This is a genomic window from Streptococcus sp. SCPM-O-B-15277 (M60) (assembly GCF_058200335.1).
Genome location: NZ_JBYQGR010000006.1, coordinates 57672 through 108468, shown reverse-complemented (window position 1 = coordinate 108468; position 50797 = coordinate 57672). Strand labels below are relative to the sequence as shown.

Below are 50797 nucleotides of genomic sequence, written 5' to 3'. Positions count from 1 at the left end.
CCTTCTTTAGACCTTTATATAGTGAGAAAAAGGCTTCAATTAGATAAAAAATGTAATCTTACAATAATGTAAGATAAAAAGCCTCTTTTGTAAGGTTATGTTATGGCAAGCAAGTTTTCTTTGAGGTAAACTAGACTCATAAAGAAAAAGGAGTAAGAACATGAAAAAATTATTTCAAGAAAAATTTTCAAAAAAACCAAGTCAGAAAGAAATCGAGCGAGTTCAAATCGGCATCGAAATGATGCAAGCTCAGTTTCAATTAATGGGATATTAAAAAGGAGATTATCATGACACTATTAGATGTAAAACACGTACAAAAAATTTATAAAACACGTTTTCAAGGCAACCAAGTAGAAGCCCTCAAGGATATTCACTTTACCATAGAAAAAGGCGACTACGTTGCCATCATGGGTGAATCTGGTTCTGGGAAGTCAACGCTACTCAATATTCTTGCTATGCTTGACAAACCAACTCGTGGTCAAGTCTTTCTAAATGGAACTGACACAGCGACCATTAAAAATTCTGAAGCCTCAAGCTTCCGTCGTGAGAAGTTAGGTTTTGTCTTCCAAGACTTCAATTTGTTAGATACGCTTTCTGTTAAAGACAATATCTTACTCCCTTTGGTATTGTCTAGAAAGCCTATTACAGAAATGATGAAAAAACTGGTGGTAACGGCTGAAAATCTTGGCATCAATCAATTGCAGGAGAAGTACCCTTATGAAATTTCTGGTGGACAAAAACAACGTGTAGCAGTTGCACGCGCCATCATCACAGAACCAGAAATTCTCCTTGCTGACGAGCCAACAGGTGCCCTAGACTCTAAATCATCTGCAGCCCTCCTTGATATCTTTGATCAGATCAATGAACAAGGGCAGACCATTCTCATGGTAACCCACTCAACAGCTGCGGCCAGCCGTGCTAAACGTGTCCTTTTCATCAAGGATGGCATTCTCTATAATCAAATCTACCGTGGTGAAAAGACGGATCGTCAGATGTTCCAAGAAATCTCTGACACCTTGACTGTTATGGCAAGTGAGGTGAACTAGTATGTTTCGATTAACCAATAAGTTGGCCATATCCAACTTAATCAAAAACCGCAAACTCTATTATCCGTTTGCTTTGTCTGTCATTTTGGCAGTCACTATTAGCTATCTCTTTTACTCTCTAGCCTTTAATCCTAAAATTGTGGATTTACGTGGTGCATCTGCTATACAATTTACCCTACAACTAGGGCTTGTTGTTGTGACACTTGCATCTGCCATTATCGTTCTTTATGCCAACAGCTTTGTCATGAAAAACCGTTCCAAAGAACTGGGTGTCTATGGTATGTTGGGACTAGAAAAGCGCCATTTAATTGGTATGACCTTTAAGGAACTCTTGATATTTGGGCTAGTAACAGTCACTGCCGGGATTGGAATTGGTGCCCTCTTTGACAATCTCATCTTTGCTTTATTGCTCAAACTTGCAAAGATGAAGGTAGAGTTAGTTGCAACTTTCCAATGGTCCGTAGTGCTTTCAATACTTCTGGTATTCGGTTTTATCTTTTTAGTCATCGTTTTCCTGAACGCTGTACGCATTATTCGTATGGATGCTCTCCAGCTTTCTAGAGAAAAAGCGAAGGGTGAGAAGAAGGGGCGTTTCCTAGTTCTTCAGACACTTGTAGGGCTAATTACTCTAGGTGGTGGCTACTACCTAGCACAAAGCGTAAAAGATCCAGTTTCAGCGGTCTTAACTTTCTTCATAGCAGTTATGTTGGTCATTTTTGCAACCTACCTCCTATTCAATGCAGGTATTACAGTTTTCTTGCAGTTGCTCAAGAGAAACAAGAGATATTACTACCAACCAAATAACCTCATCTCTGTTTCTAACCTTATCTTCCGTATGAAGAAAAATGCTGTCGGTTTAGCAACCATTGCCATCCTTTCAACCATGGTTTTGGTTACTATGTCTGCAGCTACTAGTATCTACAACGGATCTGAGAATATGAAAAAACTTATGTATCCTCACGATTTTGATGTTAAGGGACAAAATGTAGAAGTTGAAGATTTAGACAAGCTTTTGACGCAATATGCCAGTGAAAAGAACCTAACCATCAGCAATAAGGACGTCCTCGGTTATGCCAGTTTCGGTCTTTCTAGTCAAGATGGGACCAAGTTAACCACCTTTGAAAAAGGGCAGAATAGTGTTATGCCCAAGACGGTCTTCTTAGTTTTTGATCAAAAAGATTATGAAAAAATGACTGGACAAAAGCTAAACCTTACTGGTAATGAAGTAGGACTTTGGGCTCGAAATGATCAACTTAAAGGTCAGAAAGCATTTAGTCTGAACAATCAGAACTATACGATCAAGCAAGAAATCCAGCAAGATTTTGTCATCAATCATGTTTCAAATCAATATGTTCTCTTGGTATCGGATTATAACTATCTAGTTGTACCAAATCTTCAAAACTTTTTGGAACAGTACCAAGATTCCGCTGTCTACACTCAGTTCTACGGTGGTATGGATGTAACTGCTAGTCAAGAGGAACAGTTAAAGCTAACTGATGATTTTGATGCGTATGTGAACAATTTTAGTCATAATCTCAAGAGTGAAGATGCTATGGTTTATAATGGAACTACTAGAGGTGATGCAATTGCTGAAATGAACGCTCTCTTTGGTGGAATTCTCTTTATCGGTATTTTCCTCTCTATCATCTTTATGGTAGGTACAGTTCTTGTTATCTACTATAAACAAATCTCAGAAGGTTATGAAGACCGTGAACGCTTTGTGATTCTGCAAAAGGTGGGCTTGGATCAAAAACAAATCAAGCAAACTATTAATAAGCAAGTCTTGACCGTTTTCTTCCTCCCTGTAATCTTCGCCTTTCTCCATCTAGCCTTTGCCTATCATATGTTAAGTTTGATTCTTAAGGTCATTGGGGTAGTAGATACAGCTATGATGTTAAGTGTAACACTTTCTATTTGTGGCATCTTTGCCCTCATCTACGTACTTATCTTTATGATTACTTCAAGAAGCTATCGTAGAATTGTTCAAATCTAGAGACAAATGCATCAAAAAAGCAACAACTGAAACAGTTGTTGTTTTTTATCTAGTGGGATTTTGTCCTAGGTTTTATCTCTTATTTCTCAGCACGAGATTTGTTGGCGATATCAGTAAGGATTGCTGCTACAAACACATTAAACATTAAAACGGTATCTCCTTTCAGAGGAGATATCGTTTTTCTTCTTCGGATAAGGATACAAAAATTTCTTCCTTTCTCTATCTTTTAAATGAATTGATTTCTTCAGAGAAAGACTGTAAAATTTTTGATATAATATGTAGGATGGACTGATGGATATTTAAAAGATCATTTTCAAAAGAATTACAGATGAGAATTAAACATATGTAAGATTGGACAGAAGTCTCTCTACCATCATCCATGCAGAAACAAGATTATATGAAATAAAAGGAGTAACCAATGACTGGAAACTATTCAACACGGGAATTCCGTGAGAAACTATATGATGACCTTCATGTTCGATTAAGAGATACACTGATTTTGATGTGTTCGATTTTTATTGCCTCTATAGGTCTAAATATGAATTCAACAGCTGTCGTTATTGGATCCATGCTGATATCCCCTCTTATGACACCGATTGTTGGACTGGGGTTTGGTTTAGCTATTTTTGATATGCGTTTAATCAAGCAATCTCTAAAGGTTTTATTTATTCATGTATTGGTCAGTTTGCTTGTATCGACTCTGTATTTCTGGATTTCTCCCTTATCTTATGCAAGTAGCCAGTTGATTGCACGAACCTCTCCAACCATTTGGGATGTTCTCATTGCTATTGCGGGTGGAATAGCAGGTGTCATTGGTTCAAGGAAAAAAGAAGCAAACAATATCGTGCCAGGAGTAGCCATTGCAACAGCTCTGATGCCACCTATCTGTACTGCGGGTTATGGCTTAGCTATTGGAAATGTACGATTTTTATTTGGGGCTCTTTATCTTTTTTCGATCAACTGTGTCTTTATCATGCTAACCAACATTGTTGGAACAAGAATTATGATGAAAAAATCTGCCTTAAGTTCATTTAAAGAGCTAAACATTAAAATGAAAATTGGCTTGATATCCTTGATTGTATTATTGGTTCTTCCAGCCAGCTATTCAGCAGTCACTCTGACGATGAATGAAAAACGAAAAGAAGAGATCAAACAGTTCGTAGGAAAAGAGTTCGCCAATTATACGGTCATTAATCAAGTTTACAAGTCAAAGAAAAATGAATTGGTCTTGACGGTTGTTGGAGATCCGATTTCAGAAGAAGAATTAGAAACCATTCGCCAAAAACAAGCCTCTTACGGTATTCAATCTGTTCAATTGAAAGTCAATCAAGTCAATAATTCGACAAAATTAGATAGTGAGATGACCAAGGAATTTTATGAAACCATTGACAAGTATATTGATCAAAAACTATCTAAAAAAGATTCACAAGATGACCTCGCAAAAGAAAATGAAGCAGACAAGGACTGAGGATAGTCATCTTATCTAACTCATGGAAGCAAATCTTGGGAGGCTATCCTATATCCAAAAGTTAATGGATAGAAAGAATTGTTGATGAGGATACTATTTGTGGTAGGTTGACCAATTACGATAGCATGTTGAAATATCAAAAAATTGGTGAAATGGATAGCAAATATCCTTTTTTATCTTGTTCTAAATCCGATTTTTGGATGGAATAACAGATGATAAAGCAAATCATTTCGAAAATACAACAAAAAGACAAACGCCAAAAATGACGTTTGTCTACGTTCTGACCACTCTATTCAGAGTGGTTTTTGTATTTTAATTTTCTAAAAATAACTATCAAGATAGCTGAAGCCACAGCTACAAAAAAGAATACCGACAGTACATTCGGATAAACCGGATATAAATCAGGTGCAAAGAAATAAACAACAATTGACAAAAATAAACCTAAAATTGAACCTAAGAAAATCCCATAAGTTAATTTTGACATATCCTATTCCACCTCTTAAACAACGCTACAAAACCTACACTACTTACGACGTAATTGCTTCATCAACTTGCTAACGTGGTAAAATCTCATCATTTATTATTTATCTATACACCAATTATACTCCTAGAAATCATCTGTGAATAGTCCTTCTTAGCAATTTACCGCTTGTCCGATTCTTTATTTTTCTTAGCATCCTCTACTAGGTACATGATCGGGAGAAGGATAAAGATAAATTGGCTTGTGAGTACAGGGATTAATGCTTGGCCTGTAAAAAAGTTTAAAACCAGGTGCATGACAAGGGCTAATGCATTGACGACGAGCGCTACAATCATTAGGTCTTTTGTAAGTTGGTTTGTGTCTTGTTTTTTGATGTTGATTTTCATGTGAATCGCTCCTTAACTGTATTCCTTGTCTTTATTAAACCACTTTAAGGAGTCGTGCAATAGGCACTTTGGTCATTGATTTGGATTACTAAAGTCATGGCTTGGTTGATTTCGAAGGGACTGCGGATTCTATAATAGCAGTAACGTGTTACGCATTAAATGTGAATTAGTAGGAGTAGCCCGCTTTCGGGTGTACTCCTACTTTGAAGCTTTAAAGGTGCAAGACGAAGGCTTGCACCGGTGCAACGTTACAGCTATTATGTAGAAATCCGCAAAGTTCCTTCGAAATCAACCTTATCAAAAAAACAGCAAACCAAATTGATTTGCTGTTTGTAAATGGCAATGAATTTATGCTTTGGATGGTTTAGATAAGAAGAATAAGTAAACTCCAAAGGCTAATTTAATAAAGGCATCAATATAAGCGATGGTCACGAGGGATGTTTGCGGAGAAAGGTATCCGAATGCTGCGTTAATCACACATGCCAACCCTAGGAAGATCATTGATTTCCCATGAACGAAGTAGTACGGGAAGAAATGAATTCCTGTCGCAAGGAGTGCGCCTAGCCAGATAAGTCTCCAGTTCTCTGATTCAAAAAACGGACCTCCTAAAAGTACTAGCAAAATAAATAAGAGAATCACCGAGTATAACGACACTTTTCGTTGGAAAGGCGTTGAAGGGCCTTCTGAAAACTTATGAAGGACTTTTTTATTCAGATTAATGGAAAAGAAGCTCACCATATACCCGATACTGAAAACCTGCATATTAATGATTTGTTCGCCACCTACAACTGTCGCAAGTGCAATTACGAATGCGACTGCGATGAGCCATAAGCCACACGCCTTTTTGTAGTTAAATTCTAATGTTTCTCCTTTGTTATAACCTAAAAATGACATACGTATTCCTCCAGTTAACTTTGAAACTTTTAACGACATCCTCTATTTTACTCCTGTAAAAAGCGGATGTCGATCCGTCGAACTTTTGTCATGGATTGCCATTACTAAAGTCATGCTCTTTTGATAAAAACTTGCTCGCCAATTGATACACTTGCTGAATTGCTTTAGAATCGAGAGTCCATGTTTCTAATTCAGCCTTTATGAACGCAGGGTACTTCTTGCTAATATCTCGAAGGGCATTGCCAACAGATTTTCGGACATACTCGCTTTCGTCTTCTTTGAGGGCGGCAATTCTTTGGATGGCTTCATGGGGATGTTCTTTAAAATACGGCCGGCTCGTCCAGATTCGTAAGCCTTCTGTGACCGCTCGTCTTGTATTGGAACGCGGATGGGTTAGCCACTCGTCGATGACGGGAAGTGCTTTTTCATAGCTGACTTTTTTACAGTACTCGTCGAACGCCTTCGCTAACACTTCTTTCACTCTCCAGTTATCGTCCTTGGAAACCTCTTCTCTCAAAAAGGTGAGAACTTCCTCTTTCTGTGATAAATAGCCAAAAAGGAAGACTCCGTACATTCGAACCTGATACACCCCAGACTGTGATCGGTTTATTTCTCAACACGAGATTTATTGGCGATATCTGCAAGAATCAATTCTACAAATGCATCTACTGGCATAGTTTCTGTTTCTTTTTGACCATAACGACGGACGTTTACAGCATTCTCGTCCATTTCCTTGTCTCCAACGATCAATTGGTAAGGAATCTTTTGCGTTTGAGAAGCACGAATCTTGAACTGCATTTTTTCATTACGTTCATCCACATCAGCACGAACTCCACGGTCACGGAGTTTCTTCGCTACTTCCCAAGCGTAGTCCACGTGTTTTTCGTTAGATACTGGGATGAGGGTTACTTGGTGTGGTGCCAGCCATGTTGGGAAGGCACCCTTGTAGTTTTCAATCAAGATAGCTGTGAAGCGTTCCATGGTTGAGATAACCCCACGGTGGATCATAACTGGACGGTGCTCTTCACCATCAGCTCCGATGTATTTAAGGTCGAAGCGTTCTGGAAGCAAGAAGTCAAGCTGGATAGTAGAAAGAGTTTCTTCTTTACCAAGGGCAGTCTTAACCTGGATATCCAATTTTGGTCCGTAGAAGGCTGCTTCACCTTCAGCTTCAAAGTAGTCAAGTCCCATGTCATCCATAGCTGATTTCAACATACGTTGAGCATTTTCCCACATTTCATCATTATCAAAGTACTTGTGAGTATCTTTAGGGTCACGATATGATAAACGGAAACGATAGTCAGTCAAGTTGAAATCTTCGTAAACATCGATAATCAATTGAAGCGTACGTTGGAACTCATCTTTGATTTGTTCAGGTGTTACGAAAGTGTGACCGTCATTAAGTGACATTTCACGTACACGTTGAAGCCCTGTAAGAGCACCAGATTTTTCATAGCGGTGCATCATACCGATTTCAGCGATACGGATTGGCAATTCACGGTAAGAGTGAACGTGGTGTTTAAAGACTTCGATATGGTGAGGACAGTTCATTGGACGAAGAACGAATTCTTCACCATCACCCATATCCATAGTTGGGAACATATCTTCACGGTAGTGATCCCAGTGACCAGAAGTTTTGTAAAGTTCTACTGAGGCAATTGGTGGAGTGTAGACGTGTTGGTAACCAGCAGCGATTTCCTTGTCGACGATGTAGCGTTCCAATTCACGACGGATAGTCGCACCATTTGGCAACCAGAATGGAAGACCTTGACCAACTTCTTGAGAAATCATAAAGAGGTCAAGCTCTTTACCAAGTTTACGGTGGTCACGTTCCTTAGCTTCTTCACGCATTTGAAGGTAGTTCTTCAAGTCTTTCTTGTCGAACCAAGCTGTACCGTAGATCCGTTGCATCATAGCGTTGTCGCTATTTCCACGCCAGTAAGCACCTGCTACATTGAGAAGGTGGAAGATTTGGATATGACCAGTTGATGGGACGTGTGGGCCACGGCAAAGGTCTACGTACTCACCTTGACGGTAGATGGTCAAGCCACCTTCGTCTTCTGAGTGTTCTTCAATCAATTCCAATTTGTATGGATCGTTTTTGAAGATTTCACGCGCTTCATCTTTGGTCACTTCTTCACGAATAGATGGGAAGTTTTCTTTCACGATTTTCTTCATTTCTTCTTCGATACGAGGAAGATCTTCGTTAGAGATTTGACCCGCTTCATTGTCAGTATCGTAGTAGAAACCATCTTCGATAGCTGGGCCGACACCCAAGTGAATGTCTGGGAAAAGGCGACGAGCGGCTTGGGCAAATAAGTGTGCAGCTGAGTGACGCAAGATTGGAAGGGCATCTTCGTGATCAGGTGTCACGATTTCGATGCTTCCATCTTCAGTGATAGCACGAGTAGTGTCGATGAGTTTGCCGTTGAATTTACCAGCAAGAGCTTTTTTAGCTAGGGAATTGCTGATAGATTGGGCAATTTCAAAAGTTGTAACGCCAGATTCGAATTCACGAACAGCGCCATCTGGGAAAATAATTTGAATCATGATTTTCTCCTTATATTAGTTCTCCATTATTTCTATAGCAGAAGTGTTTCCCTATTTTGCAGTCTTAAATCAAGAAAAACAAAAAGCGACCTCCTCAAAAGGACGTCGCAACGTGGTTCCACCTTCATTTATGTTCCTCGAAAAAGAGGGACACCTCTGATTGGCTCTAACGTGGCCACCGTTTTATGTTTGCATAAAAGTCAGTAGAGTAGTATCAGTATAGTCTTCCTATGCGTTCTCAGCAACCACGCACTCTCTGGTAGAAAGGGGCTAAGTGACTTGTCTCTATGCATTATTATAGCATGATTGTGAGATTTTTCAAGGATTTTGTGAAAGTTTTTTGTTTTTCAGTTTTTGCATTAGATACCTGATAGCGGCACCAATAACTGTACCTAGTAGAATAAGAATTTCATAGGCTAGGAAATAAACAATGATAAATTCTCTGAAAGGAATGATAGTAAAGCCATAGAGTAAGCAACTACCTAAAAGCCAATGCAGTGAAAAACCAAAACGGTAGCTATAAAGAAGTGAAACTATAAAAACTACAATGGGCGAAATGATGAATATATTTAGAAGATAGAGGCCTGTTAAATCAGGATTCGATGATAGTAGTATAAATAATCCATAAAGTGGACAATAAAAGAAAAATACGACCAGATAGTAGGGGAGATATTTGAAGAATTTACGCATAATCAATCACCTCGTTATAAAACTATCAACTTAGATGTCCTTCCTATAACTATTATAGCATATTTAAGACTTGGATAGTAAATCAGTTGACAAAGATGATTGTTCTTGATAGAATAGGAAATGTCGTAAAGACAAATAACTTCTTCTTGGTTACAGGCATGCCAACCTGTCACTCGGATGAAGCCAAATAAAAAGGAGAAACATCATGGCAATCTCAAAAGAGAAAAAAAATGAAATTATTGCACAATATGCACGTCACGAAGGTGATACAGGTTCAGTAGAGGTTCAAGTTGCTGTCCTTACTTGGGAAATCAACCACCTTAACGAACACATCAAACAACATAAAAAAGACCACGCTACTTACCGTGGATTGATGAAGAAAATCGGTCGCCGTCGTAACTTGCTTGCATACTTGCGTAAAAACGACGTTAACCGTTACCGTGAGTTGATCAACTCTCTAGGACTTCGTCGTTAATCTGCTTTATTTTTCTCTTACATTGCGTTGTCACCTTACCTCGATATACTCAAGTATAATCTTCGGTTACGGTTCCTAGCACTGTAAGGTAAAATAAACCAGAATGATCTCCCTTCGGGGAGATTTTTTGTTTCACTAACATTTTTGTACAATCTTCGGCTTGGCGCCTAGTCTATAAACGTTTTATCCAGCAAGAATAAAGCTCTCTGATTTCAGAGGGCTTTTTGTTTTTGCCAAGTGCTTAGGTCGTGTTCAATTGAGCATATCTTGAGAATTAGGCTACTCTAGTTGAGTAGCTTTTTTGTTTTTGTCACCTTACCTGGGTATACGCAAGTACAATCTTCGGCTTCGGTTCCTAGCATCGTAAGGTAAAATAAAGCAGAAAGCTCTCCCTTCGGGGAGATTTTTTTGTTCACTAGGATTTTAGCCCGAGCTCAAATTGGCTCTCTGACTTCAGAGGGCTTTTTTTGTGTGCATTTTTCTAGTCTTGTTCCTGATTTAGAAATGTGGTATACTAATTATGAAAATTGTCTAAATTTTTAATTTTTATTAAGGGAGGGTTTCATGCTTTCCAAATTTTCTGGAAGCCATCAAAACCTGCGATATGTTTTTCTCCTAGCTATGTTGCTCGGAGCTTTGGGTATTTCTTTGTTTCTGGCAGTTTCTATGGGTTCTGTTCAAATCAGCTTGAGTGATACCTATCGAATCATTTTGAGCAAGTTAGGTGCTCCTTTTGATATAGGAGAAATCTCAAAGTCTATGCTTGCTATTGTTTGGAATATGAGATTGCCACGGGTTTTTCTTGCTTTGATTGTTGGTGCAGGCCTATCTATGTGTGGTAGTGTCATGCAGTCAACAGTCAATAATCCAATCGCAGAGCCCTATGTGTTAGGAATTTCTGCTGGGGCAACCTTTGGTGCGACTTTGAGTATCATTCTTGGGTTTAAGGTCATGATTGGTCTCGGATCTTTCCTTGGAGCGCTTGTGGCAACAGTTGCAGTCTTACTCATTGCTTCCATGCAAGGAAAAATGACAACTTCTAGCCTCATTTTATCAGGAACGGTGGTCAATGCACTCTTTTTGGCTTTTTCAAATTTTATTATCTCAATTGGCGCTAATGCTGACAGTGTCATGACCATCAAGTTTTGGACCATGGGTTCTTTAGCGGGAACCTCTTGGGGACACTTAACCTTGCCAACTATCATCGTAGGAATCGCTTTTTTATTTTTCTCTACACAATATCGTGTTTTCAATGCCATGATGATGGGAGATGAGGCGGCTTTGACTTTGGGAATTCCCTTGCGTTTTTACTGGTATCTCTATGTGACGATTGTAGCTGTGATGACGGCAGTCCTAGTTTCGACTTGTGGGATCATCGGTTTTGTCGGTTTGATTACACCGCATTTGGCTCGAAGTTTGGTTGGTACAAATTATAAAAGGCTTTTTCCGATTGCAACATTACTAGGCGCCCTCTTTGTCGTCTGGGCAGATGTCTTTGCTCGCGTTCTGATTCAAAATGCTGAACTACCGATTGGAATTTTCACGGCCCTAGTAGGAGCACCTTTCTTTATCTATATGGTTGCAAGTAGACGAGGGGAGGTGAGAGTCTGATATGGACTTATTGTGTCAGGATATTCACTTTGGAATCGGAGAAAAAAAGATTCTCAAAGGAGTCTCACTTAAACTTGAGGGAAACCAATTTCATACTATTTTGGGACCAAATGGAAGTGGAAAGACCAGCTTGCTGAAACTCTTCTATCGACAGGAAAAGCCGAATCAGGGCTTGATTTCTTTAGATGGGAAGCCTCTAGACCAAATGAGCGTCAAAGAAACGGCAAAGCAGATGGCAGTTATCACGCAGTTTAATCAACTCCAGTTTGATTGTACGGTTGAGGAGATTGTCATGCTGGGCAGAACTCCTCATCTCGCTTTCTTGCAAAAGGAAAAAGACAGAGACTTTGCCTTGGTTGAGGATGCCTTGGTCAAGGTGGATATATTCGAAAAGAGAAATCAACTCTACTCTTCTCTGTCAGGAGGAGAGAAGCAGCGGGTTCTGTTAGCACGCGCCTTGGCCCAAGAGCCGACCCTCTTGCTCTTAGATGAACCAACCAATCATTTGGATATCAAGTATCAGCTAGACTTATTGACCATTGTCAAAAATCTTCAGATCAATGTGCTAGCTGTCTTGCATGATATTCAGCTAGCTTGTCGCTATTCAGACTATCTCTACCTAATGAAAGAAGGGGAGATTGTTTACCAAGGTACTCCAAAGGAGACCATCACACCCGAGTCTTTGCAGGCTGTCTATGGCGTTCAAAGTAAGGTCACTTGGACAGAAGATCAGCAAGCCATGATTCACTATTTATAAAAATTAAAAAGGAAAATAAAAACATGAAAAAAACACTTAGTATTTTACTTGTAACAGTAGCTACCTTATCTTTGGCAGCTTGTGGTAACGCATCTAAAGAAACAGCAACGGCACCGGCTACAACAGAAGCTAGTCAAAAAGCTACTACAGAAACCAGCTATCCTGTAACTATCAAAACTTATGATGCTAAAGGAAACGAAGTCGATCAAGTCTTTGAAAAGGCACCTGAAAAGGTCATCACAAACAACCTCTCAACAACTGAAATCCTGCTTGAACTCGGTTTGCAAGATAAAATTGCCGGTATGCTCAATCCCGATAATGCTGTAACTGGTAAATACAAGGATGCTATTGAAGCCATCCCTCACATTGGTGATAAAAAATCTGTCTCACAAGAAACAGTTCTTTCTTATGAACCAGATGCCTTGATGGGACGCAACATGATGTTTTCTGAAAAGTCAATGGGAACCATTAGTGCTTGGAATGAAAACAAAATCCCTGTTTATACGCAAAAAGCTTCACTTTCAACTATCCAACAAGATCTAGGGAATATCGTAGAAGATGTGAAGAATCTTGGTACGATCTTCAATGTCCAAGACAAGGCCAACCAATACGCAGAGCAATTACAAGCTAAAATCGATGCGGTTAAAAAAGCCAACTCAGAAACACAAGGTGAAAAGAAAAAGGCTTTGATTATGGTAGCCTACAATGACGAAACCTTTGGTGCCTACAAGTCAGCCCTACAAGAAAGCTTGCTCAACCAACTTGGTTATACCAATGTTGCAACAGGAACATCTGGTTTGACCTTGGAAAATCTAGTCTCTATGGATCCAGAGTTGATTATCTATGTAACTAGTGACCGCAATCAAAAGTTAGATGAAAAAGCAGTGGATTTGATGAAGGCAAATGCTGTTTTGGAAAATGTACCAGCAATCAAGAATCAAAAAATCATGACCATCTCTTACGATGAGTTGATGGATTACGGTCCTGCAGTGATTGATTCCCTTGAGAAGATCAATGACTTTATCAAGAAATAAGGAGTTTAACTGGGAAGGGATTCGAGTTAGGGTCAGTCTTCCTTCAAACTATGATCCTCAACAAGTATATCCACTTGTGCTTTTAAATGATGGACAATTGGACTATTTGTCAGATCTATCCCAATCAGTGATTTTGGTGGGTTTGATTCCAGAAAATCGTCTAGATGACTTTACACCTTGGCAGTCTGATGCTTTGAAAGAAGGGGCACCAGACTTTGGTGGGAAGGTAGACCAATACCATCAGAAGCTATTTCAAGGGATTCTAACAACTCTTCAAAAGGACTACTTGATTGATGAAAGTAGAATTGCTTATGGTGGCTATTCACTGGGTGGTCTTGCTGCCGTCTATAGTCTCTATAGTAGTTATCTTCCTGCGACCTGTATCTTTTCTATCTGTGGTTCCTTCTGGTATCCTGAATTTACAGAATATTGTGGGGAACATGACTTGATACAGAATCAAAGCCTGATTTATTTGCAAAATGGTCAGACAGAAGGTGCCAATCATTCCAATCGTCTGTCTAAGGCTCCTATTTATGCCAGAGATCTACATGATCTGATTTCAGAGAAAGTCCCTTCGACTTATTGCACATTTGATGCTTATGGGCATCATGAAGCTCTTAAGGAACGTTATCACTATTTTTGTGATTGGCTGAGAGACGAGTGGAAGCTCAATTAATCCTATAACACTCCTTGTTCATCATAACTAGGAGTGTTTCTTATGTATGCTTGGTTGTTAAAATGTTCATGGTATTATTCTTGACGGAAATCCATCCCCTGTAATAGACTAAATTATGGTATAATGAGTAGATAGATAGAATCGAGGAAATTATGTCATTTACACAATTTAAATTTAAAAAATATATAGAAAAAGCCTTGGAGGAGTTGAAATTTACGACTCCTACCGAGGTTCAGGAAAAGTTGATTCCTATTGTCCTGGCAGGTCGTGACTTGGTTGGTGAATCAAAAACAGGTTCAGGTAAGACTCATACTTTCTTGTTACCGATTTTCCAACAGTTGGATGAAGAGAGCGATAGCGTGCAGGCAGTTATCACAGCTCCAAGTCGTGAATTAGCGACTCAGATTTACCAAGCTGCTCGTCAGATCGCAGCTCATTCAGATGTTGAGATTCGTGTTGTGAACTATGTTGGTGGTACAGACAAGGCACGTCAGATTGACAAATTAGCAAGTAATCAACCCCATATCGTTATCGGAACTCCAGGTCGTATCTATGATTTGGTAAAATCAGGTGATTTGGCTATCCACAAGGCTAAGATTTTTGTTGTCGATGAAGCAGATATGACCTTGGATATGGGATTCTTGGAAACAGTTGATAAGATTGCAGGAAGTCTTCCTAAGGACTTGCAGTTTATGGTCTTTTCAGCGACTATCCCACAAAAATTACAACCATTCTTGAAGAAATACTTGTCCAATCCTGTCATGGAGAAAATCAAGACCAAAACGGTTATCTCAGACACTATTGACAACTGGTTGATTTCGACCAAGGGCCGTGATAAGAATGCTCAGATTTATGAGTTAACTCAAGTCATGCAGCCTTATCTAGCCATGATTTTTGTCAATACCAAGACTCGTGCAGATGAGTTGCATACATACCTAACAGCCCAAGGTTTGAAGGTGGCTAAGATTCATGGAGATATCGCACCTCGTGAACGCAAACGTATCATGAATCAGGTAAAGAACCTTGATTTTGAGTACATCGTTGCGACTGACTTGGCTGCGCGTGGGATTGACATCGAAGGTGTCAGCCATGTTATCAATGATGCTATCCCACAGGACTTGTCTTTCTTTGTCCACCGTGTTGGACGAACTGGACGTAATGGTCTGCCAGGTACAGCCATTACCCTCTACCAGCCTAGTGATGACTCAGATATTCGTGAGTTGGAGAAATTGGGTATCAAGTTTACTCCGAAAGTCGTCAAAGATGGAGAATTCCAAGATACCTATGATCGTGATCGCCGTGCTAATCGTGAGAAGAAACAGGAAAAACTGGACATCGAAATGATTGGCTTGGTTAAAAAGAAAAAGAAAAAAGTTAAACCAGGCTATAAGAAAAAAATTAAATGGGCAGTAGATGAAAAACGTCGCAAGGCTAAGCGAGCAGAAAGTCGTGCCCGTGGACGTGCAGAGCGCAAAGCTAAACGCCAAACATTTTAAAAATAAAACAGTAGAACCAAGTGGTTTTACTGTTTTTTTTGACTCTTACAGCCTAAGATAGTATAAGTAAAAATCGCTAATTAATTTGAATAGCAAAAAAAAATGTCATAGAGACTGATGCTATAGGATTTTTAATCAATATTTTGATTCCAGAAAATATTTGAAAACATTCTTAATTTATGTTATTCTAAAAAAAAAACAGATTTTAAAAAAATATTAAATCTGTTAAAGAAAAGAGGTCATTATGGCAAAAGGAATGTTTAAGCAAGAACGTTTTTCGTTTCGTAAAATGAAAGTTGGATTGGCATCTGTGGCTATCCTCTTTGCTTTTGCACAACTTGGACAAGTTTCTGCTGATGAAACTAGTAAAGTTTCGTCAAGTGAAATTACTAAGGTAACTGAGGCACCAAAAGTAGTTGAAGAAGTCAAATCGCCTATTGAGGAGGCTAAAGCAGAAATTGCAACTGAAAAATCAAGACCTATTGTCAAAGAAACTGAAGCAAAAGCTGGAGATTTGATTGATGTCTCAAAGAAAGAATCTGCTGTCGAAGTAAAAGAAAAGCAAGAAGGCAATCAGAAAGTCCATATTGAAACCTCTGTGGCTGAGGTAACTAAAACTGAAATTGCTCCAGAAAAAGTGGAAAAGCTTCCAGAACCTGTAACTACGACAAAAGAGAATACTGTAGCTGCTAAGGATAAAGATGGAAATTCTTATACTCAGTACGAACGAGTAGACAAGACAACAACTGTGGAAATAACTAAAACACCACCAACTGTTAAAAAAGCAGGAGAAGCAGATATTGTTTTTGTTGTTGACCGTTCAGGATCTATGTCTTCAACGATTAATACTGTTCGTAAAAATGTCAATGAGTTTGCAAGAAATCTTGCCAAAGATGGAGTAGCGGCACGTTTTGGATTAGCTACATATAGTGATGAAGTATACGGACGTCGATTAGGAAAAACTGACGAAGATACAATTCTAACGAAATTTGGTGAGACTTATTTTACAACAGATCCAGTTGAACTTGAAAAAGCTTTAGAAAAAATTAAGATTGCACATGGGGGAGATTCTCCTGAAACAGCAACTCCTGCTCTTACAAAGATTGTTTCTGCTTACGACTGGTCTAAGTCACCAAAAAATAAAAAGTTTGTGGTGTTGTTAACAGATGCTAGGATGAAAGAAGATCCGTCAATTCCATCTATCGCTGAGACATTAACAACTCTGAAAAAAGCTGGTATTGATAGAATTGTAGCGACAACCTTGTATAATCAACGAAACTATAAAGATTTTGTGTCTGAGGGACGTTTAATGGATATTGATCGTAACTTGGCTGACTCTTTAACTAAGGATGCAGCTTCATGGATTGTGGAAACAGTCAGTGAGGGACGTCAGTACAAGGTAACAAAAGACAGCTACCAACTCTACTTAGAACGTCGTACAACTGTGCCAGTTTTGGAGCAGAAAGCAACTCCTAAACCAGAACCTACTGCTTACAAACCAGCACCAGCTAAACTTCCTGAAACAGGAAGCAATGATACAAGAAATCAAAGTCTCATGGGACTTGGTCTATTGTTCGCTGGACTTGGATTGGTTACAAGCGCTAGAAAATCAAAAGAACAGTAAGATAAATTAATAAAAATAAAACACCTGAATTAGAGCTATATAGGCTTTATCAGGTGTTTTTTTGATTCCGTAATTAAGATTTTGGGTGCTAAATTGGTGCTAATAGAAAAATAAAAACGCTGAAATCATTGATTCCAAGCGTTTTTTTGAATAACTTACTCTACTCCCACTCAACGGTTGCAGGTGGTTTACTTGTGATATCGTAGACGATGCGGTTAACGTGGTCAACTTCGTTTACGATACGAACTGAGATTTTTTGGAGAACTTCCCAAGGAATCTTAGCGAAGTCAGCTGTCATACCATCGATCGAAGTGATAGCACGGATAGCGATGGTATAGTCGTAAGTACGTCCATCTCCCATAACACCTACTGAACGAACGCCAGTGTTAACAGTGAAGTATTGCCAGATGTCGCGGTCAAGACCTGCTTTAGCGATTTCTTCACGAAGGATAGCATCTGATTCACGAACTGTTTCAAGTTTTTCTTCAGTGATTTCACCCATGACACGGATGGCAAGACCTGGACCTGGGAATGGTTGGCGCCATACGATATTATCTGGCATACCAAGCTCAGTACCGAGGGCACGAACTTCATCTTTGTAAAGAGTGTTAAGTGGCTCGATGAGTTCAAACTGCATGTCTTCTGGAAGTCCACCAACGTTGTGGTGAGACTTGATTGTTTGAGCGGTATCTGTACCTGACTCTATAACGTCTGTATAAAGAGTACCTTGAGCAAGGAATTTCACATCTTTTAGTTTACTTGCTTCGTCATCAAAGACATAAACAAACTCGTTACCGATAATCTTACGTTTTTGTTCTGGATCAGACACACCAGCCAATTTATCAAGGAAACGTTTGGCAGCGTCTGCTTTGACAATGTTCAAACCAAACTTACCACCAAGCATATCCATAACTTGGTCAGCTTCCCCTTTACGGAGAAGACCGTGGTCTACAAAGATACAGATCAATTGATCGCCGATGGCTTTTTGGAGAAGAACCCCAACAACAGAAGAGTCAACACCACCTGAAAGAGCAAGGAGAACACGTTTGTCTCCAACCTTTTCACGGATTTGTTTGATTTGCATCTCGATAAAGTTATCCATAGTCCAGTCACCTTTGGCACCACAGATATTCAAGGCAAAGTTACGAAGGATATCATAGCCGTGAACTGAATGACGAACCTCTGGATGGAATTGGATACCATAGATTTTCTTGTCTGGATTTTCGATTGATGCATAAGGACAGTCAGCTGATGTACCAGTACGAATGAAATCAGCAGGAATTTCTGTAACAGCATCTCCGTGGCTCATCAAGACAAGTTGTTCTTCTGGAGTTCCAGCAAAAAGAGCAGATTCTGTGTGAGTCAATGTTGATTGACCGTATTCACGGGTACCAGCATCGCCTGCAGGAACAACCTTACCACCAAGCTTGTGAGTCAAAAGCTGCATACCATAGCAGATTCCTAAAATTGGAATTCCCAGTTCGAAAATTTCTGGATCAATATCAAACGATCCTTCTTCGTAAACAGAGTTTGGACCACCTGAAAGTACAATCCCGATAGGATTGATAGCACGGACTTCGTCAGCCGAAATCTTGTGACTTTTTAGTTCTGAAAAGACACCAATCTCGCGAATTCGACGGGAGATAAGTTGGTTATACTGGCTTCCGTAGTCCAGTACGATGATCTTTTCGACATCTTGCAAATCAGTTGAAATGTTGGTCATCTTTTCCCTTTCTTAAAAGAAATATCTTCTTGAATATTCTATCATAAATGAATCGTAATTACCAACTAAACAAGTGATGTTTGACTTTTACATATGAGATACGGTACAATGGAAAAAATAAAGAAAAGAAGTGAGCAAGCATGTTACCAGCTTATATGAAAATCCATGACCAAATCAAAAAAGACATTGATGAGGGAAATTGGAAAATTGGAGAGAGACTTCCTAGCGAGCGAGATCTAGCTGAGGAATTTGCCGTTAGCCGCATGACCCTGCGTCAAGCAATCTCTCTTTTGGTTGAAGAAGGGGTTTTGGAACGGCGTGTTGGTAGTGGGACCTTCGTTTCAAGTACACGAGTTCAGGAAAGAATGCGTGGAACAACTAGTTTTACGGAAATTGTTAAAGCTCAAGGGAAAACGCCATCTAGTCATCTGATTTCCTACCGTCGTACGATTCCAAATGAGCAAGAAGTGGATAAACTAGGTATACTGCCAACTGAAAATATTATTCGTATGGAACGTGTTCGTTATGCGGACAAGGTTCCTGTTGTCTATGAAGTGGCATCGATTCCTGAGAAATTTATCAAGAATTTCAAAAAAGAAGAAGTAACCAAGCACTTTTTCCAAACTTTACAGAAACATGGTTATCGAATTGGGAAATCGCACCAGACCATTTATGCTCGCTTAGCCAAGGAAAAAATTGCTCATTATCTGGAAGTAGAAAAAGGGCATGCCATTTTAGGTCTGACTCAAGTTTCCTACTTTGATGACGGGACAGCTTTTGAGTATGTGAAAAGCCAATATGTTGGGGAACGTTTTGAATTTTATCTAGAAAATAATTAGTTTATAACATCACTCTTAAAGTAGAAACTCATCTACTTTAAGAGTTTTTATTTGCTTCAGATTAGAAAACATTTTCCTATGAAGAAAAATAGCAATCATACGAGTATTTTTCAAAGATTCGTGTTATAATAGTTAGGTTATATGGTCCCGATAAGGTGGTGGGATTGATTGTAAATACTCTTCCTACCAGTTCTTTGTAACTCTATAACGAATATTTTTTAAGGGGGGACATTTTTATGTCAGAACGTAAATTATTCACGTCTGAATCTGTATCTGAGGGGCATCCGGATAAGATTGCAGACCAAATTTCAGATGCCATCTTGGATGCTATTTTAGAGCAAGATCCAGAGGCGCACGTGGCTGCTGAAACTGCTGTTTATACAGGTTCAGTCCATGTCTTCGGTGAAATTTCAACAAATGCTTATGTCGATATTAACCGAGTGGTTCGTGATACTATTGCAGAGATTGGTTATACCAATACTGAGTATGGTTTTTCTGCGGAGACGGTTGGAGTTCACCCATCTTTGGTAGAACAATCTCCTGATATCGCCCAAGGTGTTAATGAAGCCTTGGAAGTTCGTGGAAACGCAGATCAAGATCCACTAGACTTGATTGGAGCAGGTGACCAAGGTCTCATGTTTGGTTTTGCGGTGGATGAAACAGAAGAACTCATGCCATTGCCAATTTCACTCAGTCACAAACTGGTTCGTCGCTTGGCAGAGCTTCGTAAGTATGGTGAAATCAGCTATCTTCGTCCAGATGCCAAATCTCAAGTTACGGTTGAGTATGATGAAAATGACCAGCCAGTGCGCGTGGATACTGTCGTTATTTCAACTCAACACGATCCAGAAGTCAGCAATGAACAAATCCATGAGGATGTAATCAACAAGGTCATCAAAGAAGTGATTCCAGCTTCGTACCTTGACGATGAGACTAAATTCTTCATCAATCCAACTGGTCGTTTCGTTATCGGAGGACCTCAAGGAGACTCAGGTTTGACGGGTCGTAAGATCATCGTAGATACTTATGGTGGTTACTCACGTCACGGTGGTGGTGCCTTCTCTGGTAAGGATGCCACTAAGGTTGACCGTTCCGCTTCTTATGCAGCTCGCTACATTGCTAAAAACATTGTTGCTGCAGGTCTTGCTAAGAAAGCAGAAGTGCAATTGGCCTACGCGATTGGGGTAGCTCAACCTGTATCTGTCCGTATCGATACTTTCGGTACTGGAACAGTAGCTGAAAGTAAACTTGAAAAAGCAGCGCGTCAAATCTTTGACCTTCGTCCTGCAGGAATCATCCAAATGCTTGACCTCAAACGTCCAATCTACCGTCAAACAGCGGCTTATGGACATATGGGACGTACAGATATTGATCTTCCATGGGAACGCTTGGACAAGGTAGAAGCCTTGAAAGAAGCAGTTAAATAAAATCAAAAAAGATTGGTGTAATGACCAATCTTTTTTAGTTTACAATTACTGATCCAGTATTTTTACAAAAGCCCAGTTTCCAATAGATTTTGTTCCGTATTCTAACATCATCGAATCTAGTAATTCATACTTGTTTTTTTCATAGAAGCAAACATTTTTTTCAGTACTAGTAATCAAGCCCAAGCGTTTGCAGCCTTTGGATTTCAGATAAGGTTCAACGCCTTCTTGTAGAAAAGCACTCCCGATTCCTTGGTTTTGGACTGAAGCATTGACTCCTAACATCATCAAATACCAGTCAAAATTTCCTGATCTTTTCAAATGCTCTTCGGAACGTTCCACCAAATCAAGATATTTCAAGAGATTGCGTGGAGTAATAAAACGGAAAAGCTTGACAATCCCATTCAACAAATAAGATAAGATGGAAAAATCCTTTTGTTGTAGAAGTGCGATAGCCAGAATTTTCCCGTCTCGTTCAGCGACTAGACAGGTCTCTCCTTTGATGTAGAGTCTGGTCAAAAGGCTATACAGCAATTCTAAGAATGCTGGGTAATATTCTGGTTTCTTTAAATCATCTTTGATAAGAGTCATGAAAGGGTAGTTCATAAAGGATCCAGCCAATACTTTCCCGATTTTTTGGTGTTCATCTAGCCTGGCTTCTCTATATACTATTTCTTTCATATCATACTCCTTCATTAAAATCTCTCTATCTATTATAACTAAATTTCTCTCATTTTTCGATTAAAATGTGAAATATTCACAAAAAAGCTTTAGCTACAATAATTTATTTAAAGAAATAAACAAGAAAAGGGACTAAAAAACCCCGCAGTTTTAACTGTAGGGGAGATTTATTCTATTTTGTAGGGATTGAAATCTCAATCAATTTATCAGAATAGAGGGTTTTAATATTTGCCTTATCAATAGCCTGTTGATTAATTTTACGACTGAGGAAAAATTCTTTGATTATTTCCATTTCTTTTTCCCGGATTGCCCGATGTTTATTGGAAATGAGGATTTCGTAATGAAGTGGAGCCTGAGTAAAAATAACATCTGTATTTCCCGCAGAATAAACCTCTACAAGCGTTGCGTCGGTGCTTTCTAGCTGACTTTTAACAAGTTGCGAGTGTGAATTTGTAGTATTGATAAGCTTCATAGGGTTTCCTCCTGTATTTCTATGTCTATTATAGCACTTTTTGGGAAATTTGGTAAAGATAGTTTAAATTTGATGTTGTTTTTTCCATGCTTCAACTGCCCATTTATGACTACCACGTTTCAAGTTGGCGATAGCTTCATCGATTGGGAACCAAGCTAGGTGATTGAAGTCCTCGAGAGGTTTTTGGATTTCTTGATAAGAAGTAGCTTCATAGAGATAGGCTGGGTTATAGTAGTACGTATCACGATAGCTAGAATAGAAATACTCATCTGCTTGTCCATAATAGGTGCCAATCTCAGCAGTAAAACCCAACTCTTCAATCAGTTCTCGTTTGAGAGCTTCGAGATGGTTTTCGCCTGCTTCAATCTCCCCACCTGGTAAGAACCATGCACCATTTGGAGCTTGGACGAGGATAATCTTTTCATGGTTTGAATCCGGTATGACTGCATAAACACCATATCGAGTTTTATAGGTTACTCCCTCTTTTTTTTCTCCAAATGTTGGATTTGTCATAAATTTCTCCTTCGTGAGTGCGCTTTCTTTCTATAATAGTAAAGAATGCTCTCACTGTCAAGCAAGAACATTCTTTTGTATGTGAGGAACTAGTCGTTTGATTCGACTGTTTCCGTTTTATTTTTTGACTTAATCATGATCTTACCCTTGCTGGTCATGACAGCCTTGAGTTCTTTTTCACTTGGATTTTCAAGGTAGTAGTCTGTGATTGCATCTTCGATATAGTCTTGAATGGTACGACGTAATGGACGAGCTCCCATTTTTGGATCGTAACCAAGGTCTACAAGTTTTTCTTTAACCTTATCTGTTACATCTAAGTGGATGTTATTGCTTGAGAGACGTTTATTCACATCGTCCAACATAAGGTCAACGATTTGAAGGAGATTTTCCTTGCTGAGAGCCTTAAATTCAATAATACCATCAAAACGGTTCATGAATTCTGGGCTAAAGAAGTTGCCTAATTCTCCAAGAACAGAGTTGGTACGCCCTTCTCTAGCAGCACCAAATCCAACGCTTGCTTCAGCCTTGCCTGTACCTGCATTTGAGGTCATGATAATGATGGCATCCTTAAAGCTAACAGTTCGTCCTTGACCATCGGTTAAACGACCATCATCCAATACTTGAAGGAACATATGCATAACATCTGGATGAGCTTTTTCAACCTCGTCCAAGAGGATCAGTGAGTAGGGATTACGACGAACTTTTTCAGTCAATTGACCAGCTTCATCATAGCCAACATAACCTGGAGGAGCACCGACCAGTTTAGCAACACTGTGTTTTTCCATGTATTCACTCATATCAAAGCGAATCATGCTGTCAGCAGAACCAAAGAGTTCGATGGCCAGCTGTTTAGAAAGTTCTGTTTTACCGACACCAGTAGGACCAACAAAGAGGAAGCTACCGATTGGACGGTTTGGAGTGCCTAGACCAACACGATTACGACGAATTGCCTTGGCAATCTTATCAACAGCATCATCTTGACCGATAACATGAGCCTTGAGGTCATCTGCTAGGTTGATCAGTTGAGACTGTTCTTTTTCTTTAAGGTCGCCAACTGGAATGTTGGTCTTTTGTTCGATGATGTGTTCGATTGTTTTTTCACTGATGATTGGGGTATCTTGATCCGTTACCTTAGTCTTTTGCATTTCCTTATATTTAGCAATCTGGTCACGGAAGTAGGCTGCTTTTTCAAAATCTTCATCACGGGTTGCTTGTGCCTTGAGATTTTCTGCTTCGATTAAACGTTGGTCGATGACCTTTGGATCCACAAAATTCAAGGTTAAGTTCATTTTAGAACCAGCTTCATCTAGGAGGTCAATGGCCTTATCCGGCAAGAAACGATCTTGGATGTAGCGGTTAGAGAGAGTAGCAGCTGCTTCGATAGCACCATCGGTATAATGAACATGATGGTAATCTTCGTATTTCTTTTGAATACCTTTCAGGATAATAATGGTTTCTTCAACAGTTGGTTCATCAACCTTGACTGGCTGCATACGACGTTCAAGGGCTGCATCTTTTTCGATGATGCGGTATTCATTGAGGGTAGTAGCACCAACTAGTTGGAGTTCGCCTCGAGCAAGAGCAGGTTTGAGGATATTTCCTGCATCCATATTTCCTTCTCCAGCAGAACCAGCACCGACGATTTCGTGAATTTCGTCGATAAAGAGGATGACGTCTTTGCGCTCACGAATTTCTTCCATGAGCTTTTGCATGCGCTCTTCAAACTGGCCTCGGATACCTGTACCTTGGACAAGGCTAACAACGTCTAAACGAATGACTTCTTTCCCTTGAAGTTTATGAGGGACATCTCCATCAACAATTTTCTGTGCTAAGCCTTCGACAACGGCTGTCTTACCAACACCAGGCTCCCCAATCAGTACTGGGTTGTTTTTAGTTCTACGGTTGAGGATTTCAATGACACGGATGATTTCTTCGTCACGGCCGATAACTGGGTCGACATTTCCACGACGGGCAATCTCAGTTATATTGATACCATACTCATCCAAGAGTCCTTTTTCCTGACTAGGAGGAGGAGTTTGAGCCGGTCCACGATTTTGGGAACCATAGCCACCATTACCGCCGTATCCACCACCTGACTGAGTATGGGGAGTGTTGTTATTATTAGAAGATGGTCTAAAGTTATTCAGATCGTTAAAGAAGTCACCAAATGGATCAAAATCACGATTGTTTAAATCTGTAATGCCTTTAAATAAGCTATTATTAGGATCTGTTTTGATAATTTTGTAGCAATTTTGGCAAAGATCGATTTGCTTTTGTTGTCCATTCAGATTAGTGTAAAGATGGATTGTTGAGTCATTGATTTTACAATTTTGACAGAGCATACCTCTACCTCGTTTCTTTCTTGGCTTTGACTACAACCGAAAGGTCAAAAATAGTCAAAGTTCTTTAGTCTCATTATATCATGATTGAAGGGGAAAGCAAGTAAAAAGATTGGGTCTTAATACTGACGATATGAGACTATGGTAACTAATGTTTTTTAGATAAAAAGAAAAATCCCATTTGTGATACAAAAAGGATTTTCTCGGTCAAAGCAAGAGTATTCTCCAGCCTTTATTTAACGATTAGTATAAGAGTTCGTAGATTTCCATCGCAATGAGGTCGATGCTATCAAATGTATATGTTTCACGAGCTTCAACGTCACGAAGTGTGAAAAGTGGTCCGTTTTCTTCGTCGTGGTTAAAAGCAACCTCTGCGACAACAACTCCTTCGCGCTCAAAGTTACGTTTCAAGTTACCGCCATCTTTTGTCATTGCTTCTAAGCGATTGATGATTCTAACCAAATGTGATTCCATTTTGATTCTCCTCCATTTCTTATCTTTACTATTTTACCATAAACAGACTCTACTTGACTAGAAAAAACTAAGATTTCTCGCTATTTCTATCGTCTTTGAAAATTTTTTGAAAATATCAGGGCAAGTTGTTGCATTTTTATGCAGAATATGTTATCCTTATACAAGTTTTTAAGTTTAAATATTACAAATAGAAAGTAGAGCATCCATGAATTTTTCTTTTTTACCGAAATACTTGCCATATTTTAACTATGGTGCCATTGTTACGATTATCATTTCTATCTTAGTGGTCTTTTTGGGGACTATTTTAGGGGTAGTGTTGGCCTTTGCACAACGTTCGAAGATTAAACCACTTGCTTGGTTTGCTAATCTATATATCTGGGTGTTCCGTGGGACACCGATGATGGTGCAGATTATGATTGCCTATGCATTGATGCATATTAGTGCTCCAACAATTCAAATCGGGATTTTGGATGTTGATCTTACTCGTTTGATCCCAGGGATTATTATTATCTCTATGAATAGTGGTGCCTATGTATCAGAAACTGTTCGTGCTGGGATTAATGCAGTGCCAAAGGGACAGTTAGAAGCAGCGTATTCACTAGGTATTCGTCCTAAAAATGCTATGCGCTATGTCATCCTACCACAGGCTATCAAGAATATTTTACCAGCCTTGGGGAATGAGTTTATTACCATTATCAAAGATAGCTCGCTCTTGTCAGCTATCGGGGTTATGGAGTTGTGGAATGGGGCTACTACGGTGTCAACAACTACTTACCTACCATTGACTCCACTTCTATTTGCAGCCTTTTACTACTTGATTATGACATCTATCTTGACACTAGTCTTGAAAGCTTTTGAAAATCGTATGGGACAAGGAGATAAGAAATAATGACTGAAACGCTAATTAAAATTGAAAACCTTCATAAAAGCTTTGGAAAGAATGAAGTTTTAAAAGGGATTGATCTTGAAATTAAAAAAGGTGAAGTAGTAGTAATTATCGGACCATCTGGTAGCGGTAAGTCAACCCTCCTTCGCTCCATGAATCTTCTCGAAGAGGCTACAAAAGGAAAGGTTGTCTTTGAAGGTGTAGACATTACGGATAAGAAAAACGACCTTTTTACCATGCGTGAAAAGATGGGAATGGTTTTCCAACAATTCAATCTCTTCCCAAATATGACAGTTATGGAAAACATTACACTTTCTCCGATTAAGACTAAGGGTGAAAGGAAGGAAGTGGCTGAAAAGAGAGCGCATGAGCTCTTGGAAAAGGTTGGTTTGCCAGATAAGGCCGATGCCTATCCACAAAGTTTGTCTGGAGGTCAGCAACAACGTATTGCTATCGCGCGTGGTCTTGCCATGGAACCAGATGTCCTACTCTTTGATGAACCGACTTCTGCCCTAGACCCTGAAATGGTAGGGGAAGTACTAGCAGTTATGCAAGAACTTGCTCAGTCAGGAATGACCATGGTTATCGTAACGCATGAAATGGGCTTTGCGCGTGAAGTAGCAGACCGTGTCATCTTTATGGCAGACGGTGTTGTTGTCGAAGATGGAACGCCAGAGCAAGTCTTTGAACAAACACAAGAACAAAGAACCAAGGATTTCTTGAGTAAGGTTTTGTAAGAATATCATGAAAAGCTCCAAGTGGGCTTTTTCTTATAGTTTCAGACTATAGGGTATCTTAGGTAAGAAGTGTTAGAATGCAGAATGAATTTTTGTTATAATAGAGGATATTTGTTAGAAAAGAGAAAATACATGACACAGATTATTGATGGCAAGGCTTTAGCAGCCAAGCTACAAGGACAACTGGCTGAGAAAACAGCCAAACTAAAAGAAGAGACAGGCTTGGTTCCTGGTTTGGTGGTTATTTTGGTTGGGGACAATCCTGCTAGCCAGGTTTATGTTCGTAACAAGGAACGTTCAGCTATCGCAGCGGGCTTCCAAAGTGAAGTTGTACGTGTTCCGGAGACCATTACTCAAGAGGAATTGTTGGAGTTGATTGCCAAATACAACCAAGATCCAGCATGGCATGGAATCTTAGTCCAGTTGCCATTGCCAAAACACATCGATGAAGAAGCTGTTCTATTGGCTATTGACCCTGAAAAGGATGTGGATGGTTTTCATCCGCTCAACATGGGGCGTCTTTGGTCTGGTCACCCAGTGATGATTCCTTCAACTCCAGCAGGGATTATGGAGATGTTTCATGAGTATGGGATTGACTTAGAAGGTAAAAATGCAGTCGTTATTGGTCGTTCAAATATCGTTGGTAAACCAATGGCCCAGTTGCTTTTGGCTAAAAATGCAACTGTAACCTTGACCCACTCTCGCACCCACAATCTAGCCCAAGTAGCTTCTGAAGCCGATATTCTAGTAGTAGCAATTGGTCGTGCTAAGTTTGTGACTGCTGACTTTGTCAAACCTGGAGCTGTTGTCATTGATGTGGGGATGAACAGAGACGAGAATGGCAAACTTTGTGGAGATGTTGACTATGATGCTGTTGCAGCAGTTGCTAGCCATATCACACCTGTACCTGGCGGAGTAGGACCTATGACCATTACCATGCTGATGGAGCAGACTTATCAGGCTGCTTTAAGAACGCTGGATAAAGATTAATCTCGAGTACAATCATTAATAGATATTTAAAGAGCAAGTTCTAAAAAGGGCTTGCTTTTTTTTTTTTTGCTCGATTTCTACTAAAATTCCAGTAAAACTTCTACAAATTATTGAAAAAACTCTACTATTTTGATATATTAAAAGTAACAATATGTATATGTAAATGAAGTAAGCGTCTAGAGGGAGGTTTATTTTTTGAAGCAAAATGTAATCGCTTACTATAACTTAGAAAGGAACCATAATGGATAAGAGATTTTTTGAAAAACGGTGTCATTTTAGTATTCGTAAGTTTGCAATTGGTGTGGCTTCAGTTATGATTGGAGCTAGTATTTTTGGTCTTCAGGTAGCGCAAGCAGCTGAAGCAGAAACAGCTAGTCCTAGCGAAGAAACAATTCATCAAGTTCAACCTTTAGATAAACTTCCAGATGATCTTGCTGCAGCCATTGCAAAAGCTGAACAAAACAGTCCACAAGATTCTTCTACTGATAAAGAAGAAAAGGATAAGGTGGAAACTGAAAAACCAGCAACTGAAGAAAAAGAGCCTGAGGTAACAAGTCCTAAGGAAGAAAAGGAAGCAGAAGTAGTCACCCCTAAGGAAGATAAAGCTGAAAAACCAGCAACTGCAGAGGATGAAAAAGCGCCTACAGTTTCAGAAGCTAGTTCTGAAAAGCCAGCAGTTTTGGAAGAACATACTGCTGAAGCAAATCAGAATAAACCAGTAACTAGTGATAAAGTTAAGGAGGAAAATACTTCTGCAACAGCATTACCTCAAGTCACTAAGGAGAAAGAAAAAGAAGACCAACTTTTACAAGAAAGAAAACAAAATTTCAACAAAGACTGGTACTTTAAATTAAATTCTCAGGGTGATTTTTCTAAGAAAGATGTAGATGTTCATGATTGGTCTAAGTTGAACCTTCCTCATGACTGGAGTATTTATTTTGACTTTGATCATAAGTCTCCTGCTCGAAATGAAGGTGGTCAATTAAACGGGGGTACTGCTTGGTATCGTAAGACTTTCACTGTAGATGAAGCTGCAAAGGACAAAGATGTTCGTATCAATTTTGATGGAGTTTACATGGACTCTAAGGTCTATGTAAATGGTAAATTTGTAGGCCATTATCCTAGTGGTTACAATCATTTTTCATACGACATCACTGAATTTTTAACTAAAGATGGTAGTGAAAATACCATTGCTGTCCAAGTTACCAATAAACAGCCAAGTAGTCGTTGGTATTCAGGAAGTGGTATCTATCGTGATGTGATGCTGAGCTATCGTGACAAGGTGCAAGTAGCTGAAAATGGAAATCATATTACAACTCCAAAGTTGGCTGAACAAAAAGATGGCAATGTTGAAACACAAATCCAAAGCAAGATTAAAAATACTGCCAAGACTCTAGCTAAGGTATTTGTAGAACAACAGATTTTTACCAAGGAAGGTAAGGCTGTTTCAGATTTGGTTCGTTCTGTAACTAAGAGTCTAGCAGGAAATGAGACAGCTGACTTTAAGCAAACGATTTTGGTTAATAAGCCAACCCTCTGGACAACCAAAAGTTACCATCCTCAGCTCTATGTTCTAAAAACAAAGGTTTACAATGAAGGTCAGCTAGTTGATGTAACAGAAGATACTTTTGGTTATCGTTATTTCAACTGGACAGCCAAGGATGGCTTCTCTCTTAACGGTGAGAGAATGAAATTCCATGGGGTTAGTATTCACCATGACAATGGAGCCTTGGGAGCAGAAGAAAACTACAAGGCAACCTATCGTAAATTAAAACTCTTGAAGGATATGGGAGTTAACTCTATCCGTACAACCCATAACCCAGCAAGTCCACAATTGCTCGATGCTGCAGCAAATCTAGGACTTTTGGTGCAAGAAGAAGCCTTTGATACTTGGTATCGTGGTAAGAAAACGTATGACTATGGACGTTTCTTTGACCAAGATGCAACTCACCCAGAAGCTAAGAAGGGTGAAAAGTGGTCTGATTTTGACCTCAGAACCATGGTCGAACGAGATAAAAATAATCCATCCATCGTCATGTGGTCACTCGGTAACGAAGTGGATGAAGCAGATGGTGGTGAGCGCTCTTTAGAAACAGCTAAGCGCTTGAAAGCTGTCATCAAAGCTATCGATACAGAGCGCTATGTAACCATGGGTGAAAATAAATTCAGTAGTAGGTCTACAGGAGAGTTCTTAAAATTGGCAGCAATCATGGATGCTGTCGGTATGAACTATGGTGAACGGAACTATGACGCTGTTCGTAGGGCTCATCCAGATTGGTTAATCTACGGTTCAGAAACTTCTTCAGCGACTCGAACTCGTGATTCCTACTTTGACCCTGCTCATTTACTCAGCCATGACAACCGTCGTAATCGTCATTATGAACAATCCGACTATGGAAATGACCGTGTTGGATGGGGTAGAACAGCTACTGAATCATGGACTTTTGACCGTGACCGTGCGGGTTATGCAGGTCAGTTTATCTGGACTGGTTTTGACTATATCGGTGAACCGACACCTTGGCATAACCAAGATAATACACCAGTGAAAAGCTCATTCTTCGGTATTATCGATACGGCTGGTTTGCCTAAGAATGATTTCTATCTCTACCGTAGTGAATGGTATAGTGCCAAAGAAAAACCAACCGTTCGTATCATGCCTCACTGGAATTGGACAGATGAGACACTTAGAGAACGCAATATGCTGGTCAATGGCAAGGTTCCTGTACGTACCTTCTCAAACGCTGCTAGTGTAGAATTATTGTTGAACAACCAGACTCTCGGCAAGAAAGAATTCACCAAGAAAACCACTGCGGATGGTCGACCTTATCATGAAGGTGCGAACCCTGGTGAATTGTATCTTGAGTGGTTGGTGGAATATAAACCAGGCAGCTTGACTGCTATTGCTCGTGATGAAAATGGTAAAGAGATTGCGCGTGACAGTGTAACAACAGCAGGAGAACCTGCTAGAGTTCGCCTCACTAAGGAAGAACATGTTATTACTGCAGACGGTAAAGATTTGTCTTATATCCATTATGAAATTGTTGATGAAGATGGGAATGTTGTGCCAACTGCTAATAATCTTGTTCATTTCAATCTTCATGGGCAAGGACAAATCGTTGGTGTGGACAATGGAGAACAAGCTAGTCGTGAACGCTACAAAGCTCAGAAAGATGGTACATGGCAAAGAAAAGCCTTCAATGGTAAAGGTGTTGTCATTGTAAAATCTACTGAAAAAGAAGGGAAATTCACCCTATATGCGGATTCTGCAGGTTTAGCTTCTGATCAAACAACAGTCACAACCGTTTCGGGCAAGAAAGAAAATCGCCACTTTGTCGCTTTTGCCCCTGTTAAGGCAACTACTGATGTCAGCGAAAATCCTAAATTGCCAGAAACTGTGACAGCTATTTATAGCGATGGTAGTGTCGAAGAAAAAACAGTGACTTGGGATATTCCAGAAAATCTCCGTGCAAGCGCTGGTGCGAAAAAAGTCCTAGGTAGTGTGGAAGGTATCGAATCCAAGGCTGAGGCCCTTGTCAAGGTCATTGCCCTTGATAAGTGGTTACCTAAAGTTGCAACTGTTCCTGTTGGTACAAGCGTAGAAGATTTGGATAAGACTGTTACAGCTGTTTTATCAGACGGGAACTTAGTTGATGCGGATGTCGTTTCTTGGACCTTGAAAGATCCATCTGCCTTGACCAAAGAAGGTGGACGTACTGAAGCAACTGGTAAATTAGTAGGTAATGACTATGAGGTGACAGCAACCTTTATCGCAAGTGATCAGGAAACAGAAAATACTGTTACAGGTCTCACTGTTGGTGACAAGGCTCTCGCTGACTTTGAGTCTGGAAAAACCTATTACCGAGTAAGCCTTCCTTACAGTGCTGAGATTCCAAATGTCAGCGCACAAACTACTGGCTACCAAGTAACTGTTCAACAAGCTTCAGCTGCCAATGATTATCAGGCTTCTGTATTCTTGAGTAACCAAAAAGGTGATTTGGTTCAAACTTATTTGATTCAGTTTGTGAAGGAAGCTCCTGCTTTGACACGCTTGGAAGTAAGTGTAGAAGGAAAAGAGAATGCAACTGAAGATCAAGTCCTTTCTTATCATGTCATTGGACATTACGAAGACGGTTCACAGAGTGAATTTTCAGCTTCAGATATTCATTTGGATGCTAGCTCTTCTGATGGCGGACATCTTGAAGTAAATGGACAGAACTTGTTACTTTATACGAAAGGTAGTGTGACGCTCACTCCTCGTATTGACAATCAAACAGAGAAAACACAATCTGTAGCAACTGTAGTGGTCATCAAAGAAAATAAAGCAGCCAAAAGAATTGTTAAGCTTCATCCTGTTTCAGTCTCTACAGATATCAATCAGCAACCGAATTTGCCTGATCAAATCGGCGCAGAATTTGACCAAGGTTTGCCTCGTAAGGTAGCTGTAACTTGGGACAAGGTAGATGCAAAAGAACTCGCTAGCTATCATAGCTTTACCCTTAAAGGTCATGTAGAAGGTACAGACATTGAAGCTACTGCGAATGTGACTGTTGAAGGTTTGCAGGTCGCAGAAGAAATCAGTCTCACTCTTCCTAAAGGTGAAACTGTTCAATTGCCAGCAAACGTACGCGCCTACCATTCTAATGGAACAACTGTCTATAAAGATGTCGTTTGGGACAAGGTTCCAGCCAACTTTAGCCAAACTGAAGGTATCTTTGAAATCAAGGGTCAATTGGTTGGAAGTCATTTGACTACCAAGGCTCATGTTCGTGTTTCCAGTCAAGTTGTTGCTGGAAATAATATCTCTAAACAGTGGACTGGTTCTCAATTGCCAGCTGCTATTGTATCCAATACCGGTGGGGATGATTCAGCTAATACTTTGAACGATTTGACGGTTTCAAGAGCCAATACAGATGTCAAGAATCGATGGACTACATGGCAAACAGGTACAGATAATGATTGGGCGTCTATCTTATTTGGTAATTCAGGAGATTTGACCAAACGCTTTGTCGATAATCTCTCAGTTGATTTCTACACAGATGGTGCAATCGGACTTCCAAAAGAATATGTCATCGAATACTATGTTGGTCAAGAAATTCCAGATCTTCCAACTGATGTCAACCATGCTCAAGGAGATGCCAAACATCCATTTAACAATGCTGCCAACTGGAAAGAAGTTGAACATCTCAAAGCTCCAGGGCAATTATCCGCAAGCCAAACTAACCACTTTACCTTTGACAAGGTTGAGACCTATGCAGTTCGTATTCGCATGAAGAAAGCAAATGGAACTGCCGGTGTCGGTTTGACTGAAATTACAATCCTAGGAAATAAGGTTCCAAGTGCTACAAGTTCAGACATTACGATCAAAGTAGATGGTCAAAAGCTTGAGCATTTCAATCCGTCTAAGACAGACTACCATATTGCTCAAACTAGTAAAGAAATCACTGCAACAGCTAGCAACAATGGTGTAGTAACGATTGTCCCTGCCACAAGTTCAACAGGAGCAACTCGTCTCATTTTGAAGGCAGAAGACGGAACCATCTTGAAAGAATACCGTATCTTCCGCGATGGTGAAAAAGAATCTACACAACCAGCAGCTGCAGAAAATGGTGCTGTGACATTAAAAGTTGGTGATAAGCTTCAACTACCTACAGAAGTGACAGTCTATTATCCATCACAAACAGATTGGACGACAGATAAACTAGCCGTAGAATGGGATGGAGTCTCTGAACATGCGACAGACCAAGAAGGCACCTTTGAAGTGCTTGGTCATATTCTAGGAACAGACTTGACAACTAAGATGCAAGTAACAGTTCTTGCAAGAGGAAATCAAGTTATCTCAGAGAATGCAAGCAATAATGCGACTGACTCTAAAGCCTTTGCCTCTACCACAAACGATACCCAGGCCGCTTCTAATGATAGAATCTTCTATATCAACGATGGTCGATTTAATGAAGATGGACGTTGGACCAACTGGTCTCGTACTCCAAAAGACCAAGAGGTATCTGTAGGAGTACTCTTTAAGAAGAATGGTCAGATTACACCTCAATCGGTTGGAAAAGTAGCCATTCAGTTCTTCAAAGACAGTGGTACAGATGCACCAGCGACAATGGTACTCGAAAGATATGTTGGACCAACATATTCTGAACCAAGCACTATTTCACGTTATGAGGAAAATGCGGATCATCCGTTTAACAAGGCAGAAAATTGGCAAGAAATTCCTTATAAGGCATCTAGCGCAATCGAGGCTGGTAAACCAATCGAATTTACCTTTGATCCAATACAGACAACCGCTATTCGCGCACGTATGACTCGCAAATCAACCACTAATGGCCTCGCAATGGTTGAGTTTAGTGCTTATTCTCCAGCTAAAGCAAGTGATTCAGAAACACCTGCAGTGACTATTTCAGTTGCTGGAAAAGCATTGGAAAACTTTGATCCTACTGTTTCAGAATATCGATTGACTTCAAATGGAGCGAAACCAAAAGTGACTGTCCAAACAAGTGGTAATGCTGTAGCGACTGTCGTTGAGTCAAGCCAAGACAATCTTCCAACACTTGTTCGACTTCTTGCTAAAGATGGTAGTCTCGTGAAAGAATATCGTCTATACTTCCAAGCTGGTTCTGAAGCTAGTCATGCAGTAGATGATCAAGCTCTTGTCTTAGATCGTCCAAGTCTGGAAGTTGAGAAATCTGTCATTCCATTTAAGGAAATTATTCGTGAGAATAGTGATTTAGCTAAAGATGAACGTCGTATCGTATCAGAAGGCAAAAATGGAGAAAAAGTAGACTATGTCGAAGTTTTAGGAACAAGTCGTAAAATTGTTCACACTGAAACAAGTGATGCAAAAGATCAAATTGTTGAAGTAGGAGTAAAAGCACTTGTTACAAGTAGCAAGGGTGATGAGCCGGCTCCTGTTCTTGAAATTCCAGAATACACAGCCCCTATTGGAACTGTAGGTGAGGATCCTGCCCCAGTAGTAGAAGTCCCAGAATATAGCGGCTTTATCGGTACTGCAGGTGACCAAGCAGCCCCAATCGTTGAAGTTCCAGAGTTCAAGGGTGGAGTTAATTGGGTCGAAGCCGCTAAAAATGAAGTTCCAGAGTTCAAGGGCGGAGCTAATTGGGTTGAAGCTGCTAAAAATGAAGTGCCTGTATTCAAGGGTGGAGTCAATGCTGTGCAAGCAGATAAGAACGAGCTCCCAGAATACACAGGTCCTTTAGGTACCTCAGGAGATCAAGCAGCTCCAACAATCGACAAGCCTGTTGCCGATATTCGAGGTTTATCTGATAAACCTTCAGAAACTCAGGCTTCTGCTAAGCAGACCCAGGCTTCACAAGTTCTTGAACAAGCTTTAGGGAAAGCAGACTCAGCAAGACTTCCAGAAACTGGTGAAAGTCAATCAGATACAGCAATTTTCCTAGCAGGTCTCAGTCTAGCCTTATCAGCAGCATTCCTAAATGGGAAACGCAAGGAAGAATAATGACTCATAACTCACTATTCTTAAAAGGCTAATCATTATAAAATAAGGAGAAGACTATATAGTCTTCTCCTTTATTAATTGGGGAGTGAGGTGTATAATGAAAGTAGGAACAAGCATGAAGGAGTAGTGTATGAAAGTCATTGATCAAGCTCTACTAAAAAAAGTGATCATCGAGCGTCCTCGTTCTAGTCATAAGGGAGACTACGGTCGTCTTCTCTTGATTGGGGGGACGTATCCTTATGGTGGAGCGATTATTATGGCTGCCTTGGGAGCGGTTAGAAGTGGTGCAGGTTTAGTGACAGTAGCAACGGATAAAGAGAATATTCCAGCTCTTCATAGCCATCTGCCTGAGGCTATGGCCTTTGGCCTTGATGATGAGCGATTACTTGAGCAACAGTTGCAGAAAGCTAGTATTGTATTAGTTGGCCCTGGACTAGTGGATGATGAGCGTGGAGAAGAGCTTCTCCAAACAGTCTTTCATCATTTAACTCAAGACCAGGCACTCATACTGGATGGTGGTGCCCTATCGATTTTTGCTAAGACGGGGATGAAATTTCCTACAGCTCAGCTTGTTTTAACTCCACATCAAAGGGAATGGCAAGTCTTATCAGGCTTAGATTTGACTTCTCAAGGAGCTGAGGAAACAGGAGAGGCTTTGAAGAGTTTTCCTTCAGGGACGATTCTAGTTCAAAAAGGTCCTGCGACTCGAATCTGGCAAGCAGCTCAAGCTGATTTTTATCAGTTAGAGGTTGGAGGTCCCTATCAGGCGACTGGGGGCATGGGGGATACTCTGGCTGGGATGATTGCTGGCTTTGCTGGACAATTCTCACAAGTTAGTCTCTATGAAAGAGTGACGGTAGCGACATATCTGCATTCAGCAATTGCCCAAGAACTAGCTGAGGATAACTTTGTAGTTCTGCCAACCACGATTAGTCAACATATTCCTGAATTCATGAAGAAAATACAAAAAGACACCTGAATTTTTCAGGTGTCTTTTGACTATTAGAAGAGGCCTTTGACCTTATCTACAAGACCGTCAAGCCCTTCTGAGCCTGAAACCAATGCTTGCGCTTGGCTAAGGTAGCCCCCTAGTTGATCCTTGTTTTCTTCAACAAAGGTTTTTGCTGCAGAAAAGTCTTTTTTCTCAACGAGTTCTTTTACTTGATTAAACAAATCCAATGGGTTCATGAATTTCCTCCCTTTCTACCATTCCATTCAATCATTTTTGTTCAAATCTTGCAAGAAACTTGACTCTTCAAATAAAGTTCAGGGGTGTCAAATGATGTAAATTTTGATATAATTTTTAGTGATGAATTTTAGAAATGATCGGTACGTGGTTGTAGATTTAGAAGCTACAAGTACCGGAAGTAAGGCAAAAATCATCCAAGTGGGAATTGTAGTCATTGAAGATGGTGAGATTGTTGAGCAATATGCTACTGATGTCAATCCTCATGAACACTTGGATTCTCATATCAAAGAATTAACGGGTTTGACAGACAAGCGTTTAGCAAAGGCTCCAGAGTTTTCCCAGGTAGCTGGAAAGATTTTTGAACTGGTCAAAGACGGTATTTTTGTTGCGCACAATGTTCAGTTCGATGCCAATTTGTTGGCAGAATTCCTATTTTTTGAAGGGTATGAATTACGCACCCCTCGTATCGATACGGTTGAGTTGGCTCAAGTCTTTTATCCTCAGCTTGAGAAGTATAATCTTGGTATTCTTTGCCAAGAGTTGGGGATTCCACTTGAGCAAGCTCATACAGCCCTTTCTGACGCCCAAGCAACTGCAGAACTCTTTCTTTGTATGAGACAAAAGATGTTTCAACTTCCAAAAGGTTTGTTGGAGCGCTTATTGAGTTTGTCAGATAGCCTGTTGTATGAATCTTACATGGTTATCGAGGAAGTTTATCAAAAACAGTCTCTCTTAGTTGAACATGACTTGGTCGAGGTGCAAGGTCTATTTTTGAGAAAAGAAAAATCAGCCCTTTCTCCACGAAAACTATCTAAAGATTTCCAAACCAATATTGCCTTGCTAGGGTTGGAGGAGAGAAACTTGCAAGAACGCTTCGCACAAAAGGTTCAAGAGTGCTTGCAAGGGGAAGACACTTCTTTTATTCAGGCTCAAACTGGGATTGGAAAAACCTATGGCTATCTCCTGCCAGCCTTGTCTCTTGAGAATGAAGGGGGGATCCTACTTAGTGTTCCAACTAAAATCCTTCAAAATCAGGTAATGCATGAGGAGGCTAAAAAACTCGAAGAGATTTTCCATATCTCTATTCACAGTCTCAAAGGGTCACAGAATTACTTGAAGTTAGATGCCTTTCATGCGTCGCTAGAGGAAGAAGAGTCCAATCGTTTGTATACTCGTTTCAAGATGCAACTCCTAGTTTGGTTGACTGAGACTGATACTGGAGATTTAGACGAAATTGGTCAACTTTATCGCTACCAGCAATTTTTGCCAGACTTGGTTCATGATGGAAATCTTCACAAAGATTCTCTCTTTTGGCTTGAGGATTTTTGGAGACGTGGTCAGGAAAAAGCGCGTTCTTGTAAGTTGCTAGTGACCAATCATGCTTACCTCGTTACTCGACTTGAAGATGATCCAAGTCTTTTAGAGGGACGTTTCTTGATTTTGGATGAAGCCCAGAAAATCTTGTTGACCTTGGAAAATCTTTCTCGAAAAACGTATTTGCTTACAGATTTGCTAGAACAATTAGACCAAGCTCTATCAAGGGAAGAAGGTATGCTTAAAAGACGCTTGCTAGAAAGTATTCGTTTTGAAATTTCTTACCTACTTGATCAGTTTCTATCTGGTAAACGTAAGCTGTGTCCAGCTAGTAGCATTGATAAGCTCCGACAAGATTTTTCTGAGTTGAATTTACCAGAATTTAAAGATTATCAGAAGTTTTTTGCATCTGAGGGAGAATTTTGGTTATCGACTTCAGATGTGTCTAGTAAGAAGGTTGAAATAACTTCTAGTCGCAATCAGCGTTTGCTATTTTCTCAGATATTTCCAGAATCCTGTCAGCTTCTCGGAATCTCTGCAACCCTTGAAATTAGTAGCAGAGTTTCTTTGCCAGAATTGTTAGGATTCCCGCAAGCAAATATTTCTTACCTAGATGAACAGTTTCAGGAAAATCAGGAAATTTTCTTGGTGAATGATTTTCCATTGGTGACTGAAGTTTCGCTTGAGGAATATGCACAAGCAGTTGTGGAAGTTCTAGAAGATTTGTCCTACCTTGAAGAACCGATTTTAGTCTTATTTACTGCAAAAGATTTATTGTTGCAGGTATCTGATGCCTTAAGAATTCCCCATTTAGCCCAATATAAGCATGGGGAACCAGCTCAATTGAAAAAACGCTTTGAAAAAGGAGAGCGTGAACTCTTACTTGGCGCCGGAAGTTTCTGGGAAGGTGTTGATTTTTCAAGACATCCTCAAGTGATAGAAGTGGTGACACGTTTGCCTTTCCAAAATCCAGAGGATCCCTTTACTAAAAAGATGAATCAAGAACTCCGTCTTGAAGGGAAGAATCCTTTTTATGATTACCAACTTCCTATGGCGATTATTCGTCTCAAGCAAGCGATAGGTAGGACCATGCGCCGAGTTGGTCAACGCTCCGCAGTTTTGATTTTAGATAGCCGTATGTCAAGTAAACGATATGGCAAACAAATCAGCAAGGCTCTGTCTCGCACTAGTCGAGTAAGGAACATTAGCCGAGAGCAAGTATTTGTCAACGTTCAAGATTTTTTAAAGAAACAATGAAATGAATACCAGAAAGAATGAAGGAGGCCGTTATGAAACGTTCATTCGACTCTAGGGTCGATTATAGTTTAATATTACCAGTGTTTTGTTTATTGGTGATTGGAGTTGTAGCGATTTATATAGCAGTTAGTCATGACTACCCAAACAATGTTTGGCCTATACTTGGACAGCAACTGGCATGGATAGCCCTAGGGATTATCTTCAGTTTTGTAGTCATGTTTTTTAACACAAAATTTTTATGGCAGTCTACTCCTTATCTCTACGGTCTAGGTCTTGCCCTGATGATTCTGCCCTTGGTCTTCTATAATCCAAGTTTAGTTGCAGCAACAGGTGCTAAAAACTGGGTATCAATCGGTGGTTATACACTTTTTCAACCATCCGAATTCATGAAGATATCTTACATCTTGATGCTGGCTTATGTGATTGTAACCTTCACTAAAAAACACAAGGACAAAACACGGACCATCGGTTTAGATTTCCTTTTGATTCTTTGGATGATCATATTTACGATCCCAGTTTTAGTGTTACTGGCATTACAAAGTGACCTTGGAACGGCAATGGTTTTTGTTGCGATCTTTGCAGGTCTTGTCTTGTTGTCAGGTGTTTCTTGGAAAATTATCATTCCAATTTTTGTAGCAGTTGTGTCGGCGATTACAGGATTTTTAGCCATCTTCATTACAAAAGATGGGCGTGCCTTTCTGCACCAAATTGGCATGCCGACTTATCAGATTAATCGTATCTTGGCTTGGCTCAATCCCTTTGATTATGCTCAAACAACTACCTATCAACAGGCTCAAGGTCAAATTGCCATCGGTAGTGGTGGAGTATTCGGTCAAGGTTTTAACGTGTCCAATCTGCTCATTCCAGTCCGTGAGAGTGACATGATTTTTACAGTTATCGCTGAAGATTTCGGTTTTATTGGTTCAGTTGTAGTGATTGCACTTTATCTGCTCCTCATCTATCGTATGTTAAAGATAACCCTCAAATCTAACAATCAATTTTACACCTATATCTCTACAGGATTTATCATGATGCTCTTGTTCCACATCTTTGAGAACATTGGTGCCGTCACAGGACTCCTTCCTCTTACGGGGATTCCTTTGCCCTTTATTTCCCAAGGGGGATCAGCCATTATCAGTAATCTCATTGGTGTTGGACTGCTTTTGTCTATGAGTTATCAAACACACCTAGCTGATGAAAAGAGTGGTCGAACAAGATTTAAACGTAAAAAGGTTGTCCTGAAGAAAGTGAAATAAGGAGGTTGCTATGCCTAAAGTTGCAGTTATTCTAGCAAACGGCTTTGAAGAAATCGAAGCCCTAACAGTCGTAGATGTCTTGCGTCGTGCAAATATTACCTGTCATATGGTCGGATTTGATGAAAAAGTGACAGGTTCACATGCTATTCAAGTTCAAGCTGATCAGGTGTTTAACGGTGATTTATCTAATTATGACATGATTGTACTTCCAGGAGGTATGCCTGGTTCTGCCCACTTGAGGGACAATGAGTCGCTAATCTCTGAACTCCAAAAATGTAATCAAGGTGGGAAAAAGCTAGCAGCCATTTGTGCAGCACCAATTGCTTTAAATCGGGCAGGTCTACTTGAAGGAAAAAACTTCACTTGCTACGATGGTGTTCAAGAACAAATTGCTAACGGTCACTACCATAAAGAAACAGTCGTTGTAGATGGCAATATCATTACGAGCCGTGGTCCAGCAACAGCTTTGGCTTTTGCCTATCACTTAGTTGATACGCTTGGCGGAGATGCGGAATCTCTGAGAAATGGGATGCTCTATACAGACGTATTTGAAAAATAATAAAGAAACTGAGAAGGATCTTTCTTACTTGAGAAGATTCTTCTCTTTTTTAAGGTCAAAATCAAGCTAAACATCGCTTTTTTCATAAAAAAATGCTATAATGAGGGGTATGAAATATCACGATTACATCTGGGATTTAGGTGGTACTCTGCTTGATAATTATGAGACTTCTACAGCAGCTTTTGTAGAAACCTTAGCAGAGTTTGGAATTGAGCAGGATCACGACAGTGTATACGAAGCCTTGAAGGTTTCGACTGCCTTTGCCATCGAAAAGTATGCTCCAGGTATTGAAAACTTTCTTGAGAAATATAAGGAAAATGAAGCCCGAGAGCTCGAGCATCCTGTTTTGTTTGATGGGATCCCTACTCTTTTAGAAAACATTTGGGACCAAGGTGGTCGTAACTTCTTGGTTTCTCATCGAAATGATCAAGTGTTGGAAATTCTATCGAAAACCAAGATAGCCCCATACTTTACAGAAGTAGTGACGGCTAGTTCAGGGTTTAAACGCAAGCCTGATCCTGAGTCGATGATTTATTTACGTGATAAGTATCATATTACATCAGGTCTAGTCATTGGTGACCGTGCCATTGATGTAGAAGCAGGACATACTGCAGGCTTAGATGCCTATCTCTTTGAGGACGTTGTAGCCTTAAAACAAGCAATAGACATGTAAGAAAAAGGGGAAAAATGACAGAAGATATTAAAAACCAACAGGCACAAGATTATGATGCCAGTCAAATTCAAGTTTTGGAAGGTCTGGAAGCCGTTCGTATGCGTCCAGGGATGTATATTGGATCAACTTCCAAAGAAGGCCTTCACCATCTAGTCTGGGAAATTGTAGATAATTCTATCGATGAGGCTCTAGCAGGATTTGCTAGTCATATCGAGGTCTTTATTGAACCAGATGATTCGATTACAGTTGTCGATGATGGGCGTGGTATTCCGGTTGATATCCAAGAAAAAACAGGACGCCCTGCCGTTGAAACAGTCTTTACTGTTCTTCACGCCGGAGGGAAATTCGGCGGTGGCGGATACAAGGTGTCAGGTGGATTGCACGGTGTAGGTTCATCCGTTGTAAATGCTCTTTCAACACAGTTGGATGTTCGGGTTCATAAAAACGGTAAGATTTATTACCAAGAATACCGTCGCGGTCATGTTGTAGCGGATCTCGAGGTGATTGGAGATACAGATAAAACAGGGACAATCGTTCACTTCACTCCAGACCCAGAAATTTTTACAGAGACAACGACATTTGACTTTGATAAATTAAATAAACGGATTCAAGAGTTAGCCTTTTTGAATCGCGGTCTTCAAATTTCCATCACGGATAAACGTGAAGGATTGGAACAAACTAAGCGTTATCACTACGAAGGTGGGATTGCAAGCTACGTTGAGTACATCAATGAAAACAAGGATGTTATCTTTGAAACTCCAATCTACACAGATGGTGAAATGGATGACATCACAGTAGAAGTTGCGATGCAGTACACAACGGGTTACCACGAGAATGTCATGAGTTTCGCTAACAATATTCATACCCATGAAGGTGGAACACACGAACAAGGTTTCCGTACAGCATTAACTCGTGTTATTAACGACTACGCTCGTAAAAATAAACTTCTCAAAGACAATGAAGACAACCTCACAGGGGAAGATGTCCGTGAAGGTTTAACTGCCGTTATTTCTGTTAAACATCCAAACCCACAATTTGAAGGACAAACCAAGACTAAACTTGGAAATAGTGAAGTTGTGAAGATCACGAATCGCCTCTTTAGCGATGCATTTTCTGACTTCCTTCTGGAAAATCCACAGATTGCTAAACGCATCGTAGAAAAAGGGATTTTGGCTGCGAAAGCGCGTGTTGCTGCCAAACGTGCGCGTGAAGTTACACGTAAGAAATCTGGTTTAGAAATTTCAAATCTTCCAGGAAAATTAGCGGACTGTTCATCAAACAATCCAGCTGAAACTGAACTTTTCATCGTCGAAGGAGACTCTGCAGGAGGTTCTGCAAAATCAGGACGCAATCGTGAGTTCCAAGCCATCTTACCAATTCGTGGTAAAATCCTTAACGTTGAAAAAGCGAGCATGGATAAGATTTTAGCTAATGAGGAGATTCGTAGTCTTTTCACAGCTATGGGAACAGGATTTGGCGCTGAGTTCGATGTTAGCAAAGCTCGCTATCAAAAACTGGTTATCATGACAGATGCCGATGTCGATGGAGCCCATATTCGTACTCTCTTGTTAACTCTGATTTATCGCTATATGAAACCCGTTCTAGAGGCTGGTTATGTTTATATCGCTCAACCACCAATTTACGGTGTCAAAGTTGGTAGTGAGATTAAGGAATATATTCAACCTGGCGCAGACCAAGAAGTCCGCCTACAAGAAGCCTTGGCTCGCTACAGCGAAGGTCGTTCCAAACCAACCATTCAACGTTATAAAGGTCTTGGAGAGATGGATGACCACCAACTTTGGGAAACTACGATGAATCCTGAACATCGTCTCATGGCTCGTGTATCAGTAGATGACGCAGCAGAAGCAGATAAGATTTTTGATATGCTCATGGGTGATCGAGTTGAACCACGTCGAGAATTTATCGAAGAAAACGCTGTTTACAGTACTCTTGACGTATAAAAATATTGGGAAATAGTTCCCAATGTTTGAAAAATATGATATAATCATTACAATTGTGTCATGTATAAAAGGAGTTTGATATGTCAAATAATCAGTTGATTATTACTTTGATTGGAATTGCAGTCCTGCTTCTTATTGCTTTTGCAGTAGCAATTTTGCTACGTAAACGAAATGAGAGTAGACTTGCAGCTTTAGAAGAAAGAAAAGAAGAACTATATAACCTTCCTGTTAATGATGAGGTAGAGGTTGTAAAAAACATGCATCTGATCGGTCAAAGTCAGATTGCTTTTAGAGAATGGAACCAAAAATGGGTAGATTTGTCTCTTAACTCTTTTGCAGATATCGAGAATAACCTCTTTGAAGCTGAAGGATACAATAACTCATTCCGTTTCTTGAAAGCTAAGCACCAGATTGATCAAATCGAAAGCCAGATTGAACTTGTTGAAGAGGATATTACAGCGATTCGTAATGCCTTGTCTGATTTAGAAAAACAAGAATCAAAAAATAGCGGACGTGTTCTGCATGCCCTAGATTTATTCGAAAAACTACAAAATACGGTAGCTGAAGATTCTGAAAAATATGGTCAAGCTCTTCCGGAAATTGAAAAACAATTGGAGAACATCCAATCTGAGTTTTCTCAATTTGTAACCTTGAATTCTTCAGGGGATCCGGTTGAAGCAGCAGGCATTTTAGATAACGCTGAAAATCATATTTTGGCCTTGACACATATCGTTGAAAGAATTCCAGCGATTGTAACCAAGCTTACGACTGAATTGCCAGAACAACTTGAAGATTTAGAAGCAGGTTACCGTAAGCTACTCGATGAGAACTATCATTTTGTAGAAACAGATATCGAATCTCGTCTTCAACTTCTCTATGAAGCCTTGAAAAATAATCACGAAAATATCCGTACATTGGAGTTGGATAATGCAGAGTATGAAAATACTCAAATCCAAGAAGAAATCAATGCACTTTATGATATTTTCACACGTGAAATTGCAGCACATAAAGCTTTTGAGAAATTGGTAGCTACCCTTCCTACTTACCTTAACCACTTGAAAGAAAATAACCAGGTCTTGGTTAAAGATATTGAACGTCTTGGGAAAAACTACCTGATTTCTGAAAGTGATGTCAATCGAGTTCGTCGTCTTCAAGCTGATATTTCAGCTTTGAATGCTACAATCGAAGAGTTGACAAACGACCAAACAGAGGTTTCAGAAGCATATTCTGTATTACAAGAACATTTGGAAAATGTCCAATCTACATTAAAAGATATTGAAGATGACCAAATCGGTGTCAGTGAGCGTCTAGTTCAGATTGAAAAAGATGACATCAATGCTCGTCAAAAAGCAAATGTCTATGTCAACCGTCTGCATACGATTAAACGCTACATGGAGAAGAGAAATCTTCCAGGAATTCCACAAAAATTCTTGAAGCTCTTCTTTGATGCAAGTCACAGTACAGAAGACTTGATGGCTGAGTTGGAACAAGCGCAAGTAAATATCGAATCTGTAAATCGTATCCTTGAGATTGCGACAAATGATATGAATATGTTGGAAGAAGAAACATACAGTATTGTTCAATATGCAACACTTACGGAACAATTGCTTCAGTATTCGAACCGTTACAGATCATTTGATGATCGTATTCAACAAGCCTTTCAAGAAGCTTTGAATATCTTTGAAACAGCCTTTGATTATAAAGCATCTTTCGAAAAAATTTCTCAAGCATTAGAAGTAGCCGAACCAGGCGTGACAGATCGCTTTGTTACTTCTTATGAGAAAACAAGAGAAAGTATCCGTTTCTAATTTATAAAAGAATCCTAGATTTTTCTAGGATTCTTTTACTTTTCTTTACCTTTTTCAAATATTTTTATGCCATGTTTTCATTGAAATTATAGCTCGTATTTGATATGATAAGACTATGACAAAAAAGAGATTACCCCAGAATAATGTAAAGAAGAAAAATAATAAAAAGCTTGGCACTCTTGTCTTACTTTTATTTCTAACAGTGTTAGCACTCGGTAGTGTGATTACCTATAAAGTGATGAACAAACAAGCCTTTGAACAGAAAATTGAGAGCCTCAAGAAGGAAAAAGATGGTGCCTACTCCCAAGGAAGTCAAAAAGAGCATTTCCGCAAAGAGAAAACAGAAATTATCACCTATTATCCACTAGTTGGAGACAACGTTATCACCTCTGTCAAGGATGTCATCGTAAAAGACATCACTGACAAAGTAGAAGGTAAAGAACAGTTGATCTTTTATTACTCAGAAAAAGGGGATTCCTCTTTGACTGGGGTTGAAAATCGTTTGATCAAAAAGCAAGCCTATGACTTGGCCAATTCTAATGTTGTTGAATTAGAAAATACTACTTTAGATCAGCTGTATCTTAAAGAAGATGGTTCTGTCTTTACCCTGGATCAACTTTTTACAGACTCATCCACGGCAAAAGAAAAATTGCTTGAGGGAGTTAAGTCAACTCTTCAAGCTAAAAAAGTAGAGCAATCTGTTGTTGATCAAGTTTCAGCTGATTTCTCTGCTGCAGAATTGTCAAGCTGGAAGTTTGCCTATAAAGATAGTCAATTAGTTCTTTATCCATTCAAAGCAACGACTAATGTTGAAGAAATAGCGATGCCTATTTCAGATTTCTTTGATTTTATTCAGACATCCTATCTAACAGAAAAAGATGCTGAACTTTATAAAAAAGTTCAAGCAGAGAAACATAAAAAAGTTGTAGCCTTAACCTTTGATGACGGTCCCGATGGCAATACAACACCACAGGCCTTGGATATTTTAGCTAAGTACAAAATCAAAGCGACTTTCTTTGTACAAGGAAAAAACATTGCAGGTAATGAAGCTATCCTCAAACGTATGCAGGCTGAGGGGCATGAAGTTGGAAACCATAGTTGGAACCATCCCGTTTTAACACAACTTTCATTAGAAGATGCTAAAAAACAAATTACGGATACAGAATCAGCAATCACGAGTGTTCTAGGAAAGAGTTCAAAATTGATGCGTCCACCATATGGTGCGATCTCAGATGATATCCGTAATAGTCTCGATTTGAGCTTTATTATGTGGGATGTAGATAGTTTAGACTGGAAGAGTAAAAATGAAGCAGCGATTTTGACAGAAATTCAACGTCAAACAACTGATGGTTCTATCATCCTCATGCATGATATTCATCAGACGTCAGTAAATTCACTACCAAGGGTTATCGAGTATTTGCAGGGACAAGGCTATAGCTTTGTGACCGTATCAGAACTACTCAATACAGGTTTAAAACCACATGGTATTTACTATTCTCGTAACCAATAGTTGGGATTAAAATCAAATATTAGAAAAAAACAAAAAAAGATTATTTTTATCTTGACAAGTAGGGAAAAACTTGATATCATATACAAGATGAGAAAAGCAGAAGTGAGAACTTCTCGCCTTGCGACTAACGTTGTCTGGCCCCTACAGATCAAGTTTCAGAAATGAAATATAATCATGTAGTGCGGATTTGCGTTAGCAAGTCCGCTCTTGTTTTTCTCTAAACTAAAAAAAGAGGTGAAAACCATAGCAAAGCAAGACTTATTCATCAATGATGAAATTCGTGTACGCGAAGTTCGCTTAATCGGTCTTGAAGGTGAGCAATTGGGTATCAAACCACTAAGCGAAGCGCAAGCACTTGCGGATGAAGCTAATGTGGACTTGGTTCTCATTCAACCTCAAGCTAAGCCTCCTGTTGCGAAAATTATGGACTACGGTAAGTTCAAGTTTGAGTATCAGAAGAAGCAAAAAGAACAACGCAAAAAACAAAGTGTTGTAACCGTGAAAGAAGTTCGTTTGAGCCCAGTTATCGACAAGGGTGACTTCGAAACGAAACTTCGCAATGCTCGCAAGTTCCTTGAAAAAGGAAACAAAGTAAAAGTATCTATTCGCTTTAAGGGTCGTATGATTACCCATAAAGAGATTGGTGCAAAAGTTTTAGCCGATTTCGCTGAAGCAACTCAAGATATTGCTATCATCGAACAACGTGCTAAAATGGATGGACGTCAAATGTTTATGCAATTGGCCCCAGCAACTGACAAGAAATAATCTGTCAGAAAGTTAAAAAAAGGAGAAAATATCATGCCAAAACAAAAAACACACCGCGCATCAGCTAAACGTTTCAAACGTACAGGTTCTGGTGGACTTAAACGTTTCCGTGCTTACACTTCTCACCGTTTCCACGGAAAAACTAAGAAACAACGTCGTCATCTTCGTAAAGCATCTATGGTGCATGCAGGAGATTTCAAACGTATCAAAGCAATGCTTACTCGCTTGAAATAATCGCGTATTTGTAAGTTAAGAATTCTAGGAAATATTGGAGGAAATATAAATGGCACGTGTTAAAGGTGGCGTTGTATCACGCAAACGTCGTAAACGTATTTTAAAATTAGCAAAAGGTTACTATGGAGCTAAACACATCTTGTTCCGTACTGCAAAAGAACAAGTAATGAACTCTTACTACTATGCATACCGTGACCGTCGTCAAAAGAAACGTGACTTCCGCAAATTGTGGATTACACGTATCAATGCGGCAGCTCGTTTGAACGGACTTTCATACTCACAATTGATGCATGGTTTGAAATTGGCTGAGATCGAAGTAAACCGTAAAATGCTTGCTGACTTAGCTGTTAACGATGCAGCAGCTTTCACAGCTCTTGCAGATGCAGCCAAAGCAAAACTTGGTAAATAATTATTCATAAGACTGGTGCAAGTTTGTTCCAGTCTTTTTTAAACAAAGGAGAAAAAATGGCTTCAAAAATGTTACACACTTGCTTGCGAGTAGAAAATCTTGAAAAATCAATTGCTTTTTATCAAGATGCTTTTGGATTTAAGGAATTGCGTCGTCTGGACTTCCCAGAACACGCTTTTACCATTGTTTATCTAGGTCTTGATGGCGATGATTATGAATTGGAGTTGACCTACAACTACGATCACGGACCTTATGTTGTGGGGGACGGTTTTGCTCACATCGCTCTAAGCACACCTGACCTTGAGGCTCTTCATAAAGAACACAGTGATAAAGGCTATGAAGTGACGAATCCAAATGGACTTCCAGGAACTCAACCTAACTATTACTTTGTTAAAGATCCAGATGGATACAAGGTAGAAGTGATTCGTGAAAAATAAGAAAAATTCCTCATTTGTCAAATTGAGCTAGGCAATCTCACCTGACTCAAAAAAACTTGATAGGGAGTAGTGTAGGTCATTTATGTTAGTTTCTTTCAGATAAATGTTGTAGTTTATCTGAGGCTAACATAAGTGGCTTTTTCTGTCTAGCTTAATGTGACAAATTGAGATATAATAAAAATAATTAAACAAATTAGTGGGAGAAACAAATGTCAGACCAAAATTCAAATGTAGAGCTAAACAAAGAAGAAGATAAACTAATTGTAGAAAATAATTTGGTGAAAGATATGAAGAATGGTCCAAAAGCAGTTAAGAAAGCGTCGACTCTTCTTTCTTTCTCATTTTATTTGGCACTTACCTATATTCTTCTATTTATATCTCTTGCTTTATTTACTGCTCCATGGGGATTTGTATTCTTGATTTTTCTAGGTCCTAATTTAATTGCTTACGCTATAGCAACTGTCTTAACTGGGGTAGGAATCAAGAAAGTAAATAAAACCGTCTTGTATACGAGTGCAGGATTTTATTTGCTTTCAGGACTCTTAGCATTCGATCCGGATTGGCAGATGTTTAGGGTTTTCCCTTATCTCTCACTAGTCCTAGTTCTAATCGGGATATTTTTAACGAAAGATACAAGTAACTAAGTTAAAAAAGCTAGGCGCAACTCTTCTTCGAACTTATTTCATATCATAAAACCATAGCCTTTAAGGCTGTGGTTTTTTAGTTTAATGATTAGAAAGAAATTGTGTTTCTATTTTTTAAAATGGTATAATAGAAAAAGAAAAAGGGAGGTGAGAAAGAATGATTGCCCAACTGGATACGAAAACTGTCTATAGTTTCATGGAGAGTATGGTTTCAATCAAGAGATATGTCAGCCTTGGGAAGGAATATGGCTATTCATCGCTTGGAATCATGGATGAAGACAATCTCTATGGAGCCTATTATTTCATCAAAGAGTGCCAAAAACAGGGGATCCAGCCTTTACTGGGTCTTGAGATGACAGTTTATCATAAAGAAGAAGTGCTCAATCTACGTTTTCTAGCCCTCTCAAACCATGGTTATCGAAACCTGATGAAGCTGTCGTCTTTAAAGATGACAGGTAAAAAAGAATGGGCTGATTTCTCTTCCTATCTTGAAGATATTTGTGTCATTGTTCCTTACTATCCTGAAGTTGATTCCTTGGACTTAGGGCATGACTACTATATCGGAGTGTATCCAGATACACCTCAATTGAATGTTTCTCACCCCATTCTCCCTCTTTATCGTGTTAACTCTTTCGAATCTGAGGATTTAGAAGCTCTCCAGATGCTTAAAGCGATTAAAGAGAACGTGACCTTGAGAGAGGTTGATGTTCAATCTCAACAGGGCTTGTTTTTGCCTGCAGAACGTCTTGAACAGGTTTTTCTAGAGAAGTTCCCAATCGCACTGGATAATCTTGAAAGATTGGTCAAGGATACTTCCTACGAGATTGATAGTAGTCTCAAGCTTCCACGTTTCAATCCAGAGAGACCTGCTGTTGAAGAACTTCGGGAAAGAGCTATCAAGGGCTTGGAACAGAAAGGATTATGGAATCAGGTTTATCAGGTTCGTTTAGAAGAAGAACTGTCTGTGATTCATGATATGGGATTCGATGACTATTTCTTGGTTGTTTGGGATCTCTTACGTTTTGGCCGTTCTCAAGGTTAT

The 50797-nt window shown here is 39.6% G+C and carries 42 protein-coding genes, 2 pseudogenes and 1 other annotated feature (1 of these 45 running past the window's edge); of the genes and pseudogenes, 30 read left to right on the top strand and 14 right to left on the bottom strand.

From position 1 onward, the window contains the following. The first annotated feature begins 287 nt into the window (after window positions 1-287). The 3 genes from AC3E9F_RS08080 (at window position 288) to AC3E9F_RS08070 (ending at window position 4507) form a co-directional block, all read left to right on the top strand. A complete protein-coding gene (locus AC3E9F_RS08080; protein WP_263393344.1) occupies window positions 288-1046 on the top strand; it encodes an ABC transporter ATP-binding protein in 759 nt (252 codons plus the stop codon). A 1-nt stretch (window position 1047) separates the two neighbouring features. Continuing rightward, window positions 1048-3039 (top strand): ABC transporter permease, encoded by a 1992-nt coding sequence (locus tag AC3E9F_RS08075; RefSeq protein ID WP_263393345.1) that lies wholly within the window; start codon window positions 1048-1050, stop codon window positions 3037-3039. A 418-nt stretch (window positions 3040-3457) separates the two neighbouring features. Continuing rightward, window positions 3458-4507: a DUF389 domain-containing protein gene (locus AC3E9F_RS08070; RefSeq protein WP_490672988.1), complete on the top strand. Its 1050-nt coding sequence runs from the start codon at window positions 3458-3460 to the stop codon at window positions 4505-4507. Window positions 4508-4796: 289 nt separating this feature from the next. On the opposite strand, the gene AC3E9F_RS08065 is transcribed toward AC3E9F_RS08070, so the two are convergent. The 7 genes and pseudogenes from AC3E9F_RS08065 to AC3E9F_RS08035 form a co-directional block, all read right to left on the bottom strand. Then, complete coding sequence (locus AC3E9F_RS08065; RefSeq protein ID WP_303407027.1) at window positions 4797-4991, bottom strand: hypothetical protein; 195 nt, start codon at window positions 4989-4991, stop codon at window positions 4797-4799. 158 nt (window positions 4992-5149) lie between these two features. Continuing rightward, window positions 5150-5374 carry a hypothetical protein gene (locus AC3E9F_RS08060; protein ID WP_461684966.1) on the bottom strand — a complete coding sequence of 75 codons (225 nt, stop codon included), beginning with the start codon at window positions 5372-5374 and terminating at the stop codon, window positions 5150-5152. Window positions 5375-5722: 348 nt separating this feature from the next. Beyond that, window positions 5723-6268, bottom strand: coding sequence for a DUF6609 family protein (locus AC3E9F_RS08055; RefSeq protein ID WP_303407029.1), 546 nt, complete (start codon window positions 6266-6268; stop codon window positions 5723-5725). 88 nt (window positions 6269-6356) lie between these two features. Next, window positions 6357-6866 (bottom strand): annotated as a pseudogene (locus AC3E9F_RS08050) (DNA alkylation repair protein); the annotation flags it as partial. Window positions 6867-6874: 8 nt separating this feature from the next. Beyond that, window positions 6875-8818, bottom strand: coding sequence for a threonine--tRNA ligase (gene thrS, locus AC3E9F_RS08045; protein WP_490672987.1), 1944 nt, complete (start codon window positions 8816-8818; stop codon window positions 6875-6877). 69 nt (window positions 8819-8887) lie between these two features. After that, window positions 8888-9015 (bottom strand): annotated as a pseudogene (locus AC3E9F_RS08040) (AAA family ATPase); the annotation flags it as partial. Window positions 9016-9136: 121 nt separating this feature from the next. Further along, on the bottom strand, window positions 9137-9508 hold the full coding sequence (locus tag AC3E9F_RS08035) for a hypothetical protein (RefSeq protein WP_263393348.1): 372 nt from the start codon (window positions 9506-9508) through the stop codon (window positions 9137-9139). A gap of 205 nt (window positions 9509-9713) precedes the next feature. Between AC3E9F_RS08035 and rpsO the strand changes: the two genes are divergently transcribed. The 7 genes from rpsO (at window position 9714) to AC3E9F_RS08000 (ending at window position 17181) form a co-directional block, all read left to right on the top strand. Then, window positions 9714-9983 (top strand): 30S ribosomal protein S15, encoded by a 270-nt coding sequence (gene rpsO / locus AC3E9F_RS08030; RefSeq protein WP_001018251.1) that lies wholly within the window; start codon window positions 9714-9716, stop codon window positions 9981-9983. A 564-nt stretch (window positions 9984-10547) separates the two neighbouring features. Continuing rightward, window positions 10548-11594: a FecCD family ABC transporter permease gene (locus AC3E9F_RS08025; RefSeq protein WP_263393349.1), complete on the top strand. Its 1047-nt coding sequence runs from the start codon at window positions 10548-10550 to the stop codon at window positions 11592-11594. A gap of 1 nt (window position 11595) precedes the next feature. Continuing rightward, window positions 11596-12351: an ABC transporter ATP-binding protein gene (locus AC3E9F_RS08020; RefSeq protein ID WP_263393350.1), complete on the top strand. Its 756-nt coding sequence runs from the start codon at window positions 11596-11598 to the stop codon at window positions 12349-12351. A gap of 23 nt (window positions 12352-12374) precedes the next feature. Then, a complete protein-coding gene (locus AC3E9F_RS08015; protein WP_263393351.1) occupies window positions 12375-13385 on the top strand; it encodes an ABC transporter substrate-binding protein in 1011 nt (336 codons plus the stop codon). Then, a complete protein-coding gene (locus AC3E9F_RS08010) occupies window positions 13366-14061 on the top strand; it encodes an alpha/beta hydrolase-fold protein (protein WP_263393352.1) in 696 nt (231 codons plus the stop codon). Before AC3E9F_RS08015 ends, AC3E9F_RS08010 begins: the two co-directional genes overlap by 20 nt. 152 nt (window positions 14062-14213) lie before the next feature. Then, the gene (locus AC3E9F_RS08005; RefSeq protein ID WP_263393353.1) at window positions 14214-15557 is read left to right on the top strand and encodes a DEAD/DEAH box helicase; all 1344 of its coding nucleotides are present in this window, start codon (window positions 14214-14216) and stop codon (window positions 15555-15557) included. A 244-nt stretch (window positions 15558-15801) separates the two neighbouring features. After that, complete coding sequence (locus AC3E9F_RS08000; protein ID WP_263393354.1) at window positions 15802-17181, top strand: VWA domain-containing protein; 1380 nt, start codon at window positions 15802-15804, stop codon at window positions 17179-17181. A gap of 160 nt (window positions 17182-17341) precedes the next feature. Here AC3E9F_RS08000 and guaA read toward each other — a convergent pair whose 3' ends face one another. Then, window positions 17342-18904, bottom strand: coding sequence for a glutamine-hydrolyzing GMP synthase (guaA, locus tag AC3E9F_RS07995; protein ID WP_263393355.1), 1563 nt, complete (start codon window positions 18902-18904; stop codon window positions 17342-17344). 140 nt (window positions 18905-19044) lie between these two features. Here guaA and AC3E9F_RS07990 point away from each other — a divergent pair, with 140 nt between their 5' ends. Both AC3E9F_RS07990 and metK read left to right on the top strand, forming a co-directional pair. Next, window positions 19045-19743, top strand: coding sequence for a GntR family transcriptional regulator (locus AC3E9F_RS07990; protein WP_263393356.1), 699 nt, complete (start codon window positions 19045-19047; stop codon window positions 19741-19743). Window positions 19744-19979: 236 nt separating this feature from the next. Continuing rightward, window positions 19980-21170, top strand: coding sequence for a methionine adenosyltransferase (metK, locus tag AC3E9F_RS07985; RefSeq protein ID WP_263393357.1), 1191 nt, complete (start codon window positions 19980-19982; stop codon window positions 21168-21170). A gap of 45 nt (window positions 21171-21215) precedes the next feature. Here the strand turns inward: metK and AC3E9F_RS07980 are convergent, their stop codons facing one another. The 5 genes from AC3E9F_RS07980 to AC3E9F_RS07960 form a co-directional block, all read right to left on the bottom strand. Next, the gene (locus AC3E9F_RS07980) at window positions 21216-21848 is read right to left on the bottom strand and encodes a GNAT family N-acetyltransferase (RefSeq protein WP_263393358.1); all 633 of its coding nucleotides are present in this window, start codon (window positions 21846-21848) and stop codon (window positions 21216-21218) included. 172 nt (window positions 21849-22020) lie between these two features. Beyond that, window positions 22021-22320: a DUF1827 family protein gene (locus AC3E9F_RS07975; RefSeq protein WP_004253819.1), complete on the bottom strand. Its 300-nt coding sequence runs from the start codon at window positions 22318-22320 to the stop codon at window positions 22021-22023. A gap of 63 nt (window positions 22321-22383) precedes the next feature. After that, the gene (locus AC3E9F_RS07970) at window positions 22384-22833 is read right to left on the bottom strand and encodes an NUDIX hydrolase (protein ID WP_263393359.1); all 450 of its coding nucleotides are present in this window, start codon (window positions 22831-22833) and stop codon (window positions 22384-22386) included. 89 nt (window positions 22834-22922) lie between these two features. Beyond that, on the bottom strand, window positions 22923-25175 hold the full coding sequence (locus tag AC3E9F_RS07965; protein WP_263393360.1) for an ATP-dependent Clp protease ATP-binding subunit: 2253 nt from the start codon (window positions 25173-25175) through the stop codon (window positions 22923-22925). A 240-nt stretch (window positions 25176-25415) separates the two neighbouring features. After that, on the bottom strand, window positions 25416-25646 hold the full coding sequence (locus AC3E9F_RS07960; RefSeq protein WP_004253825.1) for a DUF1797 family protein: 231 nt from the start codon (window positions 25644-25646) through the stop codon (window positions 25416-25418). 205 nt (window positions 25647-25851) lie between these two features. Here AC3E9F_RS07960 and AC3E9F_RS07955 point away from each other — a divergent pair, with 205 nt between their 5' ends. The 5 genes from AC3E9F_RS07955 (at window position 25852) to AC3E9F_RS07935 (ending at window position 36718) form a co-directional block, all read left to right on the top strand. Further along, on the top strand, window positions 25852-26535 hold the full coding sequence (locus AC3E9F_RS07955; protein WP_263393361.1) for an amino acid ABC transporter permease: 684 nt from the start codon (window positions 25852-25854) through the stop codon (window positions 26533-26535). After that, the gene (locus AC3E9F_RS07950) at window positions 26535-27269 is read left to right on the top strand and encodes an amino acid ABC transporter ATP-binding protein (protein ID WP_263393362.1); all 735 of its coding nucleotides are present in this window, start codon (window positions 26535-26537) and stop codon (window positions 27267-27269) included. The genes AC3E9F_RS07955 and AC3E9F_RS07950 overlap by 1 nt, the downstream gene beginning before the upstream one ends. Before the next feature lie 132 nt (window positions 27270-27401). Continuing rightward, entirely contained in the window at window positions 27402-28259 is an 858-nt protein-coding gene (locus tag AC3E9F_RS07945; protein ID WP_317852493.1) for a bifunctional methylenetetrahydrofolate dehydrogenase/methenyltetrahydrofolate cyclohydrolase, read from the top strand. Window positions 28260-28500: 241 nt separating this feature from the next. After that, entirely contained in the window at window positions 28501-35739 is a 7239-nt protein-coding gene (locus tag AC3E9F_RS07940; RefSeq protein ID WP_490672986.1) for an SIALI-17 repeat-containing surface protein, read from the top strand. Window positions 35740-35869: 130 nt separating this feature from the next. Further along, window positions 35870-36718 carry an NAD(P)H-hydrate dehydratase gene (locus AC3E9F_RS07935; protein ID WP_263393365.1) on the top strand — a complete coding sequence of 283 codons (849 nt, stop codon included), beginning with the start codon at window positions 35870-35872 and terminating at the stop codon, window positions 36716-36718. A 23-nt stretch (window positions 36719-36741) separates the two neighbouring features. On the opposite strand, the gene AC3E9F_RS07930 is transcribed toward AC3E9F_RS07935, so the two are convergent. Continuing rightward, window positions 36742-36927: a hypothetical protein gene (locus AC3E9F_RS07930; protein ID WP_263393366.1), complete on the bottom strand. Its 186-nt coding sequence runs from the start codon at window positions 36925-36927 to the stop codon at window positions 36742-36744. Window positions 36928-37048: 121 nt separating this feature from the next. On the opposite strand from AC3E9F_RS07930, the gene AC3E9F_RS07925 reads away from it, so the two are divergent. The 13 genes from AC3E9F_RS07925 to AC3E9F_RS07865 form a co-directional block, all read left to right on the top strand. Beyond that, window positions 37049-39499 carry a bifunctional DnaQ family exonuclease/ATP-dependent helicase gene (locus AC3E9F_RS07925; RefSeq protein WP_263393367.1) on the top strand — a complete coding sequence of 817 codons (2451 nt, stop codon included), beginning with the start codon at window positions 37049-37051 and terminating at the stop codon, window positions 39497-39499. A gap of 32 nt (window positions 39500-39531) precedes the next feature. After that, window positions 39532-40755, top strand: a complete 1224-nt coding sequence (locus AC3E9F_RS07920; RefSeq protein WP_263393368.1) for an FtsW/RodA/SpoVE family cell cycle protein — start codon at window positions 39532-39534, stop codon at window positions 40753-40755. Window positions 40756-40765: 10 nt separating this feature from the next. Continuing rightward, the gene (locus tag AC3E9F_RS07915) at window positions 40766-41314 is read left to right on the top strand and encodes a DJ-1 family glyoxalase III (RefSeq protein WP_263393369.1); all 549 of its coding nucleotides are present in this window, start codon (window positions 40766-40768) and stop codon (window positions 41312-41314) included. A gap of 109 nt (window positions 41315-41423) precedes the next feature. After that, window positions 41424-41987: an HAD-IA family hydrolase gene (locus AC3E9F_RS07910; RefSeq protein WP_317852494.1), complete on the top strand. Its 564-nt coding sequence runs from the start codon at window positions 41424-41426 to the stop codon at window positions 41985-41987. A 14-nt stretch (window positions 41988-42001) separates the two neighbouring features. Further along, window positions 42002-43948 (top strand): DNA topoisomerase (ATP-hydrolyzing) subunit B, encoded by a 1947-nt coding sequence (gyrB, locus tag AC3E9F_RS07905; RefSeq protein ID WP_263393372.1) that lies wholly within the window; start codon window positions 42002-42004, stop codon window positions 43946-43948. Window positions 43949-44028: 80 nt separating this feature from the next. Continuing rightward, window positions 44029-45756 carry a septation ring formation regulator EzrA gene (ezrA, locus tag AC3E9F_RS07900; protein ID WP_490672985.1) on the top strand — a complete coding sequence of 576 codons (1728 nt, stop codon included), beginning with the start codon at window positions 44029-44031 and terminating at the stop codon, window positions 45754-45756. A gap of 115 nt (window positions 45757-45871) precedes the next feature. Then, window positions 45872-47266, top strand: coding sequence for a peptidoglycan-N-acetylglucosamine deacetylase PgdA (gene pgdA / locus AC3E9F_RS07895; protein WP_490672984.1), 1395 nt, complete (start codon window positions 45872-45874; stop codon window positions 47264-47266). A gap of 88 nt (window positions 47267-47354) precedes the next feature. Next, window positions 47355-47485 (top strand) — a sequence feature (ribosomal protein L20 leader region). A gap of 15 nt (window positions 47486-47500) precedes the next feature. Next, the gene (gene infC / locus AC3E9F_RS07890; protein WP_006149857.1) at window positions 47501-48031 is read left to right on the top strand and encodes a translation initiation factor IF-3; all 531 of its coding nucleotides are present in this window, start codon (window positions 47501-47503) and stop codon (window positions 48029-48031) included. A 33-nt stretch (window positions 48032-48064) separates the two neighbouring features. Then, window positions 48065-48265: a 50S ribosomal protein L35 gene (gene rpmI, locus AC3E9F_RS07885; RefSeq protein ID WP_003003453.1), complete on the top strand. Its 201-nt coding sequence runs from the start codon at window positions 48065-48067 to the stop codon at window positions 48263-48265. Window positions 48266-48314: 49 nt separating this feature from the next. Beyond that, window positions 48315-48674, top strand: coding sequence for a 50S ribosomal protein L20 (rplT, locus tag AC3E9F_RS07880; RefSeq protein WP_000124830.1), 360 nt, complete (start codon window positions 48315-48317; stop codon window positions 48672-48674). A gap of 56 nt (window positions 48675-48730) precedes the next feature. Then, window positions 48731-49111, top strand: a complete 381-nt coding sequence (gene gloA, locus AC3E9F_RS07875; protein ID WP_004253875.1) for a lactoylglutathione lyase — start codon at window positions 48731-48733, stop codon at window positions 49109-49111. Between the two features lie 209 nt (window positions 49112-49320). Next, window positions 49321-49755 (top strand): hypothetical protein, encoded by a 435-nt coding sequence (locus AC3E9F_RS07870; protein WP_263393374.1) that lies wholly within the window; start codon window positions 49321-49323, stop codon window positions 49753-49755. 157 nt (window positions 49756-49912) lie between these two features. After that, a protein-coding gene (locus AC3E9F_RS07865) for a DNA polymerase III subunit alpha (RefSeq protein ID WP_263393375.1) crosses the window boundary here: on the top strand, window positions 49913-50797 show its beginning. The gene runs 2217 nt beyond the window's last position; only the first 885 of its 3102 coding nucleotides appear in the window; its start codon is at window positions 49913-49915; its stop codon lies off the right edge, out of view.

Bases quoted from the DNA above. Each gene is read 5' to 3' on its own strand.
- AC3E9F_RS08080 (WP_263393344.1), top strand. From the start codon at position 288: ATGACACTATTAGATGTAAAACACGTACAAAAAATTTATAAAACACGT.
- AC3E9F_RS08075 (WP_263393345.1), top strand. From the start codon at position 1,048: ATGTTTCGATTAACCAATAAGTTGGCCATATCCAACTTAATCAAAAAC.
- AC3E9F_RS08070 (WP_490672988.1), top strand. From the start codon at position 3,458: ATGACTGGAAACTATTCAACACGGGAATTCCGTGAGAAACTATATGAT.
- AC3E9F_RS08065 (WP_303407027.1), bottom strand. From the start codon at position 4,991: ATGTCAAAATTAACTTATGGGATTTTCTTAGGTTCAATTTTAGGTTTA.
- AC3E9F_RS08060 (WP_461684966.1), bottom strand. From the start codon at position 5,374: ATGAAAATCAACATCAAAAAACAAGACACAAACCAACTTACAAAAGAC.
- AC3E9F_RS08055 (WP_303407029.1), bottom strand. From the start codon at position 6,268: ATGTCATTTTTAGGTTATAACAAAGGAGAAACATTAGAATTTAACTAC.
- thrS (WP_490672987.1), bottom strand. From the start codon at position 8,818: ATGATTCAAATTATTTTCCCAGATGGCGCTGTTCGTGAATTCGAATCT.
- AC3E9F_RS08035 (WP_263393348.1), bottom strand. From the start codon at position 9,508: ATGCGTAAATTCTTCAAATATCTCCCCTACTATCTGGTCGTATTTTTC.
- rpsO (WP_001018251.1), top strand. From the start codon at position 9,714: ATGGCAATCTCAAAAGAGAAAAAAAATGAAATTATTGCACAATATGCA.
- AC3E9F_RS08025 (WP_263393349.1), top strand. From the start codon at position 10,548: ATGCTTTCCAAATTTTCTGGAAGCCATCAAAACCTGCGATATGTTTTT.
- AC3E9F_RS08020 (WP_263393350.1), top strand. From the start codon at position 11,596: ATGGACTTATTGTGTCAGGATATTCACTTTGGAATCGGAGAAAAAAAG.
- AC3E9F_RS08015 (WP_263393351.1), top strand. From the start codon at position 12,375: ATGAAAAAAACACTTAGTATTTTACTTGTAACAGTAGCTACCTTATCT.
- AC3E9F_RS08010 (WP_263393352.1), top strand. From the start codon at position 13,366: ATGACTTTATCAAGAAATAAGGAGTTTAACTGGGAAGGGATTCGAGTT.
- AC3E9F_RS08005 (WP_263393353.1), top strand. From the start codon at position 14,214: ATGTCATTTACACAATTTAAATTTAAAAAATATATAGAAAAAGCCTTG.
- AC3E9F_RS08000 (WP_263393354.1), top strand. From the start codon at position 15,802: ATGGCAAAAGGAATGTTTAAGCAAGAACGTTTTTCGTTTCGTAAAATG.
- guaA (WP_263393355.1), bottom strand. From the start codon at position 18,904: ATGACCAACATTTCAACTGATTTGCAAGATGTCGAAAAGATCATCGTA.
- AC3E9F_RS07990 (WP_263393356.1), top strand. From the start codon at position 19,045: ATGTTACCAGCTTATATGAAAATCCATGACCAAATCAAAAAAGACATT.
- metK (WP_263393357.1), top strand. From the start codon at position 19,980: ATGTCAGAACGTAAATTATTCACGTCTGAATCTGTATCTGAGGGGCAT.
- AC3E9F_RS07980 (WP_263393358.1), bottom strand. From the start codon at position 21,848: ATGAAAGAAATAGTATATAGAGAAGCCAGGCTAGATGAACACCAAAAA.
- AC3E9F_RS07975 (WP_004253819.1), bottom strand. From the start codon at position 22,320: ATGAAGCTTATCAATACTACAAATTCACACTCGCAACTTGTTAAAAGT.
- AC3E9F_RS07970 (WP_263393359.1), bottom strand. From the start codon at position 22,833: ATGACAAATCCAACATTTGGAGAAAAAAAAGAGGGAGTAACCTATAAA.
- AC3E9F_RS07965 (WP_263393360.1), bottom strand. From the start codon at position 25,175: ATGCTCTGTCAAAATTGTAAAATCAATGACTCAACAATCCATCTTTAC.
- AC3E9F_RS07960 (WP_004253825.1), bottom strand. From the start codon at position 25,646: ATGGAATCACATTTGGTTAGAATCATCAATCGCTTAGAAGCAATGACA.
- AC3E9F_RS07955 (WP_263393361.1), top strand. From the start codon at position 25,852: ATGAATTTTTCTTTTTTACCGAAATACTTGCCATATTTTAACTATGGT.
- AC3E9F_RS07950 (WP_263393362.1), top strand. From the start codon at position 26,535: ATGACTGAAACGCTAATTAAAATTGAAAACCTTCATAAAAGCTTTGGA.
- AC3E9F_RS07945 (WP_317852493.1), top strand. From the start codon at position 27,402: ATGACACAGATTATTGATGGCAAGGCTTTAGCAGCCAAGCTACAAGGA.
- AC3E9F_RS07940 (WP_490672986.1), top strand. From the start codon at position 28,501: ATGGATAAGAGATTTTTTGAAAAACGGTGTCATTTTAGTATTCGTAAG.
- AC3E9F_RS07935 (WP_263393365.1), top strand. From the start codon at position 35,870: ATGAAAGTCATTGATCAAGCTCTACTAAAAAAAGTGATCATCGAGCGT.
- AC3E9F_RS07930 (WP_263393366.1), bottom strand. From the start codon at position 36,927: ATGAACCCATTGGATTTGTTTAATCAAGTAAAAGAACTCGTTGAGAAA.
- AC3E9F_RS07925 (WP_263393367.1), top strand. From the start codon at position 37,049: ATGAATTTTAGAAATGATCGGTACGTGGTTGTAGATTTAGAAGCTACA.
- AC3E9F_RS07920 (WP_263393368.1), top strand. From the start codon at position 39,532: ATGAAACGTTCATTCGACTCTAGGGTCGATTATAGTTTAATATTACCA.
- AC3E9F_RS07915 (WP_263393369.1), top strand. From the start codon at position 40,766: ATGCCTAAAGTTGCAGTTATTCTAGCAAACGGCTTTGAAGAAATCGAA.
- AC3E9F_RS07910 (WP_317852494.1), top strand. From the start codon at position 41,424: ATGAAATATCACGATTACATCTGGGATTTAGGTGGTACTCTGCTTGAT.
- gyrB (WP_263393372.1), top strand. From the start codon at position 42,002: ATGACAGAAGATATTAAAAACCAACAGGCACAAGATTATGATGCCAGT.
- ezrA (WP_490672985.1), top strand. From the start codon at position 44,029: ATGTCAAATAATCAGTTGATTATTACTTTGATTGGAATTGCAGTCCTG.
- pgdA (WP_490672984.1), top strand. From the start codon at position 45,872: ATGACAAAAAAGAGATTACCCCAGAATAATGTAAAGAAGAAAAATAAT.
- rpmI (WP_003003453.1), top strand. From the start codon at position 48,065: ATGCCAAAACAAAAAACACACCGCGCATCAGCTAAACGTTTCAAACGT.
- rplT (WP_000124830.1), top strand. From the start codon at position 48,315: ATGGCACGTGTTAAAGGTGGCGTTGTATCACGCAAACGTCGTAAACGT.
- gloA (WP_004253875.1), top strand. From the start codon at position 48,731: ATGGCTTCAAAAATGTTACACACTTGCTTGCGAGTAGAAAATCTTGAA.
- AC3E9F_RS07870 (WP_263393374.1), top strand. From the start codon at position 49,321: ATGTCAGACCAAAATTCAAATGTAGAGCTAAACAAAGAAGAAGATAAA.